We start from the raw sequence: 45096 nt of genomic DNA, 5'->3' as shown, positions 1-45096 counted from the left end.
TCACTCTGAACCATTTTATTAAATTTCATCATACTTGAGTAACATATTAGGAATCTTTTCTTCAAGACTCTTGCGAACTTTTCCTCGTATTGCAGTGTCCATTTGGCTGTTTATGCTTGTGATAGTTGATTTGGTTTCTGTAGCAATTTTCTTAGCTGTCTTACTAAAGTTTTCTTTTAATTTATTTTTTGCTGTTATTGCTATCTTTGCTTCCGCAATGATTCGGTTTCGTTCCATCATTCGATACATTTGTTTCAGTGCATATTGATATTCTTCATCTGTGTAGTATTCATTCATTGGTGCTTGCATAATCTCTCCTTAGTTTGTGAAATTCTTCCTCTAATTCATTTCTTTTTTTGCGAAACTCGTTATCGTTTTTTTCTCTCTCATTTTCGAGTTTAATTCTATGTTCTCGGTATACTTGTTCCGAAAAGTGTCTCAGATTTTCTATTTCTGTAAAGTAGTCTCTAACATCATCAGCAGTTGATGAAAATTTTCTCAAGACTTGATACATTTTATCAACTTCATCAGACATCAGTTTTTCTAAATTTGCATTTCGTTCGTTTAAATCGAGTGCTTTATCATCGAGTTCTTTCTTTTGTTGATAATATTGTTCTTCTAGATTAAACAGTTCTCTCTCTTTCTCTCTAATTTCCTCCCATTTCACATCTTTTCTTTCCATTGTCTGAACTCCTTGGCAAATTGTGTGTCTGTTGCTACTGTTTTTTCAATGACATTCTGTAATTGTTTGTCTAACTGTTCAAATGCTTGGGCGGAAGCATTCATCTTAGTGACTGTTTGTGTTGTCTCTGCCTGAAAAGTATCGATAAACTGTGCTTGAGTGATACCTTGGCTAGCAAAAATGGCCTCAACCTCATAGGGAGCTAATGCTGTGTAGCTTGTAAAATCGATTTTTGACCAAATTTCTTGTAATTCCTGATTTGCTTTTTTGGCTAAGGCGCTCACTTCATCAGCTCCAGTTCTTGCTGCAGTAGCCATAGATGATGATAGGATAGAACCTTGAGCTGCATCTAAGTATATTTCCTCAGAACTACTAATACCACCTGATGACCATTTTGACTTCAAGTCCTTGTAATGAGCCATTCCTCGGAGACTGTTGGCATAGGCTCGATAAACACCACTGATTAAGGGTTTTCCTCCCTTGCCATCTATAACTTGACCAGTTACAGGATCAAACTCCCAGTCCTCAATTTTATGGCTCGAACCATCAATCCAATGAATCGTGCTAGGCATAGAATTTGTAATATCAATCGGACTGGTGTACCTTTCTGGGTGATTAGAGTCATTCCAACGTACTACATTATCATGTTTTCTACGGTAATCTATAAACATAGAAGGGTTGCTTTCAATAAATGCTTTTTCTTCCAGTGTAAGTCCACCATATTTAAACCAAGCATTAAAAGTGGTTGTAGGGATGTGGTATTTAGCTCCCACCTTCAGCATGTAAGATCCTTGTGAATAACCTGATAGTTGACTGACTTCATATCTAGGATCGTCCATAATCTCTTTTACAAATTGGTCAGCAACCTTATATTGTGGAGATAAGTAAGTTTGCCTTGCAATTATGGCACTATAGAAATCGCGTGAACCAAACATAGTTTTATTCACCGGACTATCAGGATCCGTTCCAGCAGCAATCACAGCTACATTTTTATAATCTGGTTCGCCGTTGACAATAGGTGCAACTGCTAGCCCGTCAAAACCTGTTTCAGTGTCAGACTTAGTGGCAACAACACGGAATTCTTGACCATCTGAGGTAGTTATGGTGTTGGTTTTTTCTAAATCATCAGGAGATATACTTTCACTGAGATTTGAATTGACATAAGTCCGACCGTTACGCTTAGCGAATTCAAGATTTACACTATATACAGCATAATCCCGATTCAAATTGTTTAACTGCTCATCTGTATAGGAAAATGTCATCATTGTTCTCCCGTGCTATTATCTGAATATGTAACAATTACTTTTAAGTCGGTCACTCCTTTGTAATTGTTAAGGAATTGCCTTTTCTCATTGGTCAATGAACCTTGATAATTCTTTTTATCATGGAGTCCATGGCCTATCCTATACTTAGTTTTTCTTTCATCATTAAATTTGATTTCTACATCACAAGACCATGAACCTGGAGGGTTTGTGTAGTTTGGATTGGAAATCTTAATCTCCTCAATCCCTTCATAGGAATTTTTTAAAGCGTTGACCAAGCTGATTTCGTACTCTCTATTCCGACGTTCTTCTTGAGACTTCCCTAACATACTAAACACAAAAACACCTCCTGTTGTGATGGCTACGAGTAGAAAAACTATGAATAATGGTTTATAGCTTTTTCTTAATCTGTCTTTACTCATTATCATTTCCTCTTTTTCTCAGCATATTCAGCATTGACACTGTATACATTCTTCCCATGCTTTAATTCATTGAGTTGTTTGTCAGTATAATTAAATACCATTACTGTTCCCCTGTTTCACCATTTGAATAAATCACTTTTACATTTTTTTCTGTAATTCCACGATGGTTTATCAAATATTGATTATCATCTTTTCGAGAACTATTTTGAAAATCTCTACTTCTTATTTCGTTATTTTGTTTATTAAATGCGATTATATAACTTAGTTGTTTGCTATCAGAGAAAAATATTTTAACTTTTGCGCCCCAAGCATCAGACGGAATTGATGCATATGAAGGGTCGGTTATATGTACCTCCTCAATCCCTTCATAGGAATTTTTTAAAGCATTAACTAGACTTACTTCATATTCTCTATTTCGACGCTCTTCTTGGGATTTCCCTAACATACTAAACATAAAAACACCTCCTGCTGTAATGGCTACGAGTAACAAAACGATTAGTATCCTTTTATGGCTTTTTTTATTGCTGGAATTATTCATTTAAGCTTTTCCTCTTTTTCTACTTGAAAACTCTTCATTTACCATATAAATAGCAAAATCTTGGGTTAAATTATTCAACTGATTATCAGTATAATTAAATACCATTATTGCTCTCCTGTTTCACCATTTGAATATCGTACTAATATTGTAGATTCTGTTTTACCAATGTGTTTTTGAAGTATCGACCATTGTTGATCAATTTCTTCATTAGTATCCCCTTTCATAAGACCATCATGGTTTTCTTTATAGGTTAATCTGTGATTAATTCCATAAGTAATAGTTTGACTATCATTGAACTGTACTGAAATATCACAAGACCACGAACCCGGTTTGTCATTATTGTAAGGATCCATAATCTTAATCTCCTTAATCCCTTGGTAGGAATTCTTTAACGCATTAACCAGACTTACTTCATATTCTCTATTTCGACGCTCTTCTTGAGACTTCCCTAACAACCTAAACATAAAAATAGCTCCTGCTGTGATGGCTACGAGTAACAAAACGATTAGTAGTCTTATATATCTTTTTTTATTGCTGGAAATATTCATTTAAGCTTTTCTCCTTTTTCTCCTTGAAGACTTTTCGTTCACACTATAAACAGCATAATCTTGGTTTAAATTATTCATCAGTATAATGGAAATTCATCATAGTTCTCCTTGCTCGCTATCAGAATAAGTAATTCTCACTGACTTTAAAGTTTTCCCTCTATGAGTTTCTAAATACTGCCAATCTTCGTTTGTTTCTTGACGGCCACCATAATTGATTTTATAGTTTAAATGATGATTAATCTCATATGAAAGAGTTCTTTCATCATTAAATTTAATTTCGATATCACAAGACCACGAACCTGGTGGGGTTGTATAATCAGGATTGGAAATCTTAATCTCCTCAATCCCTTCATAGGAATTCTTTAACGCATTCACCAAACTAACTTCATACTCTCTATTTCGACGTTCTTCTTGAGACTTCCCTAACAACCTAAACATAAAAACACCTCCTAATGTGATGAATACGAATAGTAAAACTATGAATAATGGTTTATAGCTTTTTCTTAATCTGTCTTTACTCATTATCATTCCCTCTTTTTCTCAGCAAATTCCGCATTGACACTATATACATTCTTTCCATGCTTTAATTCATTGAGTTGTTTATCAGTATAACTAAATGCCATTATTGCTCTCCTTCGTCATTATTAGAATAAGTTACCCTAATTTTCGAAGCAGTTTTACCCTTGTTTTCATTTAAAAATTGTCGATCTTTTACTCTATTTTCCCATTCCAATGAAGTATCTGTTATTTCTTCAGTGTCTAGAGAATATCCAATACCATACTTAATTTTTACTTCATGTTTAAATTTGATTTCTACATCACAAGACCACGAACCAGGAGGGCTTGTGTATTCTGGATTGGAAATTTTAATCTCTTCAATCCCTTGGTAGGAATTCTTTAAGGCATTAACCAAACTTACTTCATACTCTCTATTCCGATGTTCTTCTTGCGATTTTCCTAACAAACTAAACATAAAAATAGCTCCTGCTGTGATGGTTGCGAGTAACAAAATGATTAGTATTCTTGTATGACTTTTTTTAATTCCAGAATTATTCATTTATGCTTTTCTCCTTTTTCTTATTATACAATATTCTAATCATTCTTTACAAAGTAGGGGGTAAAAATCATACTATATACTGAAAATTAGATTTCTAATTCTTAAAAAACCAAATCTTTTTTGATTTGGTTTTGAAGGTTTATATTTAATTTTATTTATACCGATTATACTCATCTTTTTTATGTACTACCATATAGCAGGATACCAAGATGACGAAGATTTTAAGCAGGAAGGTTTCGGATCGATCAGTATCTATGGTTAGCTGAGACAAGACATTAATGATCGAATGTGTCATAACGCAAATCCAGAGATTCTTTGTTTTGATATAAAGAGCTGAGAGTATGAAAGAATTCGTCAGCAATCCAAATAAAAACGGTAGAGTTTGCAGAGTTGCTAGGGAGCCATCAATGTAAAAGAACAACAGATGCCAAATCGCCCAGCTGAAAAAGGTTAGAATTGCTGAGTAAAAATATGGCAACTTTTCTTGTAAAATTGGTTGAAAGACATATCGCCATCCAATCTCTTCTATACCGCCAAAGACAATAAATTTGAAGAACATCAAAAATGGGAGATACCAGCTAAATTCTACTATTTTCCCACCAAACATTAGAAAAGAAAAATCAAGGACAATAAGGAAAAAAGATAATAAATAGTGTTTATAACTGGTATGAATGTTAAAAAAATCTTTTACAATCTTTTTAAAATGAATATGAAAATAGTGATTTGCAACAATTGTTCCCCAAAGAGCTGAAGAAATGCCACCTAGAAAGATTCCTAAAATAGATAATAGATTGGAATGAATAGAAAAATGATTCAAGAGAAAGAAAAGGAGACAAACTGATACTAACTGGCTAAATGTGCCTAGCAAATATACCGCAATTGCCTTATTTCTTTTCATTGAGAATCCTTTCAATAATATTTTACGTAAAATAAATTATGTAAACAGAACTTATAACAACAAATCTTTGACTTTTCCAATTTCACTTTTTGGAATCACTAGGTGAATCATATCACCCAGATACATTCTAGTTGAGCCGTTAACGGTTTGACTTTTGCCATTATGGACTTGGGTGGTGATGAGTACGTTATGTGGCAAGTTTAGTTCGTGAACTTGTTTTCCAGCGATCTTATCTGATACAGGGATTTCAATAAGAGTGACTTCTCCTTCGTCTGTTGCTTCTTCTGGTAGCATTTTTTCTAGCATTGCCTCATAGACTGGTGCTCCCTTGAGCAGATCCATGACGATGTAGGCGACCAAGGTTACTAAGCCCAGTGGCATGAGGTTGCGAATGTCCCCTACCATCTCAGTAACGAGTATCATAGCAGTTAAGGGAGCCTTGGAAATTGCCCCAAAGTAGCCACTCATTCCTAAAATGACAAATATAGGAAACTGCTCCTGACTAACAAGCCCAATATTCACACAAATGACACCAACTAGGGCACCGAGTAAGGAACCAAGCGCCAAAATTGGTAGGAAAATTCCTCCTGGGAGGCCACTTCCATAACTAATCATACTCCAAACAAAGCGGATCAAAAAGTAAGCTAATAAAACTTGAAAACTAAAATCTTGCTCAGTTAGGGAAAGAACAAGCTGATTTCCACCACCAAGGATTTGTGGCAAGAAAATCCCGACTGGTATGATGAGGATAAAGGCTAGGATTGGATAATAAGCTTTATCCAAATGGATTTTTTTACCAATCCAGTCATAAACTCGACCAACATTGAGTACAGCTTTCTCATAGAGAAAACCAGAAAGCCCGAGAAAAACTCCCATAAGGAGGTAAATCCAATACTGGTCTAGGGTCATGAGAGGAATGTTGTCTGGCATATCTAGTACGGGTGTTAGGCCAAATATGAGTAGTGAGACAAAGTTTGCTACGAGACTGGCTGCTAGAGTTGAGACCCAGAAAAAGCGTGAAAAATGATGATAGACTTCCTCTACAACAAAGAGGAGACCTGCAATCGGTGCATTAAAGGCAGCGGCTAAGCCTGCGGCAGCACCACTGGCAATCAGGGAGCGTTCCTCTACCGGACTGGATTTGAGCCACTTGGCAATACCTTTTCCACCAACTGCTCCAAGTTGAATACTTGGTCCTTCTCGACCTAGCATAAGGCCACTGGCAATAGCAAGAATCCCTAGAATATATTTTTTCCAGAGGACACTCCACCAGTTGAGAGTCATGAGTCCCTTTAGTTCGGCTTCGACTTGAGGAATTCCTGAACCCTTGATGTCTTTTTCCGACCGAGTTAGTTTCGCACTAAGCCAGCTAACAATTAGATAAAATAGACCAATGATAAAAAGATTGCGCACTAGGTGCGCTTGATCTTGATAGAGGCCTTGTATCAGGTAGAAGCCTTTTTCAATTAAGAAACGAAAAGATCCAACGATGAGCCCGACAACTAGCCCGACGATGATTCCCCGCCCAACTTGGGATAATATGGTACTTGAGGCAAAGGCAAATTCTTTCTTGGATCGGAGTATTTCTGACTGTTCCTCCATAATCATTTCCTCCAACTTAACTTTCTTTATTTGCTACAACCAGTGATTTTATCGGTTCAAAACTGGTACGATGAATAGGGGTAACTCCTAGTTTGTCAAGTCCTTCTAAGTGTTTTGCCGTTCCATATCCTACATTAGCTGTAAAATCATATCCAGGATATTGAACATCATAGCCCTTCATCAATTCATCCCGTGTCACCTTGGCCACTATAGATGCAGCTGCGATCGAGAGAGAGTTTGCATCTCCTTTGATGATGGAGGTTTGTGAAATCGGCAACTCCAGTTTCATGGCATCTATCAAGAGGTGCTCAGGTTGGGGACTGAGCTGGGAGATTGCTTCTTTCATGGCCAGTTTGGTCGCTTCATAGATATTGACTTGATCAATGATCTGATTATCCATGATACCAATACCTATTGCCAAGGCTTGGTCTTGAACGGCTTCATAAATTTCCAGATGTTTCTTTTTGGGGATCTTTTTGCTATCGTTGAGGCCTTTAATCTTACATTTTTTAGGTAAAATAACAGCTGCAGCAACTACAGGGCCAGCCAGAGGACCACGGCCTACCTCGTCAACACCTGCTACTAAGGTCAATCCTTGCTTATACAGTTCCTTTTCATAAGAAAGCATAGTTTCCAAACGAAGGTCCTCATCCAGTTCAGCCTGTATGACTTTTTTACGCTTGTTGATTTCCTTTTGAACCCCAGAACGAGGATCCTTTTCCAGTTCAAGAAAAAGGGGATTGTCTAATTCTTTGACAGTGGCAAGAAGTTCTTTAATTTCTTTAATCGTCGTCATCGATGTCGTCCAATGTATCTAAGGTGTAGTTACCGAGTTTTCCATCACGGACTTCCTTGACGAAGAGGCTGTAAAAGCGGTCGTAGTCGTCTCGGAAACCAAGGGCACGGGTCATATCCATGATGATAACAGGTGCTTCTTCTTCTATCTTCATTTGTTTGAAGCGTTCAGCTAGCTTTTCTGGATAATGTTTTTTGAAATAATTAAGACCAAAAATGGTCACTTCATCCATTGGGAGTAGTTGATCTTTAATTGCTCCAGTCAAGGCTAGTTTCAAAGCGACGATTTCGTCTTCGAACTTAGGCCAAAGAATCCCTGGTGTGTCTAAAATTTCAAGGTCTTTGTTGGTTTTGAGCCACTGTTGCCCCTTGGTAACACCTGGTTTATTGCCGACAACTGCAATCTTTTTCCCAGCCAAACGGTTCATGAGAGTTGACTTACCGGCATTTGGAATTCCGATAATCATGGTCCGCAAGGTTTCGATCTTGATACCTCGTTCTTTCTGGCGTGCAATCTTATCAGCCATGAGCTTTTTAGCGGCATCCGTCACAACTTTTACAGTCACTTGCTCTTTGGAGTTGATAGCCAGAGTTTGAATTCCCTGTGATTCAAAATACTGACGCCATTCTTTGGTCATTGCGGGGTCAGCCAGATCTGCCTTATTCAAAATCAAAAGCTTTGGTTTATCCCCAACAATCTTAGTTAACATAGGATTTTGACTAGATAAAGGTAGCCTAGCATCCACCAAAATCGTCACAAAATCAACAAATTTTAAATTCTCCTGAACTTGCCGCCGAGCCTTAGACATGTGACCCGGAAACCATTGAATAGTAGCCATAATATTTTCCCCTTCCGACTAAAAAAAACGTAGTAAAAACGTTTTCTTTCTTACTACCTATTCTATCATAAATTAGGAACTTTTGCACAGGCTTTGACCACAATAAATGACAAATAGTATAGGTGCGAAACATCCTTGATACCAGTCAGGATTTACTTGACTTTTTTTGCCAACAGGTATATACTTGGTGTATACAATTTCGTGGAGGTAGAGCGATGAATATAGTAAAGACTCGGAAGGTGGGGAATTCGCTCACTGTGACTATTCCTAAAAATTTGGGGATGACAGAAGGTCAAGAAATGGTTGTCTACAAAGGGATTGACGGAGTCATTGTCTTAGCTCCAAAGTTGAAAGATCCTTTTGATGGGATTACTGATTTGAGAATGACAAATGATTTTGAAGGGGTAAGGTCACTTGATAGCGAAATCTGACTATATTCCTGAAAAGCAGGATATCATTTGGCTGGACTTTGATCCATCAGTCGGTCGAGAAATCCAGAAACGGCGACCTGCCTTGGTAGTTTCTAGGAGAGAATATGCCTTGCAAACTGGTTTTGTGGCTGTCTGTCCCATCACTCATGGCCAACAACGCTTGGCAGAAAAAGGCTTGCTCGTTCCTGTCTCGTCGGACAAGGTAGATGGCGCTGTCAATCCATTTCAACTGTATACCTTTGATTTTCGGATGCGTAATGCTCAAAAAATAACAAGAATGGACACACAATGTTTTCAGAAAGTCGTCCAACTTTACCAGTACATCTTTGGAGATACTTAAATCCTACCATGCATAGACAAGGTAGGATTTATTCTATATGAGTAACCTATCTAAAAACGGATGAAGACAATTGAAGAGAATCCCTCTAGTCCAGCTTTCTTGTGCTGATGATAGATGCTCTGCTTGAAGGCATTCTTTTAGAAAATCGCGGACTTGTTCTGGTGCAATTTCAAACTCAAAGGCCTTCATCTTGTAAAAAAAGTCGATGAGATGCTTAGATAAGTAATCATCTGAAAAGCGTACTTCTCCACTTTTTCGATATTCTAATAGGAGCCGAGAAAATCTGGATTTTTCATCAGGCAAATCCCGAAAATAGGAATTGAGAAGCCAAGTCTGCTTCTGCTTTCGTTCAATAGGATCTTGATTTGCAATTCGCTGATCCTTTTCCAACTCCTTTTGGTTTTGTTTAGCCTTGATAGCCCGTTCGTCTCTATTCTTACCAAAGAGGATTTTCTCCCACTTTCGTTCTTCTTGGGTCAAGGATTCTGTAAAGCCAAAGTAATCTTGATAGGCTCGTTCTGCAGGACCCATGGCAAGAATGAGGTTGTCAGCGTATTGCTTGGCGATTTTATCTCTTTTCTTGCGTTCCTTCTCTGCCTGAATCCGTAAATGCTGCTCGTAATCTATTTTCTCCTTACCTAGCTTGATAAGGTATAGGTGGTCATCAGACTTACCAAATAGAAAGGGTTTGATGCACTTTTCAAGGACTTCTTCCAGACGAGCCTTCTTTTTTGGCTCTGCCTTGGTCCAACTTCCACCTTGAAAGACTTCTAGGAAGATCTGATAGTCTCTCTCAGGTGCGAATTGATTGCCACGATTGGCTTTGAAAATACCTTTTTCCCAAAACCATTTTAGAAGTTTTTCGTCAAAATCGCTTTTATTGATATTGATTTTTTCCTTTTTCTGGGCCTTTCTGGTTAGGTTTTCAACTTTTCTGAGTAGTCTTTCTTCCTCTTCCAGTTGCTGATCGAGGCTAATACGATGAAAATGGCGAACACAGTCGCTTCCTATAGGGAAGAGACGTTGGCCTGTAACTCCGTTAAAGAGTTCGTAGGTGTATTTTATGGCGTTCCCGCAGACACAATTACTACGGCCAATGCCATTAAAAATCAAGGAAACTTCATTCCATTCCTTGGTAGCTTGATCCCAAGTATCGGCTTTTGAAGCCTGTAAAACCGCATCGTGCAAGGATTTTCTAACTGGAAGTGGCATGAGGTCTCCTTTCTAGATTATACTTTTAAAACTTGAACATCGTCTTTGCCGAGTAAAATCAAGTATTTTTCAATATTTTCAATCGAATAGGCTCGAGATAAGGCCTCTCCGTATAGGGCTAACTGACCACGGTAGCGGTCTATGAGTTGACTTGGTTGATCATAACGGTCAGTCTTGTAGTCAAAAAGAACGATGCGATCCTCATAAAGCAGATAGCCATCCAAGATCCCACGGACAACGAAGTCTTCTTGACTCTTCTGGTCCCGCTTGAGCATAGAAAAAGGTTGCTCGCGATAGAGATGGCCGGTATTAGCGAGAATTTCCTGACCAAGTGGTGTTTCAAAGAAGGCGAGAATTTTAGAAAGATTGATCTTGTCTCTTACAGCTGGACTAGTCTGAACTTGTTTGAGAGTATCTTTCAGGCTAGCAAGTGTTGGTCGCTGACTAAGGTCAATTCTCTGCATGAGTTCGTGAGTGGCACTACCAATCTCAGCTCCAGTTACCTTTTCTTTAGTTGAAAAATCTGGTAAATCGAAGCTGATTTGCTTCTCTGTTGATTTGGTTTGGTTAGCAATTTGTACCCCTTCCATATCCATTACTGGTTCGTAGAATTTCTTGATTTGGCTAGGAGTTTGGACGCTAGGAAGTTCAATAGCCGCACGGTGAAGAGTATTATAGACTTCTACTTCTTTTAGCATTTCCAGAGCTTCTTTGATAGTTTCTGACTGGCGATTGTCTGCTTGAGAACTATCTTGTAGAGGGCTCTTGTTTTCCAATTCTCCGATAGCTTCTCTGGTCAGCTGGTCTTCACCAACAAAACGATAGCTAAAGTTGAGATGGTCTTTGGCAAATACTTTAGTGATCGCCCAGATCCAATCTTGGAAATTCTTGGCTTGAAGTCTGGTATGTTTATCGAGTTTTCCGTTTTCAGATCTTGGATACTCCTTGGCTTCTAGCTTTTCACGAGAGCCCTTACCGACAAGATAGAGCTTTTTCTCAGCCCGTGTCATAGCAACATACAGTAGACGCATTTGCTCAGAATAGCTAGCCAGTTGTAGCTCTTCTTCATTTTGCGTATAAGTGAGGCTAGGAATGGAGAGTTTAATGGTTTTCGGATAGTGGGCTTCTACTGCTCCTGTTTCCACCTTGGCAATGTATTTGACACCAAGCCCATTTTTACGACTGAGAATAACGTCTGACATCGAGTCTTGCTTATTGAAGTCCTGATCCATGTTGAGGATAAAGACATAAGGAAACTCCAAACCTTTACTCTTGTGAATGGTCATGAGTTCCACTGCATCTTTAGGCGGTGCGACGGCTACACTTGCAAGATCATGCTGTGCTTCCAAAACCTGGTCAATCATACGAATAAAACGAGACAAGCCCTTGAAATTACTCTTTTCAAACTGGTCTGCTCTCAAAGCTAAAGCATAGAGATTGGCTTGTTTGGCAGGACCGTTAGGCAAAGCTCCGACATAATCATAGTAAAAACGATCGTTGTATATCTTCCAAATCAGGTCATAAAGGGAGTTGGTTTTGGCATATAAGCGCCAAGAATCCAAAATATCCATGAATTGATTTAGTTTTTCCTCTAAAGGTTTGTGAATTAACTCTTTCTGCTCAGCTGTTTGTTTTTGAGCATGAAGCAGTTTCTCATAAAGATTCTCTTGTACTTTATCAGCTGCTTTTTGAAGGGACAAACGTGCCAGCTCGTCCTCATCGAAGCTAAACATTGGAGACTTCATAAGGGCAACCAAGGCATAGTCTTGGAGAGGATTGTGGATGACACGAAGGGTATCCAACATGACTTGCACTTCTAGGGATTGGAGGTAATTATTCTGCTCTCCGTCTGTTTTCACAGGAATTCCATACTCTGACAGAGCGAGGAGTATCTGATCATTACGACTGCGACTGGAAGTCAAAAGAGCAATTTCCTTAAAGGCTACACCATTCTCTTGATGGAGCTTTAGGATTTCCTTGATGACTAAGCGCATTTCTCCTGTGAGTTTCGTGTCTGCATCACTTTCTTCCTCCTCTTGCCCACTATCGTCCTTATCGTAGAGGAGAAATTCTGCCTTGTTGTCTAGATTGGGAGTTAGTTTGGTATTGGCAAAAACAAGCTGGTGCATGCTATCATAGTTGATTTCGCCGACCTCTTGGTCCATAAGGCGTCCAAAAACATCATTGGTTGCTGATAGCACTTCTGAACTGCTACGGAAATTTTCCTTGAGGAGTATCAACTTCCCCTCTTTAGGATTATGCGCATAGCTTTGGAATTTTTCATTGAAAATCTGCGGGTCTGCCTGACGGAAACGGTAGATGGACTGCTTGATATCCCCCACCATAAAGCGATTTTGACCATTAGATAACAATTCCAGCATTCGTTCTTGAATGTGGTTGGTATCCTGATACTCATCGACCATGACTTCATGGAAACGTTCCTGATATGCCTCACGAATTTGTGGGAAATTCTCTAAAATTTCAATGGTGTAATGGCTAATATCAGCAAATTCAAAGGCATTTTCCTGGCGTTTACGTTCACGATAAGCCTCCACAAAATCGCTCATAAAGTTTTGAAAAGTTTTAGCTAACTCCCAGGTGTCTTCATGAAAACGTTCTTGATAGTCGAGAATCGTTATCTGGTCTGCTAGTTGTCCAAGTTTTGCAAACTGGGATTTTCTCTCCTCGTTATAAGCATCTGCAAGTGGCTTCAAATCAGCCTTTCGACTAGAGTTAGCAAGAGCCCGACCATTTTTCTCCTTCGAGATAGCGACAACACGTGAAAGAACTTTTTGATAAGTCTGACTATCGGACTCGTGATTTAAGGAGCCAATTTCATCCAAAACATCTTGCACAGCTTCTAAATAGGCAGCTTTTGGAAACTCCTTGGCATCGTTATCCAGATGATAACGGAAGAAGCTTTCCAAATCCCAAAGCGCCTGCTTGATTTGCTCGGTCAGTTTGTCTTTTTCAATTGCAAAGTCAGCTTCTTCAAACCCTTTGAGAAAAGAGTCGCTCAGCCATTTTTGGGGACTGCTGGTGGATTGTAAAAAGTCATAGATTTTGTAGACTTGTTGGCGCAGACCACGTTCATCCTTGCCACGCCCAGCAAAGTTCTTCACCAAACTACTAAATTTCTCTTTATTCTCACCTTGATAATGCTCTTCAAAAACTTGATGAAAAACTTCGTTCTTTAAGAGTAACTGTTCACTTTCATTTTGTAGAATACGGAAATTCGGTGCGATATCAATCAGATAACCATGCTTGCCAAGGAATTTTTGTGTGAAAGAGTCCATGGTTCCGATGGCAGCGTTTGGTAGATCTGCCAATTGACGTCCCAAGTGTTGTTTGAGATCGAGATCATCGGTTTCTTGGATTTGTTGGCTGATTTTTTTCTCCAAACGTTCCTTGAGTTCAGTAGCAGCCTTGACGGTAAAGGTCGAGATAAAGAGTTGGCTGATTTCCACACCTCGCGCCAATTGATCCAAAATGCGCTCGGCCATAACAAAGGTCTTCCCTGAACCAGCAGAGGCTGAAACAAGGATATTTTGCCCTTCGGTATAAATGGCTTCGATTTGCTCGGCAGTTTTCTTTTGTTCCTTGCTCGAACTCGCTTCTGCTTCTTGCAATTTTTTAATTTCTTCCTCAGTTAAAAAGGAAATAGGCTTCATCGATTCAACTCCTCTCTCATTTTTTCAAACCAAGCTTGCTTGAGTTTTTCTCCGACCAGTCGTTTGCCATCAGCTAGCTCTAACTTCTCTAGAAAACGAGCTTGACCTAGATGGTAGTTTGCTTCAAAGCCAGTAATAGCCTGATGTTGTTGAACGTATGGGGCAATACTTCTGCCATTCTCTGTGTATGGATTGATGGCGAACTGACCTTGTAAAATCTTCTCAGCTGCCTTCTTGTAAAGATGGGCATTGTAGTCCAATAAGAGCTGGAATTCCTCGTCTGTCAGCTGATTAGCCTTGTTTTTGTTGTAAAATTCGCCCAAGTGACTGCTTTCTTTCTCTAAAAAGAGTCCCTGGTATTTCATAGACTTGCTGACTTCTGCTACTGCTCCTGCCAGACTTTTAACAGCTAATAAAGATTGGACAGGCTCAGCCATTTCCAAGTACATGGCACCGAAAAAGTTCTGCTCCCCTTCTCTTTTTAGGGCAGCAAGATAGGTAGGCAGTTGGGAATTAAGCCCATTAAAGAAATGAGGAAACTGGAATTGGGTCAAACTAGACTTATAGTCCACCACTCCTAGCGCTCCATCAGCTTTCAGGCGGTCAATACGGTCAACCTTGCCTCGCACATGGACACTGCGACCATTATCCAATTGAATAAAGGCTTGATCTTTACCACCAAATGTTGCCTCCTCTTGAATGGTTTCGATAGCTGGATTATGACGAAGGATGTGGCCCGTAGTTCGCGCGACATCAAGTAGAACTTCCTTGGTAAACTGGGCTTCCAAACTTTCCTGATAAATAGCTTCAAATTCGCGTTCTTGGCTGGTTTCCTTGATAGCTTGCTCCAAACGCTGATCAAAGGAATTTTCAGCAGGTAGTTTCAAGGCACGTTCAAAAATACGGTGCAAGAAATTCCCGTGACTGCGAGCATCTGGACGCAGGCGCAATTCTTCCTGCAAACCTAAGACATAACGGAGGAAATAACTGTATTCATTGCGGTAAAATTCTGTCAAACCAGAAGTAGACAGGTAAAACTCCTTGTCAGCAGGGTAGAGAGCCTGCAAGGTCTCTTTCTCTAATGGCTTGCTGCTTGGACTAGTTGGGAGTGCAGGATTTGTAAGACCTTTTTGATCTAGTTTTTTCCCCATGACACGAGCCAAAACCTTGACAAAGGTGACATCTTTTTCATTTTCACTTGAACCTGCCTGCTGGTGATAGGCAACCAGACTAGACAAAAGACTGTGATAAGAACCCATATCATCCTTAGACAGACTTTTTTGATGAATCTTCTTCTCTATTCGGCTAAATCCAAAACTCACCAGTTCCTGAAGATAGGCCGATTCCTTGCTCTCATTTTCATTGAGGAGACTTGGAGCTGACAACACCAACTGCTTACGAGCAGCATTGACTAAAGAAAGCATGGTATAGCGATTTTTCTTGAGATTTTCGCTACTTGCAATCAGTAATTGCACTCCCTCCTCAGTTGCTTGGTTTAGGCTTTGTCTTTCTTCGTCTGTTAACAGACTGGTGTTTTGCGCAATTTTGGGTAAATAATCCTGAGTCAGCCCAATGGCGTAGACAAAGTCAGCGGTCAGAGGGGCAATCAGATCGTAACTCTGCACCAGAACAGTATCAACAGTTGCTGGAATGGTGCGATACTGGGACAAACTCATCCCAGAATGAAGCAAGGACAGGAAGTCCTCTAGACTAACTTGTGAACCGGAAAAAACGGTCGCAAATTGTTCTAAAACATGGCAGAAGGCTTTCCAAACTTCGGCTTGTCTTTCCTGTTCTAGTGTTTCCATAGTAGCTGTCAATTCTTGCATCTGCTTGCTTAAAGCAGCATTTTTTAGAAAAGTATTCCACTTTTGCAAGAGATTTTCAGCCTTTTGTTTTCGACTGGCAAATAAGGTTTCAAGTGGCGCCAAAACGCGCAGACGAAGAGAATTTAAACGCTCTAAATCAAATTTTCCATGGTGGGATTTGGTAAAGGTCTGCTGAAAAGCTGGCAAGCCATTGATACCAAGATAGCGGAGATATTGCTCGAAAGCATCAATATCCGCTTGGCTAAGGTCAGTATACAGACCAGTTCTGAGGAGATTAATCAAATCTTCCTGACGGAAACGGTAACGTTTCAAACGCAAAATAGATTCGACATACTGAGTCAAAGGGTGGTGAGCCATGGATTCACTTCTACCAAGATAGAAAGGAATCTGGTACTGGTCAAAAATGGTTTTCAGTGATAACTGGTAAGAAGACACATCCCCCAGCAGAATACGGAAATTCTTGTAACTCAGATCTGGATTGTCATGTAATTTCTGACGAATAGCGCGAGCTACCAGCTCCAACTCCTCTTTTTGCATCAAACAAGACCAGATTTGCAGGTTTTCACGGTCCTTCTCATCAACATCTAAAGCGAGTTCTGAAAAGTCATAAGAAGACTCCAGCAAACGAGAGGCCTTGTCAAAACAATCCATCTTCTCATGTATCTGAGAACGATCCTGAGCAGGCGTTTGGTATTTTGCCCCCAAATGATGAAGAAATTCCACACTGGCTTGGTAGAGATTCCCTTCAGAGAACGGACTGGTATAGGCTTTCTTGCTTGCACAGGCCCCAATAACAATCTCGGCACCTTTTCGATGAAGTAGATCCACTACACGCTCTTCCTCGGCAGAAAAACGAGTAAATCCATCAATAACCAAGGCAATCTGACTGAAATCACTACTTACCTTGCCATTCTCAATAGCCTCAATCAAATGGGACAACTGACTTCCCTGAGCCAACTGACCTTGATTGAGATAGGCTGTTACTTTCTCAAAAATCAAGAGTAAATCTGCTCTCTTGTCCTCATCCGTCAAACTTTCTAAGTCCAAAAAGCTCATCTGAGCAGTCGTCATCTCATGATAAAGTTCAATCAACTGCTGGATAAATTGAGGATCCTGCTTAATCGCACCATAAACACGTAAGTCCTTGGAATCGAGTTCCGCAAGACACTTATAAAAAGCCATCCCAAGCCCGATATCATCCAGACTGGTATTAGCTGGTAAATCATTCAAGATTAGGTAACGAGCCATTTGAGTGAAACGCGTGACGGTAATCGCAAAAGAAGCCTGCTGGGACAAGCATTCCAGCACGGCGCGTTCTTTTTCAAATGAAAGAGAGTTGGGGGCGATGTAGAAGACCCGCTTGCCAGCAGCAACTAGCTCTTCTGCCTCTCTGGTTAAAATATCTGTCAAAGAAGTCCGAATATCAGTATAAAGTAATTTCATCTCTGCCTCGTTTGGTTTATCAAAGTTTCTTACTCTATTATAGCAAAGTTCGCTTCACAGTCCAAATCCAAAATTCTAGTTGACAATCATTTAATTAGCAAATCAATCATCCTTCATCATCCACTTTCATATGCTGAAAGATATAGAGGAAAAAGTCTTTGGAAACTTCAAAATGTCCATAACGAAGTCGAGAAGTATAGTCTTTCCATTCAGGATGTTGTCTAGCTATTTCTATGGAGCAATCTTTGACTGGTTGATAATACTCGACATTTCGTCTAAAGGGAAAGAATCCTTCGAACTGCTCTACTTGATAGGCTTTGTCATCTGTAATTTTACCTACGGCCACAAAAGCCTGTAACTTATCTTGACCGTTCATATCGTATTTTGGACTATAGTATAAAAAATAGTCACCTTTTTTCATACGGTTTAAGGGGCCGCCCTTTCCATGACAGACCTGGCAAAAATTCCCTTCAACTCCTCTTAAAACATGGTTCTTTGAAACAACTCCAACCCAATATCTAGGCATTTTTATCCTCCAACTCTACTAACAAACGATTAAAAACTTCTCTATCGTTAGATAGTTTTTCAAAAAATTCTTCATCAACCCCTTCTACTAAAGGTAAAGCTTGATTGACCTTCTCTGCGCCAGACTTCGTCACTGAGACCAGTTTTGCCCGACTATCCTTTGGATGTTGATCGCGTTTAATGTAGTCCTTCTTCTCCAGTAGCCTAACAATCTGGGAAACCGTCATGACATCCATACCAGTGAACCGAGCGATATCAACTTGCGTTACATATTCCTCTCTATTAGACAGAAACAAAAGCGAAGTCAAAACGATAAATTGAGGCAGAGTAAGACCAACTGATTTCAAAACTCTTTTTAAGTTGCTTTCCCACTTGTTGTAGACTTTGATGAACAGAAGACCTGTAGACTCTGTTTCATCGTTTTTATAAATTGAATTAAATTGATACTTTGACATTATTTCTCCTTAAATATTAAGTATACATATTATAAATGAATTTATTTTGTTTTTCAAGAAAAGGAAAGTCAAATGTTACAATTCTGTCAGACATTTCATAGTCTATATGCTATAATAAAAGCAAAACACCTAGAAAAGGAAGTCTTATGATTAAACTACTAGCCTTGGATATGGACGGAACCCTCCTCAATGAAGCTAAGGAAATCCCGCAAGCCCACATCACTGCCATTCACCAAGCCATTGAAAAAGGTGTCAAACTGGTTCTCTGTACAGGTCGCCCGCTTTTCGGTGTCCTTCCCTACTATAAAAAACTAGGACTGGACCTTCAGAATGAGTATGTTATTGTCAATAACGGTTGTTCAACCCACCAGACCAGTGACTGGAGTCTAGTGGACTGGCAAGAACTCAGTCCAGCTGACATCGAATACCTCTATGACCTAGCTGAAAAAAGCGACGTCCAGTTAACTCTTTTTGATGAGGAACATTATTTTGTCCTCGGTGGCAAGCCCAATCAAATCGTTCAAAATGATGCCAAGCTAGTCTTTTCAGACCTGACTGAAATCTCCCTTGAGGAGGCGACCAGTGGCAAATATCGAATGTTCCAAGGTATGTTTTTAGGAACCAAAGAGCAAACAGACGATTTTGAGCAACGGTTTGCTGAGGAACTCTGCCAACGATTTAGCGGAGTTCGTTCACAGCCTGTCATTTATGAAGCCATGCCACTTGGAACGACAAAGGCTACTGCTCTTTCTCGACTAGCAGCGATTTTGAAGATCGAGCCCTCAGAAATTATGGCCATGGGCGATGCCAATAACGATATCGAAATGCTTCAGTTTGCAGGACTTGGCATTGCAATGGGAAATGCCAGCGACCATGTCAAATCCCTTGCTAATGACGTTACAGCCAGCAACGAAGAAGACGGCGTTGCGCGTGCCATTGAGAAGTATATTTTATAGTAAAAAAAGCCCAGTTCATATCAACTGGGTTTTGTTTCTTTTAAGAATTACAAAACTTTAGAAACTCTTTAGAATTACTTGATGTTTCTTTGATTTCTATACCTTATACTAAAGTTAGAAAAATAAATCAAAAGGAGAAAATCATGAAAACAGTACTCGAAATTCATGGACTGACCAAACAATTTGCTAACCAAGCTATTCTTCAAGATCTTAGTCTAACCATAAAAGAGGGAGATATTTATGGTCTAATTGGAAAAAACGGAGCAGGTAAAACTACTCTTATCAAAATAATTACTCAATTATTGTTTGCGGACAAAGGTACAGTTTCCCTCTTCTCTAGCCAAGAACAAAATGAGTGGACCAAGGCCTTATCTCGAGTAGGTTCAGTTATCGAATCACCTGTAGCTCACAATCACTTGACAGCTTATCAAAACCTTAAATATTATTGTATGATACGTCATATTCCAAATGCTGATAAGGTGATTCAGGAGACCTTGGACTATGTTGGCTTGTCAGATACAGGTAAAAAAGTCTTTCGTGATTTCTCACTAGGAATGAAACAAAGACTTGGTATCGCCATTGCCCTCCTAACAAAACCCGACTTCCTGATTCTTGATGAACCTATTAATGGTCTCGATCCGATTGGAATCAAAGAATTTCGTCTCATGATCCAGCGACTCAATCAAGAAAAAGGCATAACTATACTCATCTCTAGTCATATCTTGTCAGAACTCTATCTCTTAGCTAATCGCTTTGGTATTCTGGATCAAGGTAAGATTATCCGTGAAATCAGTAAAGCTGAATTTGAAACACTGAGTGAGGATTATATTGTGCTTAAAACAAGTGATAAAGAAAGAGCTTGTCAGGTATTGAAAGAACAAATCCAGCTCCAGTTTAAGGTTGTAAACCCTGAAAATGAAATCCATATCTTTGGTAATGAACAAGATGTTAAACAGATTCTCAAGCAACTAACTTTGTCCGATGTTGCTATTGATGAGATTTACTTTGCCCGTCAAAACCTAGAAGAATACTTCACCCAATTGGTAGAATAGGAGAAAAATCATGATACATACCATTCAAGCAGATTTTTACCGTCTTTTCCGCTCCAAAGGATTCTGGATTACAGAATTCATTCTCTTTGTACTTATGTTACTGGGTGCTACTATTGGCGCTACAGGGCATCTAATGTCAGTTCAAGCAGCACCACCTGAGCTTCCTACCCATGGTTGGAATGGGATAGAAGCTCTAATCAACGCGTCAAATAACGGCTCAAACCTCGTTTTCCTCTGTATTATTCTAGTGTGTTTAGTTCTTGGGGTCGATCTAATCGGCAAGCTTTATAAAAATAGTTTGACAGTTGGTGTTTCTCGTACAGAATTTTTCCTTGCTAAATTCTTTGTACTAGCAAGTATCGCTCTCTTACAACTCATCACAAGTCTTGTGATTGCCTTTATTCCCGCGACTCTACTAAATGGACTTGGTACAATACCTGATGGTTTTGTTACTAATCTCCTCTTGACGATTTCCCTTCAATTTCTATGCCTTCTCGCTTGGCTTTCGATTGTCTCCTTTATTCTCTACCTAACTCATTCTTATCTTGCCGTATTTATTGGTTATCTGATTAGCTCTATCGTCCTTTCTATTCCAATTCTTGTTTTCCCAGACATTGAAATTCTTAGATATTTAATTCTAGATTTTGCCTATGCTATGACCACTAATAGTCAAGCTATTCTCTATACCATCACGGTTTGCGTAACAGTCATACTTTTCTTCTCTTTCAGTGGACTGATTATTTTCAAGAAGAAAAGCTTATAAAAAGGACCTCCTCTAGGATATAGAGGAGGTTTCTTCTGTTAAAGATAAATAAAGACTGAAAACCATTCTCCATCAGTGGCTAGCTTCATATCCGCTCCAAGAAGATGAACTAATTCCTCAGTAATATAGAGACCTAAACCAGAGGATTCTTCGGTATCTGACATATTTTCAGAATAAAAACGATTGCTGAGATTGTCTATATTCTTGATAGGTTTTTTGACTAGATTATCAATTTCCAAAACAAGTCTATTTTCTTCCTTTTTCAAGGAAAGTCGAGCCTTCTCCTTGCCGTGCTTGAGAACATTTCCAAGGAGGTTTTGTATAATTCGATCAAGCAAGTCCTCATCAGTCGTCGTTTTCAATCCTGGTTCAACGTTAAAATCAAGAACAATATGTGAAGATTGAAAAACGTCGTAATAAGCTAAAGTCTTTTTCGTTATAAAAGTTGATAAATCAGGTTCTTCCAGTTTCGGTTTGACTGCGCCTTCCATCAAATGACGGTATTCGAGGAGAGCCTCCAACCGTTTGGAAACCAAATCCTGATGATGGGCTATTTTATTTAAGGTTTCTGAACTATTATCGGGGTGTTTTATTAGTTGCTGAGTGTATCCTGAAGCGATTGTTAAAGGTGTCCGAATATCATGAGCAATGTTACTGATTGCCATATCTAGGGTGCGTTTTTCACGCTTCATGATTAGCTGGTTTTGCTCCACTTCTTGAAATAGATTCTCAATTTGGTTATGTAGACGCAAAATGGTCTTTGAAAAGAAATTTACACCGATCCTCTTCATGCTACCAGAGCGAATCTTTTCTTCGATTTGTCTGCTTAAATCTCTAATTGCTATATGATAGCGAATCAAAGAAATCGCCAAAATGATGTTAATGAGGAGCAATATAGATATCAAAATGTAAATCATTACTTATCTCCTTTTAATCGAACACCAACTCCCCAAACGGTTTCGATGTACTCGTGATTTGGATCCAGTTGATGCAGTTTTTTACGGAGATTGCTTAGATGGGTGTTGAGCGTATTGTCTCCAGGCAGGTAACTTTCTTCCCAAATCAATTCATAGAGTTCTTCCTTGGTGAAGATCTTTTTAGGGTACTGGAGCAACATTTGGAGAATCTGACACTCTTTCTTTGCAAGGCGAATGGTTTCAGTTGCGTTACTTATTTCAAAACTATCCGCATCGAACTGGATATTTTTAAAGCTTTGTACGAAGTTATCAATTTCTCTTCGATCTCCTGACTGATGTTCACCACTTTGGCGTAATTGCACGGTGACTCTGGCAAAGACTTCGTCCAAATCAAAAGGTTTTACCACATAATCATTGGCACCGTCTAGTAGATATTGGCTGATGAGCTTTTTATCACCTAAAGCAGTAAGCATGATGACCGGAGTCTGACTAGTTTGTCGAATAGCTTGCAAGACTTGGTCGCCATTTTTCCCAGGGAGCATGATATCTAGCAAAACGAGATCAATGCCACCTTTGTCAAATTGCATGATACCTTCTGTCCCAGAAAATGCTTGAATCACCTCGTGTTCCTCTGCAAGAAGGGTTCTTAAGATTTCCTGGATTTCATTATTATCTTCAATTACAAGTATGCTCGCCATAAACCTCGTCCTTTCTAAAACTATTATAACATGTTTTGTTGGGAATTCCAGATACAGAAAAGCTCCTCTCGCATTTTAAGCAAGAAGGAGCTAATGGATATTGAATCTACTTAAGCAAATAAGCAATCAAAGTTATAATCCATAGATGAGCTGGGTAGAAAATATAAAAGAAATATTTACTCCAACTAGTTTCTTTTCCTCGCTGTCCATTATACAAAGCCATAAAAGGAAATACGGTGATAAAGAGCCAGTCAGAATTGTAAAGCATCATTTCCAGTGTTTGGTGCCAAGTGTCGTAAATTTGGATGGAAGTCACTAACAAGAAGGCCCACAGAAAGGCATAGAGGAGATTTCGCAAGCCCTTGCGATTTCGACAAGAGTAACTAATCAAGAGAAATGGTAGCATGGTGATGCCACCCTCGGTAAAAAGACACCCGAAAATCAAGAGCCCAGCAAGCCCAATACGACGCCACAACTTCTCCTTTTTATCCAACTCTTTTCTGGGAAAACCAATCCAAAGCATGGTGACACCGATGGCCAAAGTCAAGAAAATATTATTAGTAACCATTACACCCTTAGAGGCAAACAGAGTATTGAGAAGGCTATTTCCAGCAAACATGATCAGCGCCCAAGACCAGAGACGGATGAGGTAGTTTTTCAAGTTTCGAGTATAGATAAAACCTTCCATAGCCATATACGCAAACCAAACTCCCACACAACGGGTCAAGGCGTGAAAGATACCTTCCCACAAAGGAGAAACGATCCCGGTGATATGAGGGATATGGTCCAGAACCATTACTGCCGCCATCAGATACTTCAACTGTGTCGCATTCCATTTTTTCATAATAAACCTCTTTCTTTTTTATCTACATAGAGTATAGCATACATTTCCGCGTATAATCGTACACCTATCTTACATTTAAAAAGCCTATCTTACATTTTTGTAAGACAGGCATGAATATTAAATGTTTATTATGAAATTTACCTTCTAGTCCGTAATTCGTTGGTACATTTCGGGTCTTCTATCACGAAACAGTCCCCAATTTAGGCGCTCGCTTGCTCCCTTATCAAGGTCATAAGTTGCTAACAGAACAGCTTCTCCTTGTCTTTCAGCTCTCTCTAGAATAGCTCCTGTTTCATCCGTCATAAAGGAGGAACCGTAGAAGTCAAGACTAGAACTCTGTCCGCCATTTTCCTCACTAGGAGTGACTTCTTCCAAACCGTAACGATTGGCTGCAATGACTGGGACAATATTTGCTGCTGCGTGCCCTTGCATGGTACGTTGCCAGTGACCGCAACTATCCGTATCTAAGATAGGCTCTGAACCGATAGCGGTTGGGTAAAAGAGCAATTCTGCCCCATTCAACGCAAGACAGCGCGCCGTTTCAGGAAACCATTGATCCCAACAGATGCCAATCCCAATCTTAGCATAGCGAGTATCCCAGACCTTGAAACCAGTGTTACCAGGCGTAAAGTAAAATTTTTCTTGATAATAATGATCATCTGGTATGTGGGTCTTCCGATAAACGCCCAGCACTTCTCCATCAGCATCAATGACGGCGATTGAGTTATACAAGACATTGCCATCTTTCTCGTAGAAACTGATGGGTAAAACGACCTTTAGCTCCTTGGCAATGGTTTTAAAATGCTGAATGGCTGTATTTTCTGTCACCGACTGAGCATGCTGGTAGTAGTCATACTGGCGTTCCTGACAGAAATAGGGACGTTCAAACAACTCGGGCAAGAGAATAATTTGTGCGCCTTGTTCTGCAGCTTGACGTACTAGACGTTCCGCTGTTTGGATATTTGTCGCCACATCCTTGGCGCATTGCATCTGGATCGCTGCAACTTTTACATTTCTCATCTTTTTCTCCTATTCTGGGATTTGTTGGGTGATACAGTGAATATTGCCACCACCTAAGAGAATATCTCTGGCTGGAATTCCTACGACCTTACGGTCTGGGAAACACTTGCTGAGGATATCTAGGGCCACTTGGTCGTTTACATCCTCAAACTGGGGCACTAAGACAGACTTGTTTGCAATATAGAAATTGACATAGGAAGCTGCAAGACGTTCACCTGCATAACGCTCTTCTTCCCCTTCTTCATAGATGTAGCCTGACAAATCCTCTTCGGTTACAACTTGATGAAGCGCTGGGATTGGCAATTTATGAATGGTGAAGGTACGCCCTTTTGCATCTGTTTCTTTTTCTAAAAGCACAAGATCAGCTGCAGACACGGCATACTGAGGATCGCTTTTGTCGTCTGTCCAAGCTAAAACAAGTTCTGCAGGACCAACAAAGGCTGCAACATTGTCAACGTGTTCATTGGTTTCGTCCTGATAAATACCATAAGGAAGCCAAATAACTTTTTCAGCGCCAAGGCTCTCTAATAAGGTGTTTTCAATTTGCTCTTTAGACAGGTGGGGATTGCGTCCAGGACTGAGTAAGCAGCTTTCAGTCACAAGAATGGTCCCTTGACCATCGCTATGGATCGCGCCGCCTTCCAGTACAAAAGGTTTGGCATCATAAACAGGTATCTCTAAAACTTCTGCAAAACGACTGGCTACTTGGTTATCCTCTTCATAATCTTGATAAAGACCATCGACAGCACCACCCCAGGCATTAAAAGACCAATCGACTGCCAATCTTTCTCTTTTATCATTGACAAGAATAGTCGGCCCCGTATCACGCGCCCAGGCATCATTAGTAGGAATATCTAAATAAACAACCTTTTCTCCAAGATAGGATTGGGCTTCAGATAGATGGTCCTGCTCCACCAAAAGATAGACTCTTTCCCCTTCTGCTATGGTCTTGATAATTTGGCTAAATGCTTTTTTTGCAGCCTTTCCTTGAAAAGGCCATGAACCTGGTCGAGTCGGCCATATCATGAGGGTGCCATGATGGGGTTCATACTCTGCTGGCATACGATAGCCTAATTTCTTTGGACTGTCCATCATGATAACCTCCCTTTAAAGTCTTGATAACCGAAGGCTTTGACTAAGCTGCAGTCTCCCTGCTCGTCCATGAGATAGAGACTTGGCAAGCCAATACCATTAAAGGTATTATTTTTGACAAAGGAGTAAATAGCCATGTCTTCAAAGTAAAGTCTATCACCGATTTGGACTGGATTTTCAAAACTATAATCACCAATCACATCACCCGTCAGGCAGGTATTAGAAGAAAGTCTATAGGTATGGGCTTTTTCCTGCGGTTCAAATCCATTTCTCAGAGGTGGACGATAGGGCATTTCAAGTACATCTGGCATATGGCAGGTCGCAGAGGCATCTAAAACCAAAATATCCATACCGTTTTCGACAATGTCCAATACTTCAGTTGCTAGAGAACCCGCATTGAGCGCAATAGCTTCACCCGGCTCGATATAGACTTCAAGATTGTAAGTTTCTCGGATACGCTTGATTTCTGAAATCAGCAAATCCACATCGTAGTCTTCTCTGGTGATGTGGTGTCCACCACCCATATTGAGCCATTTAACTTGATACAAATAGGGTCCAAACTGCGCTTCTACTGCTTTCAAAGTTGTCTCTAAATCATCTGAACCTTGCTCACAAAGAGTATGAAAATGAAGTCCGTCCACTAAATCCAACAAATCACTCGGTATCTTGTCTAGGCTAACTCCAAACCGAGATCCCGGAGCACAAGGGTCATAGAGCGCGTGATCACCTTGGGTAGAACATTGAGGGTTGAGGCGCAAACCGACACTGATACCAGCCTCTCGGCAACGAGGTCCATGTTTACGCAACTGTCTCTCTGAGTTGAAGACGATATGGTCCGTTATTTCCAGCAATTCCTCCAAGTCTGCATCCTTGAAAGCTGGAGCAAAGACATGGACTTCCCCCGGAAACTCTTCTCTAGCCAGCTTAGCTTCATAAAGTCCACTAGCCGTCGTACCAGATAGATACTGGCTAATCAAGGGATAGGTTTTATAGAGGGAATAAGCCTTTTGGGCAAGTAAAACTTTGCATCCAGCTTCTTCTTGTACATATTTTAGAATGCGACAGTTTGCTTCTAACTTGGCCAAGTCAATGACATAAGCTGGTGTGGGTACTTGTTCTAACTTCATTAGTCCACCATTTGCGGGTTTTCAACCACAACCCAAGGTAATCCATACTCATTCAAAGCTTCCATGAATGGATCTGGATCCAATTCTTCAAGGTTATAGACTCCAGGTTGTTTCCAAGTACCATTCATCACTAATTTTGTCCCAATCATAGCTGGAACTCCAGTGGTGTAAGAAATTGCTTGTGAACCAACTTCGGCGTAACATTCCTGATGGTCGCAAACATTGTAGATGTAGATGGTCTTTTCAACACCATCTTTTACACCTGTAAAGATACAACCGATATTGGTTTTACCAACTGTGCGTGGACCAAGGCTGGCTGGATCTGGAAGCAAGGCTTTCAAAAATTGGATTGGCACAATGTCTTGTCCATTAAAGTTAATAGCATCCGTACGAAGAAGACCAACGTTTTCCAAGCATTTCATATGCGTTAGATAAGATTGGCCAAAAGTCATAAAGAAACGAATCCGTTTGACTCCAGGAATGTTTTTGGCCAATGATTCAATTTCTTCGTGGTGAAGGAGATACATGTCTTTTTGTCCAACCTGAGGGAAATCGTACTCACGCTTGATTGACATGGCTTCGACTTCGACCCATTTTCCATCTTCCCAGTAAGAACCTGGCGCAGAAACCTCACGGAGATTGATTTCTGGGTTAAAGTTTGTCGCAAATGGATAACCGTGGTCACCACCATTACAGTCTAGAATGTCGATATAGTGGATTTCATCAAAATAGTGTTTGAGAGCATAAGCTGAAAAGACACTGGTCACACCTGGGTCGAAACCAGAACCGAGAAGAGCAGTTAAGCCCGCTTCTTTAAATTTCTCCTGATAAGCCCACTGCCACGAGTAGTCAAAGTAGGCTGTAAAACCAAGTTCCTTACAACGTTTCTCATAGATAGCGCGCCACTCAGGATCTTCTGTATCCTCTGCCTCGTAGTTGGCGGTATCGATATAGTGGACACCTGTTGCCAAGCAAGCATCCATAATGGTCAAATCTTGATAAGGCAGAGCTACGTTCAAAACAGCTTCTGGTTTGTAGCTTTCAATCAAAACAATCACTTCTTCAACCTTGTCAGCGTCAAGAGCAGCTGTTTCAATCTTTGTACTTGTTTTCCCTTCTAATTTAGCCTTCAAGTCATCACATTTCGACTTGGTGCGGCTAGCAATCATAATCTCTGTAAAGGTTTCGCTATCTTGGCAAATCTTTGAAATAGCAACTTGGGCAACACCCCCACATCCAATAACTAATAAGCGACTCATTTTTTTCCTTCCTCTTCTTCTAAAATGTCCTCAACATACTTGGGCAACATAAAGGCTCCCACGTGTAAGTTTGCAGTGTAGTATTCTGTGAAAAGCTGGCGTTTTTTCCAGCCTTCCTTGTCAAAATCTTTAACAGGGTGATATTTTTTCGATGCAAATCCAAACAACCAATAGCCTGCAGGACTGGTTGGGATATGTGCCTGATAAACCCGGCTGATTGGAAAGGCTTGATTGACCTTGCGGTGCATGCTTCGGCAAGCTGACTCATCCTCGTCAAAGAAGGGACTCCCATGCTGATAGATCATGATGCCGTCTTCTTTCAAGGCTCTGTAACTGTTCCCGTAAAATTCCTTGGTAAAGAGCCCTTCCGTATGTCCAAATGGATCCGTCGCATCGTTAATAATGATATCGTAATCATCCTCACAGTTTCTCAAAAAGCGTAGCCCATTTTGGTAGTAAATGGTAACACGAGGATCATCTAGCCCTGCAGCAAAGTCTGGGAAATACTCACGACAGACCTCAACCAACATCTCATCTGGTTCCACAATATCGATTTGCTCCAGTTCAGGATAGAGGGTTAATACTTGGGCAACACCACCGTCACCACCCCCAATAACCAAGACTTTCTTTGGATTTGGGTGGACAGCCATGGGAACGTGAACGGTCATTTCATTGTAAACAAAATCATCTGCATCTGAAAACAAGACATGCCCATTTAAGATCAATATCTTTCCAAAAGCTGGCGTATCTAATACTTCGATATCCTGCCATTCACTTTTTCCAGCATAGAGTTGCTTTGCAGTTCTCAAGGACAATTTAACATCTGGAGTATGAACTTCAGAAAACCATAGATCCATCTAGTTCTCCTTTCTCTTAATGACGTTGATGTGATTGACCTCTGGATCTTCCGTTCCTTGGAGGGAACAACCACGTTCTTTGGCAAATTGGATATAGTCTACAATTTCTCGTATAATGCGTTCACCTGGTGCTAGGATTGGGATGCCTGGAGGATAGCACATGACAAATTCCCCACAGACATGTCCAACAGATTCATCCAAGGTGAAACTTCTTCTCTCTGAATAAAAGGCTTCCTGAGGAGACAGCACTAACTCGGGCTGGATATATTCTCCAGCAATCAAATCTTTTCCATCTCTTGAGTAGAGTCTCTTGATATCCGCCAAAGCACCGACCAAACGTTCGATGTCTTGGATGCGGTCACCAATCGAAATATAAGCTAAGATATTCCCAATATCACCAAATTCGATCTGAATGTCGTATTCGTCTCGCAGGAGGTCATAAACTTCGATACCTGTTAAGCCAATACCCTGAGTGTAAACGGACAGCTTGGTCACGTCAAAATCACAAACAGACACACCGTCTATGAGCTCTTTTGAGTAGGCATAATAACCACCGATAGCATTGATTTCACGACGAGCATACTCAGATAGTTCAATGACTTTCTCAAAAGACTCTTTGCCACGAAGGGCTAAGTTGCGACGAGAAATATCCAAACTAGACATAAGTAGGTAAGAGGCAGATGTAGACTGGGTCAGGTTAATGATCTGACGAACGTACTCAGGATTCATCTGCTCCCCGATAAGAAGGATGGAGCTCTGGGTCAAACTCCCACCAGACTTATGCATAGAGACCGCCGCCATATCAGCGCCAGCATCCATAGCAGACAGCGGCAATTTATCTGTAAAATGCAAATGCGCTCCATGGGCTTCATCCACTAAAACCATCATGCCAGCTTCGTGAGCCATTTCCGTTAAACCCTTGAGGTCTGAACAAATCCCATAGTAAGTAGGATTGTTGATTAGGATAGCTTTAGCATCTGGATGTTCCTTAATGGCCTGTGCAACACGGTCATTTTCAAGACCTAAAGCGATACCGATTTTAGGATCCACACTCATCTCGATATAGATGGGAATGGCACCACATAGAACCAGCGCATTGATAGCAGATTTGTGAACATTACGTGGCAGAATAATCTTATCTCCTGCCTTACAGGTGGAAAGAATCATGGTCTGAACTGATGAGGTTGTTCCCCCAATCATGAGAAAGGCATGGGCTGCACCAAAAGCATCCGCAGCTAATTCCTCCGCATCCCGAATAATCGAAATGGGATGACCAAGATTATCCAAGGGTTTCATAGAATTGACATCAATGCCAACACATTTTTCTCCTAACAGTTCGACAAGTTCTGGATTTCCTCGTCCACGCTTGTGACCTGGCACATCAAAGGGGACAATCCTTTTCTTGCGTAGTTTGACCAAAGCCTCGTAAATTGGGGCTTGGTTTTGATCTAACTTCTTCAAGACATACTCCTTTACCGTATTTTTAGCACCTCAAGAAGATAAAGGCGACTAAAGGTTGACTTATGAAAAAAGAGCAGGTTTTCACCTGCTCTGCAATCTTCTGACGTGTGTATTTTGGTTTCTGTTGAGTATGTCTGTTCCTGATGTTTCCTAACTCTCTAGTAGCAAATATTACGTACTTTATTGATCGTTTCACAAGATGACGTGTGCTTTCACCACACTAAAATTTATGAATTAGGACAAGTGTCCTAACATCAACTTATAAAAGTAGGCTTTTAACCCTATCAATAATGTGGCTTTTCAACCACGCTTCGGCATTCAACCCTGCCTGTCCGTAGGCATTTTTTACTCGGGTTTATATTTGCTAGAAAACATCTTCTCATTTTCTAAGCCTTATAACTATATCATGTTTACAAGAGCTTGTAAAGGATTTTGTGAAACTTTTTTAAAGAATTTCTTTTTTTGTTCGCAAAATATTATTCAACAATAAAAAGAAATCGCTTTAAAGCGTTATAGACATAAGAAAAAAGAAACTACAACCATTAGCTGCTTCAATAATCTTAAAGTATAACTTGATATTGAAAATCAGTTCTTTTCATCAGATTTTATACACATTTCTAGCTAGGAAGTGCGAATCAACTGCTCCAATTCTACTTCTGAAAGCTGTCCTTGATTGTAAAGTTTTCTAAGTAAATCCTCATCTACAGTAATTGAATAGTAATCCGTCACAAACTCATGAAATTTCTCAAAACTGTCAAAGAAATAGGATAACAACCATTCGCCACCGTCCTGCTCTTGGTAGGTATTTTGATGCTCTTGACCGTCATACCAGATAAAGAAAGTTGTTTCATCTTTTTGCTCTTCTGAATATAGGTTTTGATACTTTACATCCAGTCCTTTATAAAATCCGTCTATGATGTCTTGATTCCACTCATCCGCAGCAAATTGACTCAAACTGCTTTCATGATCAAAGCCCTTTATAAGGATCATTTTATCAGTGAACATCACATCTAGAGAATCACCAGAACCATTGTCGATAAGGTAACGAACCCCATAGCTTCCCTCAGTCTTAACGATCAATCGAAGCCAGGTCTCATTTGGATCTGTTCGATACTCATCAATGACAAGCAAGGCATCTAAACGTGTCTTGGCATTTTCCCATTCAATTCTTCCCATCTCTTTAGTCCTCCATCTTAAAGTTTAAAATCTATTATGCTTACAAATTCTATAACCAATTTCTACCTATTCCGTCCAACTATACTTTGGAATATTTCCTTCACCAGACAAATCATCAGGTGTACGATTTTCTAGATGTGCATTCATCAGGCACCTGACTAACAGTGGTAAAAGTAGTTAACAAATAGTCACTAAGACATTTCCTTTGAGAGTTAAGATTTTCTTATAAAAGTTTTTCATTTTTACAAAACAGGTTCGAATATCATCCTTGATTTCTTCCTCTTCATCAAGATAATCCCAAATATCGGGATACAAATCTGCCTTCTTGCATGCTTCCATGCTAAAGTCAGCCAGAGCCTTATCCATATCAAAATTCTCTAAAGCTTGGACAATTTCAGTTATCTTTGAGTGTTCAGTATAGGCTATATACTCCGATACATTTTCTAAAGGAGTCACTCCCAAGACAGCTTCTCTCAAGGGGTCGTCATCCATAAATTCTGAACTATTAAAACCTGTCATAACAAAGAGCAAGGCATCCCACATTTTGTCAATATCTATCAACGTATCATTTCCCTCAGGATAATCCTCTACCAAGTCAAGCAATTCCTCTTCCTGACGAGAATACCGCTTTATTTGGCTTAATTCATTGTCAGACAGATATTGATAATTAGCAATCATTCCCATAATGTTTCCTCCTATTGGTCCCCTTTCTTGAAAAAGGCAAGATATCTACTGTTTTTGGACTCTCCTCCTTATTTCTCATTCTCATCTTCCGTCACTTCCCAGACTTCTGACTGATAACCCTCACCTTCTATATCATAGCGCTGCATATAGCCTAAAAATCTTTCTTTTTGATTTGCCTTACGAGGCTTGAGAATGTTTACAGCCCAGAATCCGATAAGAATGACAACTAAAAGTGCTACTACTGTCTCCATACTACTTCTCCCTTGCCTAGCTTAATATCCTTCAACCCACTTTTCATTATCCATAATGAAAGGTTTGGCCAGTCCATCACCTGTATAATCCGCATACTTTGTAGCTAAATACTTGTAACAATCTTCCTTGCTCTCAAACTTAATTGCTTGATAAGGCTCTTCAAAAGTCAGTTTCTCTACAAATAAGAAACCCTCCTCAGCTGGCACTAAAACACCTACGTGCCCAACAAAAAGATACTCTCCATCCAAATTATCATGCAACACAACAGACAACATTCGAGCTTTATCATTGAATTGAAACTGTGAGAAGAATTTCTCCATCTTCTGCGCATGAACTTTTACATCCATCGTTGCTTCCGTCGCTACCCTAGAAAATAGAATATCAAACTCTTCCTTATCTTTTGCATCAAACACCTTTCCCTTATCGATAGCATCGTTATCCACGAAAAGAAGCTGATCATTCTTTTCAAGTTTTGGGATCGTGACTGAATTTTTCAAGAGCGCATAGCTATTGATACGGCAGTTGGTTCCGACAAAGTCACCCTTTTTTTGATTCCAAAGATTGCTGATTTTCTCTACGTCGTATTCTGTCTTCGTAAAGGAGGCAAAATCACCACTTAAGCCAGTAGAGCCGACTGTCGCATTATAGGCGGTGACAAGATTGAAAAATGCATCAACACTATTTGGGTCCAAGTGAGCTGATAAGAGAGATTTGACCTCTTCGGTACTGACTTGACCGTTTAGATTGGAATATGAAGCCGTCCAAGGAACTTTATCTGAACTGGTCTGTGTCTGATTTGCAGCTTCAGTGCTCGTATTATTTTGCTGACAAGCAGCCAAGCCAAGAAATAAGGGCAAACACAGTCCCAAGGCTACTACTTTTCTCGTTCGTTTCATGCAATTCTCCTTCTAGACTACAAGTCTCTTTTTCATTTTAAACACCATTCACTAATCATTCAGCTAGTAATCGTTGACTTAGCTATATTATACTACATAAGTCAAAAAAAGACCGCACGAATCACCCATTCATTACAGCCTTTTTAATCCTATTTTTTATTGAATGACGAAACCTTTAGGCAAAATCGCCAGTTGCAGTCCCAATTCTTGGCAATGACTGGCTAGCACTACAGAATCACGGTCTACAAGATAGTTTTCACTTGATTGGTTAAAAATAGCTTGGACCTTTTGTCCATCATAATCCCATTCAAGAGCTAGCACGTCCGGCTTAATTTCTTTTAGGCTATAGGTGCCATGTTGGATAATGCCTGAAACCTCCTTACGAAGCTGAATCAACTTCTTCATAAAATTAAGCATGTCATTACTGTCGGAAACACGTTCCCAAGGCATGACACGACGACAATCTGGATCTGGCCCTCCACCTAACCCCAACTCTGTTCCATAGTAGAAACACGGTGTCCCTCTTTGTAGAAAGAGGTAAGCTAGGGCAGACTTAACCAGTTGGGCATCTCCCTTGGCAGTAGCCAAAATCCGCTCCGTATCGTGCGAATCCAAAAGATTGAACATCACTTCCGAAATCTGTTGTCTATAGTACATTGATTGGCTATTGATCTCATCGATGAATTGAGGTGACTTCTTAGTCCCTCGCAAGAAATAATCCTTGATGCTGTCGGAGAGAGGATAATTCATGACTGCGTGGAATTCATCGCCATTTAGCCAAGGCTGTGAAGTATGCCAGACTTCTCCAAGAATATAAAGGTCAGGCTTTTTAGCCAGGACAGCCTTCCGGAAATCTCGCCAAAATTGGTGGTCCACTTCATTAGCCACATCCAAGCGCCAAGCATCGATATCAAACTCTTCAATCCAGTAGGTCGCAACGCTTAGTAAATAGTCCCTTACTTGAGGATTTGCCGTATTGAGCTTGGGCATATAGCTGGCAAAGGCAAAGGTATGATAAGGGAGCTTTCTTGGATTCCCCAGCTTATCTTTGGTTACTGGGAACTCTTGAACATGGAACCAGTCTTTATATTCCGACTTTCCACCATGCTTGAGAACATCCTGCCACTGCAGAGACTGATCCCCGATATGATTGAAAACAGCGTCCAGCATGATTTTCATCCCTCTCTGATGGGCCTCCTCCACCAGTTTACGAAAAATTTTCTTATCTCCAAAATGATGATCTATTTCGAAATAATCCGTCGTATTATACTTGTGATTGCTTGGGGATTCAAAAATCGGACAGAGATAAAGACCTGTAATCCCTAAGTCTTGCAAGTAATCCAGATGGTCAATAATGCCCTGTAAATCACCACCAAAGAAATCGCTCGTCTTTGGCTTGATAAAGGAATCCCAAGCTAGCGCACCTTCAGGTGAAATCTCAGGATTGCCATTAGCAAAGCGTTCTGGGAAAATCTGGTACCATACCATCTCTGCTACCCAGTCAGGAACATGGCAAGCATCAATCTCATGGATATACGGAATTTTAAAGCCATTTCCTTCATAATGAAGGTTTTCTAGCGTATTTTCAACACATCCCTTATCGCCATACAAAATACTCTGACCCTGCTTATCCTTGAGTTCAAAGAGATACTGGAGTCGTGCATAGCCAACTGAAACTTCCGCTTGCCAGTAATCAAATAAGACATCAGAAGTTACTTTGACCATCTCCTTGATTGCTTCATAATGGTCCTCTAAAAAGATAAAAGTGTCTCCATAATGCAAGTTGATGCTTTCTATATCATCTTTCTTGGTCCGGATACGAATGTGCATTGTCTTATCCTTATAAAGGTACGCATACTCTGACTCTGGTCTATGGTAAATGGCTGTTAATTCCATTGTTCTGTCTCCTAGTTTACTTTTATTCATCTTGCTGCGCAAACGTTTTCATTATTGTGATTCTAGTATACTACTTTAAAATTTTATTTTCAAGACTTGTCCGTAGTTTCGAGTGGATTGTTTTTGAGAATATAAAAAAGCAGTAAGATTTAATACCTACTACTTTCTGATTGATGATTTACAAATGCCTTTCAAGCCAATCTATCTTTTTAAAATCTTTATTATTATTGTGGTCATTTCGATAGGAATCTTGGGAAGAAGCCTTGTATATACTGAAATACTGTTCCAAACTTGGAACACGAAACGTGATGTCCTCGAGATGAATCAACTCTATATCTGATTTCGAAACTCCTGCAAAATCAGGTAAGGAATCGATACTTCCAAATTCAACGCTCACATCATCTTTTTGGAATTCGTGCTCGTGAATATCTACCAAGGTATAGCCTAAGTGGTTCATCACTTTCATTATCTTGTCCCAGTCATAAATCCTGAGATGATCAGGCGCTTCCCAGCCTCTAGGATCTCCAGAGACATGAATGTCAATGTCAGACGGCTCCCAATCTTCATTTGAACGGTATTCAAAACCCAAAGACCCCATGAGCGTGGGTGTGATTCCAACTTGGTTTAAATGAGAACAAATTGTTCGAAATTCATCAAATAGAGAATTCATCCTTCCTCCAATCTTTGATATAAAACTTTATTTCTCAGTGAAAGACAAACTTGTTTCTATCTTCTACTCTTTCGGTTGTGAAAAAACTTCAATATGCTGGCCCAGTACCTTAATCTCTACAGGTAGGTTATCCGACTTATCGCCATCAACATCTGACTCCAACTCACTATCTGAAGAGATTTTAATAGTACGAGCTCTGATATACTCAATATTATCATTGCCGACAACATCGCCTTTTAGTAAATCAGGAATGACGGATAATTTAGAGAATAGAGAAGCATCTTTTAGAATCAAAATATTGGCATAGCCGTCTTTGTTTTCTTCAAAGATTTTCTTATCAGCGAAGTAATTTGTCAAGAGAACCAAAACATGACTCGCTTCACCATCATAATTTCCATTTTCTGTCTCAACCTTAATGTTAAAGACCTGATCCGTCATCACAGACTTCATGGTATTTACAGCATAGGCTAATATACCGAATTTTGTCTTGTCCTCGATCTCCACATTGTGAATCGCCTCAGGCAGAGAACCGATACTAAAGATATAACCAAAATAGTTATCATTTGCTTTACCGATATCAATCTTGTTGGTTAAGTTAAAATCAAGTTCATCAATCGCACCATCGATGTCTTGATTGATTTCCAACAGTTTCGTAATGAGGTTACCTGTACCGCCTGGGATAATCCCTAACTTAGGAATGTAGTCTCTCTCAGCAATACCCGAAATGACTTCATTGACAGTCCCGTCTCCACCGAAAACAACCACTGCATCGTACTGCTCACGAGAGGCTTCCTCAGCAAAGTGTGTTGCATCCAGCGCTTTTTCAGTAATTTTGGTTTCCACGTGCTCAAAATAATCTTTGGCCTTATTCTCCAGCTTGACCTTATAATCCAAAGCCTTTTCCCCACCAGAGGTAGGGTTTATAATTAACATTGCTTTTTTCATTGATAATACTCCTTTAATAGTTACAAAAATTCTAGTAACTAATTATATCACTTGAGTTATGTAAACGCCATCCAAATGCTTGAAAAATCGAATCCACTAACTAGAATAGAGACGTTAATGTATCAAGCACTAACCTAAACTTAAACAAGAATAAATACTTATTGTTAGCAATCCACTACTTTACTTTTTTGACAATTTTATATAATCCATTAAGTATAAAATAGCTGAAACAAATGCGAACACACTGGAAAATCCAGCTAATATTGGAATAAAACCAATAATCGATGCAATCAAAAGAAACTGATAAGTCTTCTTATTGATTTTTGATTCCTCATCATAAAGAAGGAATGCTACAAAACCAAAAAACAGCAATATTAAACAAGTTGAAAAGTAGATTCCATCCCAACTGGAAAGTCTAACAAGCTTAGGTATCACCCAGTAAACGAGTTCAAATTTCCACATTTTAGAAGAAAGGTAAATAATCGTTAAAGCTCCAATTAAAGAAATAACTCCGTTTATTAGCAATAGTTTATTTGATTTCACACTTAATCCTTTTTATCCTTTTCTGTACTTATTCATCGCTAATTAATAGATTCACTTTTTAAAAATTCTTTAGACTTCCGTACGATATAGATCTCTTCATCCTCTTGAGAGACTTTTTTAAACAACTCATTCGCCCTGATCATATCTCCTTTTAATTTAGAGTTCAAAGCTTGATAGTAAGTGATTTCCAATTGTTGATATTTAAATTCGTTTTCCAATTCTTCAAAATAATCATTGGATTGATGGGCAATTGTTAAATCGTATAGAGCAAGACTCACGCTTTTTGTTTTTTCAGCTAGAGTTGGATCTGATATGGACATTTTATTTAACATGAGTTCAAGCTCATCTCTGGTCAGGTCAGGATTTGCAAGAACTGTTGAGCGAATGAGGTAACTCTCTAAAAAATCTCTGTATTTCGGCTTCAGTTTTTGATCAGTCATTGCTTCAGAAGCCTCCTTAATGGCAGCATCGAAATCACCAATCAAATAGGAATACCCAACAGATGTTAGTTTTACATCCATTTGTATAATAGCTCTTTTTGCATCTTTGTTCAACTCAATGTATTGCTTCCAAGATGGTAAATCTAAGTCCATATACAGTAACTTAGTACCACTCCTTACATACCCTCTTCTGATTAGTGCAATGAAAAGAAATAAGAGTGCATTTATGAGTATAATACAAAGAAATTGAATAGTCCTATCGTTCACCATCCAAGCTACAAAAAGAATGAGAAGAACAGCCAAAACAATCGCAACTTTTCTATAAAAAGCATATTTTTTACGTAATTCTAAGTAATTCATTATTACTCCTTTTCTAACTCACAATGCTGCATTGTAAGAGCTGTCTTGAACTTTAAATGAGTCGCTCACCACCCAAATACTTTCTGAATTGATTTAATACCTGAATCGATACTATTTCCAATATCATTTATTCTATATTTTCTCAATCTTTTCAACCTCAATTTGACCATGCTTGTATGGATGAGCGATTGGAAAACTTCCTAGAGTAAACATGAAAAAGAATAACGATATGATTCCATTGATTACCAAAAAAGCCCCTTCTGTTCCATTATTCAAACCAAGAAAGAAAAGTAAACAAAGGGCAATTGCTCCAACCAAAGGATATACTCCTCCGTTACTTTTTTTAATAGTTGTAAAGGTCACTGTGTATTTATTGCTGTTTTGAGGAATCCATTTATCTGCTTTATTATGGGATAACTTTAATGAAATCAGAATTGCAAAATAAGAAATCAGCATAGAAATTGCAAAGAGTAATAACTTTAATAATATTTGCTCGCTAATATTATTGTGAATAAAAAATTTTTTCAGCGCATCATAGCTAACCTTGACGATTGGTTGAACGATAATGGCTCCCATTGTTGCACTTACAGGTCTGCTAGGTTTAATTTCGAATTGGTTATTATTCTTTTCAATCTCTACCATGTTCACTGTAATTGTATCTGTTTTTATTCCCCAGTAATAGCTCTTGGGGCTTATAGTACTTGTATCCATGACATACTTCTTCGATTCTTTATCTATCTGAACAATTTGAAAGCACATCATGCTTGAATTTTTAAATTTTAATTCCACATTTACCACTCAAATACTTTCTGAATTTTATTATAAGTTACATTATACCTTTTTCACTTCTTTAAATTCTAGGTATTTCTTTTGATAAGCATAAGTCAATGGAATAACGCCAGATTCAATCCAAATAAATAGATAGGCCAACAAACCATTCAACACTAGAATTGCAGCTTCTGTTCCATCATCTTCTCCCATATAAATAGAGAAAGCAATTGTATGTAAAATGAGAAATAGATAGGCATGGAATTGTCTTTTTTTCTTATTATTCTGAAAGATTATTTTAAACCTCTTCTTTTCCTGCGATAAACGACTTGAAATTTCCTTCCTTGATTTGATTAAAATACTTTGATAGACAATATAAGCTACCAAAATAGATATAGGAAATAAAGATACTTTTAAATATAGATTATGACTAATATCATAATATCTAAAAATTGATGTTACTACTCTATACAAAAGAAGGCTAAAACCAATAGATACCATACGCATTCCTGAAGGACCCATCTTAATTTTTTTATCAAAATTTTTATTCTGACTATCGAGTTCTATCAAATCAACTTCAAGAGTTTCAGGGGAAAGTCCCCAATAATAACTCTTTGGTGTTGTGGAGTTGGAATCAAGAACGTACTTTTTCTCTCCCATCTCTAACACATCAAAATAAGCAACATCTAATCCTCTAAAATTAATTTTCACATTTACCACCCAAACACTTTCTGAATTGATTTAATACCGGAATCAAATGCTTTGCCAACATCTGATATACTTTTATTAAGATTGTCACCCATCTCATTTGTTATAGTTTTAATCCTCATAAAGTTACTATAAATTATAACTTCTCTATTCTATCAAAAATAATCTCTTGCTTTTCGTAACTTTCTCGGAGTGGTAACATACCTAAGATAACCGTAAAGAAACCCAAAAATATAATACTGTTAATGATAAGGATAGAGGCCTCTGTCCCATTATCAGTAAATATATAAAACCCCAAACATCCTATAACCATAACGAAAAGAATAGGCAGAAGTTTATACAGTTTTAACTGACGTTGTGGTCTTGCTAATTTGAAAACTATTTGATACTTCGTTTCTTTACTTGAAAGTTTTTGTTGAAGATTATGACGAACCACAAAAGCAATGAACCTGAAAGTAAGATAAGCCAGGGCAATAAAGAGGACAAATAAACCCAATTTAAAAGAAATATTATGGCTAATGTCATAACTCTTAAAAGCATTCGTAACAATCCCATAACAAGCTCCGCCTATTGCTACACCTATTCCAATACCAATTGATTTACTCATTGTTGGAGCCACACTCTCAAAACGTATATCTCTTTTATCTAACTTTAAGCATTTAGCTGTGATTTCACTGGGAAGATAACCCCAGAAATAAGTTTTAGGGCTAATGCTAGTCATATCCAAAAGATATTTTTCTCCTTTAAATTCTACAATTTTATGAAAAGTTTTATTTGTTTCTTTAAATTTTAATTCCATATTTACCACCCAAACACCTTTAAATACTTCTTTTCTAATTCAACACTACTTTCGATAATACTGGAGACATTTCAACTCGGCGATTACTCTTTTCAATTTCGTTCATGGAAACCTCATTCTTTTTCAAAAATAACACTACTAATTTGCACAATCTTTTGATTAGATTTTAGTTGAATAGTTACTCTATATATAGTTGAGCTAGAATGATTTACTAATACTATACATGTTGTTTCCTCTGGTAAATCATATTTGCTTTTTAGATGTTTATAGAGGTCAGAGTTATTTTCTGGCTGATATACAATCTCACGAAGCTCTGTTTCTGCACTCTTAAAGGTCTCCTTTACATCTAAAGAAGTAAAGAATTCTCTTTGTACCACTAAATTAAGAATTTCTTCATCATATAAAGGAGTTACCTCCGACCCATAATTTAACTTCCCATTAGAATATGTAACCGGAACAGTTTTGTTATCCTCGCCAATTGTTATTGTATAATCACCTTTAATATCAGCTTGAGTGATATCTAAATCTACTTCGTATTCTTTTACTTCATCTTGATTTTTTATATAAATTCTACTAGTGTATGCCTTTAATCCCGTAAAATCTTTCTTGTCTTGTTCTAAAAATTTAAACATAGGTTCAAACGTTTTTTCAAATTCGTACTGTTCTTTTGTTCTGTTTTTGGGAATGGTCTCACCACCCAAACTACACCCATTCAGTGAAAATAGTGATATCAGTATGATGATCAAGGCAGAAAGCCATAATAAATGCTTATATTTTTTCATTTATATCTCCAAAAATAAAAAGTCTAAAACTATTATAGCATGAACATACTGGAAATGGCTTTCTATAACCATTTAGATTCATTCATAAAATACATTTAAAGACAATTGACCTATTGATAGGAAAACTTGATAGTTTAAAAGCTTTGACCTTACTCTTGTGCAAAAAAGACATTCAAGAAAATCTTAAATGCCTGTATAAATAGTGTACCAAGGATATTGCTTGTTAAACTTCTCCTAACCAGGATCGACATCAAGAAATCTTACCGTATAGCCATTATCGGTATATAGAAACTCTATTTGCAATCTCATATCTACTAATTCAGAATTTGAAGTCAAATCATAATCAACAGCAAACCCAGTCTGGTCATCATAATCATAAATCTCCAATTGAGAATACTCGTAAGGCGGATTGAAATGACATTCCACACCATACTCATCAATCGTGTCAAAATCATTCAATTCCAATGTCTTTTCAACATAACCAAAGAATTCATTTAAATCATCAATCTCTGATTCGTCGACATAATTCATAATGTCTTCATATTTTTTCAGATGAATAGCGGTTAAGATATTTGAGACAACCTCTATAACTTTTTTCTTTTTATAGTTTTCATCTTTCTTTATATACTTATCAAGTAATCCCATATGCTCCACCTTTCTAATCAGCTACATAATCATTTTTTTGCTATGTAAAGCTCCCATCTCCTAATAACATCCTTTAATGGCTCATCTAGATAGGAATAGGCCTTTTCCTTGATCCAATCAGGAATACCGTATGCTGCCTCAGCTATACTTCCTGTAATTGCTGCCAGTGTATCACTATCGCCACCAAGTGAGATGGCGTTTCTTATCGCATCTTCGAAATCTGTACTTTCCAGAAATGCAATAATGGCCTGAGGAACCGTTTCCTGGCATGTTTCGTTGAAATGGTATCTAGGACGGATTTCATCTAAAGTTTGGGATAAATCATATCCGAATTCCTTCTCTATATAATCCTTGATCCGTCTTTTGCACTCTGTGGGATTATCCTTAATTGGTTGCTCATAATCCCCACAATAACCTCCAAAGAAATATCTACACATAAAGATAGCATCTGTTGTTGCCATAGCGCCTTTGATCCCTTCCGGATGATTATGGGTGACCTCTGCAGAAAGGCGTGCAAGATTTCTAGTTGATGGCGTCATACCAGTTCTCGCACAAAAACCGCAGTCCATGACCCAAGCACATGGAGAAACACGCATAGCAGATCCATTTCCAAAGCTATTATAAGGCTCACGATTGTCACTATTGATCCAACTACTAAACCGAGCACCGTAGCCCGCATCGGGATACAACTTGCCGTATTTCTTCATAGCATCAATAAAGTCATCCTGGTGACCACCATTCATAATAGCCTCAGCAACTGCGCAGGTCATGACAGTATCATCCGTAAAAAAACAATTCTCACGAAATAAAGGAAAATCCTTCGTTTTGATATTGTTCCATTCGTAAACTGAACCTACAATGTCTCCGATAATTGCTCCTAGCATAGATTCCTCCTTGTTAACTATTGGTTTAAACTGATATTTCTACTTCTCATACTCTTTTACTTTATCAGCATATTCGGTCAAAAGATTCTTTGAATAAATTTTTTCATTACTTGAATTTCTAACTTCTTTCCAAAGAATAGAAGCTACTTTTAGTTTATTCGAGTAATTGCGACTATTTTCGTCTGCACAAAAGTCTTTTAAAAATTGATTCCATTGACAAACCGAATGGTCATACTTTGCATAATCTGAATTTCCATAATAAACTTTTAGCATATCTTGGATTGTAAAACTCAAATCGTGTTCCCTTTTTACTTTTCTCCAAGCTGTAGCCATATCAGCAGTAAATTTAAAGGGCGAAACATCTGTTAAAGTTGAGAAATATTCTCTAAAGTATGCATTAAAGGAGAATCCGCACTCAAGTAAGGGCGTATATAAGGTAACGACTTCTACTTGTTTCTTTTTCCTTTTTATTGATGATTTTTTAATCAAAATACCCTTAAAGTACTGCTCAATAATATGATTGAGTTCTCGTTTTGTACCTCTATATTCAAGCCCCAATGACTTGCATATCTGTGAAAGTTCATCACGATACCAATAGTATTTATTAAACTCATCAAAGGATTTGATTGTATCAAACTCAGGTCTGCTCTCTATCAATATTTTACCTCCTTAAAACCAATCTAGTTTTCATCTTAAAATAATTTTTTTGAGGATTAGCTACGTTTCACTAACAAACTCACACATTCAGCGGTTCGGACTTACCGTATTATCCGTGAAAAAACAATCCTCACGTAATAAAGGAAAATCCTTCGTTTTGATATTGTTCCATTCGTAAACTGAACCTACAATATCTCCAATAATTGCCCCTAGCATCCGTTTCCTCCTTATGGCATATCAGATTCGTTACACATTTCTAATGAATCACTCTTTAAAAATGGCACCACCAAATCAATCCACTCATAAGGCAGGTAAACTGATAAATAGCCGTGGTTATAGCCCTTTGCTTCACACAAAATTGTATTTGAATGTAGCTGATGAAATAATTTCGCTGATTCTTTCACACAGTTCAATTCTTTTTCACCATAAATATACAGAACATGAGCCTTGCTAGCAGAAATCGTATCCTTTAGCTTGTAATGCCCCATATAGGTTTTGTAAATGGTCACCAATGTTTTGACAGGCGTCCTTGGCAAATCCTCTAAATAATAAGCTTTTATTTCCTCTGGATAAGCCAGTTTAGGATAGAGTTTGTTCATCATGCTTAACTGAAGTTTGCAAGAGAATTTATTGAACATCAATTTACCAAATAGAGACACTAGAAAGATGCTGATTTTAGCTAACCTTGGTTGAGGAATACAGAGGCTTCCGTCTATGATGGCCTTCTTAGCAATTTCACTGTCTAAAGACAAAAGCTCCATGGCAATTTGACCACCAAGTGAAACACCACCGATTGCAAACAATTTCCCATCACAGTTTGCTTTGATATAGTCTAGAATCTCCAAAGCAGAATCTTCAGTAGAAACATAATCAAGTTGATATACCTCGCCGTGGCCATTCAAAGTTGGTAGAATAATACGGTATTCTTTTGACAAGATTCGTGCTTGACGAAGATAATTCCACCAAGAACTACCACCACCATGTATCAGTAAAATAGGAGGTAAATTTTTATCACCAAATTCATGGAATTTCATGTTTAAACTCCTTACTGTAGGACTTTCACTAGATAAATACTTGTTAAATCAGTTTGAACAAGCAGTGATGCCTCATCAAATTGAAATTCACTAACATTGATCATCTAAATACATCAATCATTACTTTCGATAATAGTTATACTGATCAAAAATTTAAAATATTTTTTCCTTACTAATTCTGTTACTTGCCAATATAGTATAGATTAAATAAACAATAAAAATGATAATAAAAATAAAATTAATTTTTAACACAAAATAGAGATTTAACAAATTCGCGAATGCATGAAATAATACACAGTATCCCACAGATTTCGTTTGACGGTAAAGAAGCCCTAAAACAAAACTTAAAAATAATGTATATA

At 38.7% G+C, this 45096-nt stretch carries 50 protein-coding genes; 5 read left to right on the top strand and 45 right to left on the bottom strand.

The window, feature by feature from the left end:
- Positions 1-18: 18 nt before the first annotated feature.
- The 12 genes from GMD4S_RS03115 to ylqF form a co-directional block, all read right to left on the bottom strand.
- Positions 19-309 carry a hypothetical protein gene (locus tag GMD4S_RS03115; protein ID WP_001148764.1) on the bottom strand — a complete coding sequence of 97 codons (291 nt, stop codon included), beginning with the start codon at positions 307-309 and terminating at the stop codon, positions 19-21.
- Positions 290-682 carry a hypothetical protein gene (locus GMD4S_RS03110; RefSeq protein ID WP_000439965.1) on the bottom strand — a complete coding sequence of 131 codons (393 nt, stop codon included), beginning with the start codon at positions 680-682 and terminating at the stop codon, positions 290-292. Before GMD4S_RS03110 ends, GMD4S_RS03115 begins: the two co-directional genes overlap by 20 nt.
- Positions 664-1944: a hypothetical protein gene (locus tag GMD4S_RS03105; RefSeq protein WP_000144640.1), complete on the bottom strand. Its 1281-nt coding sequence runs from the start codon at positions 1942-1944 to the stop codon at positions 664-666. Before GMD4S_RS03105 ends, GMD4S_RS03110 begins: the two co-directional genes overlap by 19 nt.
- Positions 1944-2372 (bottom strand): hypothetical protein, encoded by a 429-nt coding sequence (locus GMD4S_RS03100; protein WP_000606020.1) that lies wholly within the window; start codon positions 2370-2372, stop codon positions 1944-1946. Before GMD4S_RS03100 ends, GMD4S_RS03105 begins: the two co-directional genes overlap by 1 nt.
- Before the next feature lie 94 nt (positions 2373-2466).
- Entirely contained in the window at positions 2467-2904 is a 438-nt protein-coding gene (locus tag GMD4S_RS03095; protein ID WP_001066087.1) for a hypothetical protein, read from the bottom strand.
- A 104-nt stretch (positions 2905-3008) separates the two neighbouring features.
- Positions 3009-3452: a hypothetical protein gene (locus tag GMD4S_RS03090; protein ID WP_001027475.1), complete on the bottom strand. Its 444-nt coding sequence runs from the start codon at positions 3450-3452 to the stop codon at positions 3009-3011.
- Positions 3453-3548: 96 nt separating this feature from the next.
- Positions 3549-3974, bottom strand: coding sequence for a hypothetical protein (locus tag GMD4S_RS03085; RefSeq protein WP_025172943.1), 426 nt, complete (start codon positions 3972-3974; stop codon positions 3549-3551).
- A gap of 100 nt (positions 3975-4074) precedes the next feature.
- Complete coding sequence (locus GMD4S_RS03080; RefSeq protein ID WP_001065608.1) at positions 4075-4509, bottom strand: hypothetical protein; 435 nt, start codon at positions 4507-4509, stop codon at positions 4075-4077.
- A gap of 151 nt (positions 4510-4660) precedes the next feature.
- The gene (locus GMD4S_RS03075) at positions 4661-5407 is read right to left on the bottom strand and encodes a CPBP family intramembrane glutamic endopeptidase (protein WP_000827860.1); all 747 of its coding nucleotides are present in this window, start codon (positions 5405-5407) and stop codon (positions 4661-4663) included.
- A 51-nt stretch (positions 5408-5458) separates the two neighbouring features.
- Positions 5459-7009, bottom strand: a complete 1551-nt coding sequence (locus GMD4S_RS03070; protein ID WP_000392527.1) for a ClC family H(+)/Cl(-) exchange transporter — start codon at positions 7007-7009, stop codon at positions 5459-5461.
- Positions 7010-7025: 16 nt separating this feature from the next.
- Positions 7026-7805 (bottom strand): ribonuclease HII, encoded by a 780-nt coding sequence (locus tag GMD4S_RS03065; RefSeq protein ID WP_000207521.1) that lies wholly within the window; start codon positions 7803-7805, stop codon positions 7026-7028.
- Complete coding sequence (gene ylqF, locus GMD4S_RS03060) at positions 7792-8643, bottom strand: ribosome biogenesis GTPase YlqF (RefSeq protein WP_000201303.1); 852 nt, start codon at positions 8641-8643, stop codon at positions 7792-7794. The genes GMD4S_RS03065 and ylqF overlap by 14 nt, the downstream gene beginning before the upstream one ends.
- A gap of 215 nt (positions 8644-8858) precedes the next feature.
- Here ylqF and mazE point away from each other — a divergent pair, with 215 nt between their 5' ends.
- Together mazE and GMD4S_RS03050 are read left to right on the top strand one after the other, a co-directional pair.
- Complete coding sequence (gene mazE / locus GMD4S_RS03055) at positions 8859-9074, top strand: type II toxin-antitoxin system PemI/MazE family antitoxin (protein ID WP_001028395.1); 216 nt, start codon at positions 8859-8861, stop codon at positions 9072-9074.
- Complete coding sequence (locus tag GMD4S_RS03050) at positions 9058-9414, top strand: type II toxin-antitoxin system PemK/MazF family toxin (protein ID WP_000560798.1); 357 nt, start codon at positions 9058-9060, stop codon at positions 9412-9414. The genes mazE and GMD4S_RS03050 overlap by 17 nt, the downstream gene beginning before the upstream one ends.
- Before the next feature lie 33 nt (positions 9415-9447).
- On the opposite strand, the gene GMD4S_RS03045 is transcribed toward GMD4S_RS03050, so the two are convergent.
- From GMD4S_RS03045 to GMD4S_RS03025, 5 genes are all read right to left on the bottom strand, one after another.
- The gene (locus tag GMD4S_RS03045; protein WP_001130899.1) at positions 9448-10626 is read right to left on the bottom strand and encodes a hypothetical protein; all 1179 of its coding nucleotides are present in this window, start codon (positions 10624-10626) and stop codon (positions 9448-9450) included.
- A gap of 17 nt (positions 10627-10643) precedes the next feature.
- Positions 10644-14297, bottom strand: a complete 3654-nt coding sequence (gene addA / locus GMD4S_RS03040) for a helicase-exonuclease AddAB subunit AddA (RefSeq protein WP_000802716.1) — start codon at positions 14295-14297, stop codon at positions 10644-10646.
- Positions 14294-17569, bottom strand: coding sequence for an ATP-dependent nuclease subunit B (gene rexB / locus GMD4S_RS03035; RefSeq protein ID WP_000772312.1), 3276 nt, complete (start codon positions 17567-17569; stop codon positions 14294-14296). The genes addA and rexB overlap by 4 nt, the downstream gene beginning before the upstream one ends.
- Before the next feature lie 106 nt (positions 17570-17675).
- The gene (locus tag GMD4S_RS03030) at positions 17676-18095 is read right to left on the bottom strand and encodes an EVE domain-containing protein (RefSeq protein ID WP_001138486.1); all 420 of its coding nucleotides are present in this window, start codon (positions 18093-18095) and stop codon (positions 17676-17678) included.
- Positions 18088-18549, bottom strand: coding sequence for a MarR family winged helix-turn-helix transcriptional regulator (locus tag GMD4S_RS03025; protein WP_000049864.1), 462 nt, complete (start codon positions 18547-18549; stop codon positions 18088-18090). Before GMD4S_RS03025 ends, GMD4S_RS03030 begins: the two co-directional genes overlap by 8 nt.
- A gap of 146 nt (positions 18550-18695) precedes the next feature.
- Here GMD4S_RS03025 and GMD4S_RS03020 point away from each other — a divergent pair, with 146 nt between their 5' ends.
- The 3 genes from GMD4S_RS03020 to GMD4S_RS03010 all read left to right on the top strand — a co-directional run bounded on the left by GMD4S_RS03020 (position 18696) and on the right by GMD4S_RS03010 (position 21320).
- Positions 18696-19505, top strand: coding sequence for a Cof-type HAD-IIB family hydrolase (locus GMD4S_RS03020; RefSeq protein WP_000593598.1), 810 nt, complete (start codon positions 18696-18698; stop codon positions 19503-19505).
- Between the two features lie 143 nt (positions 19506-19648).
- On the top strand, positions 19649-20557 hold the full coding sequence (locus GMD4S_RS03015) for an ATP-binding cassette domain-containing protein (protein ID WP_000859671.1): 909 nt from the start codon (positions 19649-19651) through the stop codon (positions 20555-20557).
- A gap of 10 nt (positions 20558-20567) precedes the next feature.
- Positions 20568-21320 (top strand): ABC transporter permease, encoded by a 753-nt coding sequence (locus tag GMD4S_RS03010; protein WP_000581970.1) that lies wholly within the window; start codon positions 20568-20570, stop codon positions 21318-21320.
- A gap of 38 nt (positions 21321-21358) precedes the next feature.
- Here GMD4S_RS03010 and GMD4S_RS03005 read toward each other — a convergent pair whose 3' ends face one another.
- From GMD4S_RS03005 to GMD4S_RS13725, 28 genes are all read right to left on the bottom strand, one after another.
- Positions 21359-22237: a sensor histidine kinase gene (locus GMD4S_RS03005; protein ID WP_000639366.1), complete on the bottom strand. Its 879-nt coding sequence runs from the start codon at positions 22235-22237 to the stop codon at positions 21359-21361.
- Complete coding sequence (locus GMD4S_RS03000) at positions 22237-22935, bottom strand: response regulator transcription factor (RefSeq protein ID WP_000146576.1); 699 nt, start codon at positions 22933-22935, stop codon at positions 22237-22239. The genes GMD4S_RS03005 and GMD4S_RS03000 overlap by 1 nt, the downstream gene beginning before the upstream one ends.
- Positions 22936-23041: 106 nt before the next feature.
- Entirely contained in the window at positions 23042-23779 is a 738-nt protein-coding gene (locus tag GMD4S_RS02995) for a TraX family protein (protein ID WP_000759211.1), read from the bottom strand.
- Between the two features lie 144 nt (positions 23780-23923).
- Positions 23924-24799: an N-carbamoylputrescine amidase gene (aguB, locus tag GMD4S_RS02990; RefSeq protein WP_001246712.1), complete on the bottom strand. Its 876-nt coding sequence runs from the start codon at positions 24797-24799 to the stop codon at positions 23924-23926.
- 9 nt (positions 24800-24808) lie between these two features.
- Positions 24809-25894 (bottom strand): agmatine deiminase, encoded by a 1086-nt coding sequence (aguA, locus tag GMD4S_RS02985; RefSeq protein WP_000969475.1) that lies wholly within the window; start codon positions 25892-25894, stop codon positions 24809-24811.
- Positions 25891-27018 carry a carboxynorspermidine decarboxylase gene (gene nspC / locus GMD4S_RS02980; RefSeq protein ID WP_000764344.1) on the bottom strand — a complete coding sequence of 376 codons (1128 nt, stop codon included), beginning with the start codon at positions 27016-27018 and terminating at the stop codon, positions 25891-25893. Before nspC ends, aguA begins: the two co-directional genes overlap by 4 nt.
- Complete coding sequence (locus GMD4S_RS02975) at positions 27018-28277, bottom strand: saccharopine dehydrogenase family protein (protein ID WP_000088786.1); 1260 nt, start codon at positions 28275-28277, stop codon at positions 27018-27020. Before GMD4S_RS02975 ends, nspC begins: the two co-directional genes overlap by 1 nt.
- Complete coding sequence (gene speE / locus GMD4S_RS02970; RefSeq protein ID WP_000366713.1) at positions 28274-29134, bottom strand: polyamine aminopropyltransferase; 861 nt, start codon at positions 29132-29134, stop codon at positions 28274-28276. The genes GMD4S_RS02975 and speE overlap by 4 nt, the downstream gene beginning before the upstream one ends.
- Positions 29135-30595: an aminotransferase class I/II-fold pyridoxal phosphate-dependent enzyme gene (locus tag GMD4S_RS02965; protein WP_000732146.1), complete on the bottom strand. Its 1461-nt coding sequence runs from the start codon at positions 30593-30595 to the stop codon at positions 29135-29137.
- Between the two features lie 621 nt (positions 30596-31216).
- A complete protein-coding gene (locus GMD4S_RS02960; protein ID WP_000532578.1) occupies positions 31217-31771 on the bottom strand; it encodes a hypothetical protein in 555 nt (184 codons plus the stop codon).
- A gap of 177 nt (positions 31772-31948) precedes the next feature.
- A complete protein-coding gene (locus GMD4S_RS02955; protein WP_000525332.1) occupies positions 31949-32455 on the bottom strand; it encodes a YfbM family protein in 507 nt (168 codons plus the stop codon).
- 68 nt (positions 32456-32523) lie between these two features.
- Complete coding sequence (locus GMD4S_RS02950; RefSeq protein ID WP_000451082.1) at positions 32524-32706, bottom strand: hypothetical protein; 183 nt, start codon at positions 32704-32706, stop codon at positions 32524-32526.
- 21 nt (positions 32707-32727) lie between these two features.
- Complete coding sequence (locus GMD4S_RS02945; protein ID WP_000831842.1) at positions 32728-33603, bottom strand: DUF4300 family protein; 876 nt, start codon at positions 33601-33603, stop codon at positions 32728-32730.
- Between the two features lie 156 nt (positions 33604-33759).
- A complete protein-coding gene (locus GMD4S_RS02940) occupies positions 33760-35499 on the bottom strand; it encodes a glycoside hydrolase family 13 protein (protein ID WP_000423952.1) in 1740 nt (579 codons plus the stop codon).
- A 178-nt stretch (positions 35500-35677) separates the two neighbouring features.
- The gene (locus GMD4S_RS02935; protein ID WP_001086572.1) at positions 35678-36169 is read right to left on the bottom strand and encodes a phosphoribosylanthranilate isomerase; all 492 of its coding nucleotides are present in this window, start codon (positions 36167-36169) and stop codon (positions 35678-35680) included.
- Positions 36170-36232: 63 nt separating this feature from the next.
- Positions 36233-37114, bottom strand: coding sequence for a diacylglycerol/lipid kinase family protein (locus tag GMD4S_RS02930; RefSeq protein WP_000710093.1), 882 nt, complete (start codon positions 37112-37114; stop codon positions 36233-36235).
- A gap of 180 nt (positions 37115-37294) precedes the next feature.
- Positions 37295-37657 carry a hypothetical protein gene (locus GMD4S_RS02925; RefSeq protein WP_000841302.1) on the bottom strand — a complete coding sequence of 121 codons (363 nt, stop codon included), beginning with the start codon at positions 37655-37657 and terminating at the stop codon, positions 37295-37297.
- Between the two features lie 38 nt (positions 37658-37695).
- Positions 37696-38457, bottom strand: coding sequence for a hypothetical protein (locus tag GMD4S_RS02920; RefSeq protein WP_001108329.1), 762 nt, complete (start codon positions 38455-38457; stop codon positions 37696-37698).
- Between the two features lie 132 nt (positions 38458-38589).
- Positions 38590-39246 (bottom strand): hypothetical protein, encoded by a 657-nt coding sequence (locus tag GMD4S_RS02915; RefSeq protein WP_260469115.1) that lies wholly within the window; start codon positions 39244-39246, stop codon positions 38590-38592.
- Between the two features lie 42 nt (positions 39247-39288).
- Positions 39289-39945 carry a DUF443 family protein gene (locus GMD4S_RS02910; protein WP_000248558.1) on the bottom strand — a complete coding sequence of 219 codons (657 nt, stop codon included), beginning with the start codon at positions 39943-39945 and terminating at the stop codon, positions 39289-39291.
- Between the two features lie 124 nt (positions 39946-40069).
- Positions 40070-40732 (bottom strand): DUF443 family protein, encoded by a 663-nt coding sequence (locus GMD4S_RS02905; RefSeq protein WP_000420676.1) that lies wholly within the window; start codon positions 40730-40732, stop codon positions 40070-40072.
- A gap of 113 nt (positions 40733-40845) precedes the next feature.
- Positions 40846-41514: a hypothetical protein gene (locus GMD4S_RS02900; RefSeq protein ID WP_000760101.1), complete on the bottom strand. Its 669-nt coding sequence runs from the start codon at positions 41512-41514 to the stop codon at positions 40846-40848.
- Between the two features lie 234 nt (positions 41515-41748).
- Entirely contained in the window at positions 41749-42159 is a 411-nt protein-coding gene (locus tag GMD4S_RS02895; protein WP_000523681.1) for a DUF7668 domain-containing protein, read from the bottom strand.
- Between the two features lie 29 nt (positions 42160-42188).
- Positions 42189-43043 (bottom strand): ADP-ribosylglycohydrolase family protein, encoded by an 855-nt coding sequence (locus GMD4S_RS02890; RefSeq protein WP_000900003.1) that lies wholly within the window; start codon positions 43041-43043, stop codon positions 42189-42191.
- A gap of 39 nt (positions 43044-43082) precedes the next feature.
- Complete coding sequence (locus tag GMD4S_RS02885; protein ID WP_000573126.1) at positions 43083-43700, bottom strand: SAP domain-containing protein; 618 nt, start codon at positions 43698-43700, stop codon at positions 43083-43085.
- Positions 43701-43787: 87 nt separating this feature from the next.
- The gene (locus tag GMD4S_RS12800) at positions 43788-43916 is read right to left on the bottom strand and encodes a hypothetical protein (protein ID WP_000900024.1); all 129 of its coding nucleotides are present in this window, start codon (positions 43914-43916) and stop codon (positions 43788-43790) included.
- An 11-nt stretch (positions 43917-43927) separates the two neighbouring features.
- Positions 43928-44734: an alpha/beta fold hydrolase gene (locus GMD4S_RS02880; protein WP_000668468.1), complete on the bottom strand. Its 807-nt coding sequence runs from the start codon at positions 44732-44734 to the stop codon at positions 43928-43930.
- Positions 44735-44887: 153 nt separating this feature from the next.
- Positions 44888-45096 (bottom strand): CPBP family glutamic-type intramembrane protease (locus GMD4S_RS13725; RefSeq protein WP_337459733.1); only part of this gene is annotated, 209 nt, incomplete at its 5' end.

The organism is Streptococcus sp. GMD4S, from assembly GCF_000296955.1.
This window is presented reverse-complemented; position numbering and strand designations above follow the sequence as displayed.

Bases quoted from the DNA above. Each gene is read 5' to 3' on its own strand.
- GMD4S_RS02935 (WP_001086572.1), bottom strand. From the start codon at position 36,169: ATGAATTCTCTATTTGATGAATTTCGAACAATTTGTTCTCATTTAAAC.
- GMD4S_RS03100 (WP_000606020.1), bottom strand. From the start codon at position 2,372: ATGATAATGAGTAAAGACAGATTAAGAAAAAGCTATAAACCATTATTC.
- GMD4S_RS03010 (WP_000581970.1), top strand. From the start codon at position 20,568: ATGATACATACCATTCAAGCAGATTTTTACCGTCTTTTCCGCTCCAAA.
- speE (WP_000366713.1), bottom strand. From the start codon at position 29,134: ATGGATCTATGGTTTTCTGAAGTTCATACTCCAGATGTTAAATTGTCC.
- GMD4S_RS03030 (WP_001138486.1), bottom strand. From the start codon at position 18,095: ATGCCTAGATATTGGGTTGGAGTTGTTTCAAAGAACCATGTTTTAAGA.
- GMD4S_RS02900 (WP_000760101.1), bottom strand. From the start codon at position 41,514: ATGAAAAAATATAAGCATTTATTATGGCTTTCTGCCTTGATCATCATA.
- GMD4S_RS03020 (WP_000593598.1), top strand. From the start codon at position 18,696: ATGATTAAACTACTAGCCTTGGATATGGACGGAACCCTCCTCAATGAA.
- GMD4S_RS02880 (WP_000668468.1), bottom strand. From the start codon at position 44,734: ATGAAATTCCATGAATTTGGTGATAAAAATTTACCTCCTATTTTACTG.
- GMD4S_RS02960 (WP_000532578.1), bottom strand. From the start codon at position 31,771: ATGGGAAGAATTGAATGGGAAAATGCCAAGACACGTTTAGATGCCTTG.
- GMD4S_RS03095 (WP_001066087.1), bottom strand. From the start codon at position 2,904: ATGAATAATTCCAGCAATAAAAAAAGCCATAAAAGGATACTAATCGTT.
- mazE (WP_001028395.1), top strand. From the start codon at position 8,859: ATGAATATAGTAAAGACTCGGAAGGTGGGGAATTCGCTCACTGTGACT.
- GMD4S_RS02945 (WP_000831842.1), bottom strand. From the start codon at position 33,603: ATGAAACGAACGAGAAAAGTAGTAGCCTTGGGACTGTGTTTGCCCTTA.
- GMD4S_RS03115 (WP_001148764.1), bottom strand. From the start codon at position 309: ATGCAAGCACCAATGAATGAATACTACACAGATGAAGAATATCAATAT.
- GMD4S_RS03000 (WP_000146576.1), bottom strand. From the start codon at position 22,935: ATGGCGAGCATACTTGTAATTGAAGATAATAATGAAATCCAGGAAATC.
- GMD4S_RS03005 (WP_000639366.1), bottom strand. From the start codon at position 22,237: ATGATTTACATTTTGATATCTATATTGCTCCTCATTAACATCATTTTG.
- GMD4S_RS02905 (WP_000420676.1), bottom strand. From the start codon at position 40,732: ATGGAATTAAAATTTAAAGAAACAAATAAAACTTTTCATAAAATTGTA.
- GMD4S_RS02955 (WP_000525332.1), bottom strand. From the start codon at position 32,455: ATGGGAATGATTGCTAATTATCAATATCTGTCTGACAATGAATTAAGC.
- GMD4S_RS03075 (WP_000827860.1), bottom strand. From the start codon at position 5,407: ATGAAAAGAAATAAGGCAATTGCGGTATATTTGCTAGGCACATTTAGC.
- GMD4S_RS03045 (WP_001130899.1), bottom strand. From the start codon at position 10,626: ATGCCACTTCCAGTTAGAAAATCCTTGCACGATGCGGTTTTACAGGCT.
- GMD4S_RS02895 (WP_000523681.1), bottom strand. From the start codon at position 42,159: ATGGGATTACTTGATAAGTATATAAAGAAAGATGAAAACTATAAAAAG.
- GMD4S_RS03085 (WP_025172943.1), bottom strand. From the start codon at position 3,974: ATGAGTAAAGACAGATTAAGAAAAAGCTATAAACCATTATTCATAGTT.
- GMD4S_RS03065 (WP_000207521.1), bottom strand. From the start codon at position 7,805: ATGACGACGATTAAAGAAATTAAAGAACTTCTTGCCACTGTCAAAGAA.
- GMD4S_RS03025 (WP_000049864.1), bottom strand. From the start codon at position 18,549: ATGTCAAAGTATCAATTTAATTCAATTTATAAAAACGATGAAACAGAG.
- GMD4S_RS03070 (WP_000392527.1), bottom strand. From the start codon at position 7,009: ATGGAGGAACAGTCAGAAATACTCCGATCCAAGAAAGAATTTGCCTTT.
- addA (WP_000802716.1), bottom strand. From the start codon at position 14,297: ATGAAGCCTATTTCCTTTTTAACTGAGGAAGAAATTAAAAAATTGCAA.
- nspC (WP_000764344.1), bottom strand. From the start codon at position 27,018: ATGAAGTTAGAACAAGTACCCACACCAGCTTATGTCATTGACTTGGCC.
- GMD4S_RS03110 (WP_000439965.1), bottom strand. From the start codon at position 682: ATGGAAAGAAAAGATGTGAAATGGGAGGAAATTAGAGAGAAAGAGAGA.
- GMD4S_RS12800 (WP_000900024.1), bottom strand. From the start codon at position 43,916: ATGCTAGGGGCAATTATTGGAGATATTGTAGGTTCAGTTTACGAATGG.
- aguA (WP_000969475.1), bottom strand. From the start codon at position 25,894: ATGATGGACAGTCCAAAGAAATTAGGCTATCGTATGCCAGCAGAGTAT.
- GMD4S_RS03105 (WP_000144640.1), bottom strand. From the start codon at position 1,944: ATGACATTTTCCTATACAGATGAGCAGTTAAACAATTTGAATCGGGAT.
- aguB (WP_001246712.1), bottom strand. From the start codon at position 24,799: ATGAGAAATGTAAAAGTTGCAGCGATCCAGATGCAATGCGCCAAGGAT.
- GMD4S_RS02950 (WP_000451082.1), bottom strand. From the start codon at position 32,706: ATGGAGACAGTAGTAGCACTTTTAGTTGTCATTCTTATCGGATTCTGG.
- ylqF (WP_000201303.1), bottom strand. From the start codon at position 8,643: ATGGCTACTATTCAATGGTTTCCGGGTCACATGTCTAAGGCTCGGCGG.
- GMD4S_RS02940 (WP_000423952.1), bottom strand. From the start codon at position 35,499: ATGGAATTAACAGCCATTTACCATAGACCAGAGTCAGAGTATGCGTAC.
- GMD4S_RS02890 (WP_000900003.1), bottom strand. From the start codon at position 43,043: ATGCTAGGAGCAATTATCGGAGACATTGTAGGTTCAGTTTACGAATGG.
- GMD4S_RS02975 (WP_000088786.1), bottom strand. From the start codon at position 28,277: ATGAGTCGCTTATTAGTTATTGGATGTGGGGGTGTTGCCCAAGTTGCT.
- rexB (WP_000772312.1), bottom strand. From the start codon at position 17,569: ATGAAATTACTTTATACTGATATTCGGACTTCTTTGACAGATATTTTA.
- GMD4S_RS03015 (WP_000859671.1), top strand. From the start codon at position 19,649: ATGAAAACAGTACTCGAAATTCATGGACTGACCAAACAATTTGCTAAC.
- GMD4S_RS02920 (WP_001108329.1), bottom strand. From the start codon at position 38,457: ATGAATTACTTAGAATTACGTAAAAAATATGCTTTTTATAGAAAAGTT.
- GMD4S_RS02930 (WP_000710093.1), bottom strand. From the start codon at position 37,114: ATGAAAAAAGCAATGTTAATTATAAACCCTACCTCTGGTGGGGAAAAG.
- GMD4S_RS03080 (WP_001065608.1), bottom strand. From the start codon at position 4,509: ATGAATAATTCTGGAATTAAAAAAAGTCATACAAGAATACTAATCATT.
- GMD4S_RS03090 (WP_001027475.1), bottom strand. From the start codon at position 3,452: ATGAATATTTCCAGCAATAAAAAAAGATATATAAGACTACTAATCGTT.
- GMD4S_RS02995 (WP_000759211.1), bottom strand. From the start codon at position 23,779: ATGAAAAAATGGAATGCGACACAGTTGAAGTATCTGATGGCGGCAGTA.